Below are 55745 nucleotides of genomic sequence, written 5' to 3' on the forward strand. Positions count from 1 at the left end.
GAGCAACCGGGTCCTCGACCTCATGGACAAGGGCGTCAGCGGCGCCCGCAACGTCCGCACACTCCGTGAGTGCGAGAACCACGCGCTGACCGTCACCTGGAACTACCTGTACGGCTTCCCGGGCGAGACCGTCGAGGACTACGCCCCGGTCGTCGACCAGCTGCCTGCGCTCGTCCACCTGCAGCCCCCGGGCGGCGCCCACCGCATCCAACTGGAGCGGTTCAGCCCGAACTTCACGGACCCGGGGTTCGGCTTCGGCAAGCGGCGCCCAGCCGAGATGTACCACCATGTCTACGAGCTGCCCGAGTCCGAACTCACCGACCTCGTCTACCTGTTCGCGACGGACGACGCGGGCATCGGCGGAGAGACCGAGAGCCGGCTCAAGCGGGCCGTCGCGGCATGGCGCGACGGACATCACGGATCGAGCCTGGTGATGGAGGCAGCGGAGCCGGAGGACGGCGTGGACGTACTGCTCGTACACGACCGGCGCCACGGCTGGCCCCGCCGCACCCACCGGCTGACCGGCTGGCAGGCGCAAGCGCTGCGCCGCCTCGAGGACGGGCGGACGGAGCCCGCGCTGCACCGGCTGCTGACCGGCGACGGACACGACATCCCGGCCGAGGAGCTGTGCGGGTGGATCCAGCAGGCTCAGGCGACGGGGCTGGTGTTCCGCGACGGGCGGACGTACGTGTCCCTGCCCACGTGGGACGTACCGGACCGCATCGACCCCGACCCGGCTCCGCAATCCACGGACCGTCAGGAGGTGGCCGGATGACCGGGCTTCCCGCGACCGTCCCCCACCGCGTGACCGGCCGACAGGTCCACGTGGACGTGCCGCTGTGCCTGGGCGGGGCGGGGCGCGAGACGGCGGTGGCGGTCCAGTTCCTGCGCGAGTGCCAGAGCCAACGGTTCCGTACGCACTGGGAGATCGCCTACGAAGACCGGGCGCGAGGCGACGACCCGCTTGACACGCATGACGCCCCGTACGTACGGATGCTGCACCACCTCCCACCACCCGTCGAACGGGTCGACGAACCAGGTGAGTTGAGGGCCTGGCGCACCTCGTACGCCGCCTTCCCCGCCGGCATGCTCTACCACCGCCGCGGCCCGGACTTCATCACCGTCATGGACCGCAGAGAGCGGCCCGCCTCGGCGAGGTTCACCCTCGACCACCCGGATCTGCTCGCCACCTTCGCCACGGTCCAGGAGCCCACGGCGCTCGGTGAACTCGACGCCGTGCAGCGGGAGGCCGTCGACCTGCTCGCGGCCGAGCGGCTCGCTCTCGTCGCCGACGGTTGGGCGGTGGCCCTGCCGCCGCGGCTGCACCGCTGGCCCGTTCCCTGCACGGGGATCTGAGGGTTGGGCGCGTCACGGGTCGACGGGACGGTCCCCCTGCGTCGCCACCGTCCCTTCGTGCTGCTGTGCGGCGAGCAGGTCGCCAGCTCCGTCGGGCGGCAGATCACCGCTCTCGCACTGACCCTGCTGGCCGTGACCGACCTCGGCGCGGGGCCGTTCGGGGCGGCCGCGCTGCTGGCGCTGACCTATCTGCCCGGCGTCGTGCTGAGCCCGCTGGCCGGAGCGATCGTCGACCGGATCAGGCTGCGCCGCCTCCTCGTGTGGGTGACCACCCTGCAGACCCTGGTCGTCGGCTCGATCCCGTTGGCCGGCGCGGTGGGGCATGTCACCCTGGCGCACCTGTACGTGGTCGCAGGCGTCTCGGGCACCCTGACCTTCACGCTCTCCGTCGCGCTCCAGGCAGCGCTGCCGCGCGTCGTCGGACCGGAGCGGCTCCTCGCCGCCAACTCGGCCCTGACCGCGGCCCGTACGAGCGGACAGGTCGGCGGGCCCGCGCTCGGCGGTGTCATGGTCGGGCTCCTCGGAGCCGACGCGGCGCTCCTCGCGGGCAGCGCGGCCTACGCGATCGAGGCGCTCTTTCTGTTCGCGCTGCCCGCCGCGCTGAACGCGCTGACAGGCTCGCGGGAGCCCGCCCGCGCGAAGTCCCTGGCCGGCTCGCTGCGTACGGGACTCGCGGTGGTGCGCGCCGAGCGCCGGCTGCGCCGCATGGTCCTGGCGGGCGCTGGACTCAACCTCGGCAGCGGTGCGGCGGCCGCCCTCTACGTCTTCTACGCGACCCGCAATCTTGCCCTGCCGGCCTGGCAGTTGGGCACGACGTACGCGGCCTACAGCGCGGCCACCCTGGCGGGCGCCCTGCTCGCCGGACGCTTCGCCAGGACCTCGGGGCTGTGGCGGGCCACGCAGATCTTCGGACTCGCGGCAGGCGCTGCCGTGTTCCTGATCCCGGCCGCGTCGCTGGGCCTCGCCTTCCCCGTGCTGTTCGCGTACCAGGTCTGCTACGGCCTCTCCGGCACCGTGTGGATGATCTCCATGACGACCACGCAGCAACTGGTCACCCCTGACGGCATGCAGGGCCGCGTCGCGGGACTCGTGCAGGCGGTGCTGCTCACGACGGTGCCGGTCGGAGCCCTTGCGGGGGGCGCGCTGGCCGCCTGGCTCGGCAACGTACCCATGCTCATGGGCGCGGCGGCCGTGACCCTGCTCTCCGCGGCGACCCTTTGGGCACCCACGGGGGCGGGCGTCACGGTGCCGGAGCGGGCCCTGGACGCGGAGGCGGAGAGCCGCCGCTAGTCACTCACGACGGCCTCCCGCCTAACTGCCAGTTGTGGACCTCGATATGGGCATACACGTCCGAGATGAGGACGCCGCGAGCCGTCTCCGGGTCCGGCGCCCGGAGCAGGGCCGCCGTCCCGAGCCAGGTGCCGCCGTCGTCGGACAACAGCGGCCCGAACGCGATCAGTTCGTCCCGGTCGCGCGGCACGCCCAGGTCGGCGCCCGGCCCCGTACCGAGGCCCATCACCAGGTACTGGTTGCCACCCTGCCGGCCGCCGGGAAACTCCCACATAGTGCGCCCCAGCATGTTGCGCCATCGGCGTAGCATCACGTCCCGGTACACGCCGGCCTGGTACCCGGGCTCGTCGAAGGCGAACGCGCGGGCGGCGGCGAGATCCGGCAAGTCGACGATGTGCACGCTGCCGGTGGGTGTCTCACGGTCATCGGTGAGTGTGGGGCCGCGAGCGATCATCTCCTTCTGGAACGTGTCCATGTAGGACCAGTGCGCTTCACAGCTCGTCGCGCAACGCCAAGGAGCCGGTCCGGTCACGGTGGTAGCAGAGGAATTCCATCCCTGATCTTCGCGGGGAATCCCAGCCTTCAGGCCGGGCGGGAATGCGATCCCTGGCCCGGAGGCGTGGAGCGCCGGAGTTCTCTGCGTTGTCAGTGGCGCCAGCTATGTTGACCGGACTGACCCAAAAGGGGGGGTGGGCTGGATGATTCGTGCGTACAAGTTCCTGATGCGGCCCACCACGGGCCAGCAGATCGTGCTTGGCGAGATGCTGCGGGATCACTGCTCGCTCTACAACGGGGCGTTACAGGAGCGACGGGATGCCTACCGGCATGTATCGAGGACCACCGTCCGGTACGGGATGCAGTCCGGGCAGTTGAAGGACATTAGGGCGTTCGATCCTGAGCGTCAGGGGCGCTGGTCGTTCTCCTCGCAGCAGGCGACGCTGCGCCGGCTGGACAAAGCGTTCGCCGCGTTCTTCCGCCGGATCAAGTCCGGTCAGACGCCCGGCTATCCGCGCTTTCGTTCGGTGAGCTGGTTCGGCACGGTGGAGTTCCCGAAGGACGGGGACGGCTGCCGGTGGGACTCCACCCCGCACGACCCTGTCACCCGCGTGCGGCTGCAAGGGGTCGGGCATGTCAGGGTTAACCAGCACCGTGCGGTGGTCGGCAGGGTCAAGACCGTCTCGGTCAAGCGTGAGGGCCGCAAGTGGTTCGTCGTGCTGACCGCCGAACAGGAGCAGGCCGAACCGCTCCCGACGACCGGCAGCGTGGTCGGTATCGACCTGGGCATAGCCAACTTCCTTGCCGACTCGGGCGGCGAGTTCGTCTCCAACCCGCGCCACGGCCACCGCGCTGCTGCGAAACTCGAAGCCGCACAGCAGGCCCTGTCCAGGTTCCCGCGCCGCAAGGCCAAGGACCGCACCAGGAACCACCAGCGCGCAGTGGACCAGGTCGCCCGGTGGCACGGCAAGGTCCGTCGCCAGCGGCTCGACCACGCGCACAAGACCGCGCTCGACCTGGTCCGGGCGCACGATGTCATCGCGCACGAAGACCTCGAGATCCGCAACATGAGCAGGGCCCCCGCACCGAAGCCCGACCCCGAGCAGGCGGGCGCATTCCTGCCCAATGGGGCAGCGGCGAAGGCTGGACTCAACCGCAGCATTGCCGACGCCGGATGGGGGGTGTTCCTGACGATCCTGTACGCCAAGGCTGAAAGCGCCGGACGGGAAGTGATCGCCGTGGACCCCCGCAACACCTCCCGGACCTGCCCCGAATGCGGGCACGTCTCCAAGGAGAACCGGCCCACACAGGAGACCTTCCTCTGCCAGTCGTGCGGACACACGGCGCACGCCGACACAGTGGGAGCACTCAATGTTCTACGGGCCGGGCTGGTCCGTCGCAACGCCCACACGGCATAGCGAGAAGCACCGTCCCTTCAGGGCGGGGAGGAGTCACGGCCACACTCTGTCCTACCGGGCGCCGGACCGGTTCGAATTTTTCGATCACCCTGTAGGCGAAGTCCTCGCCGCGAACGGACACGGAGCGGGCCGGCGCGTTCTTGTACGACGACGTCGAAGCGGATGGGGAATTCCGCGGTGTGTTCATGTCCAGGTCCTTCTATGGCGGGTTTCAGGGCACTTCTCGTTGCCGCCGGCGGTGTCGATCCAGCGCTCGTGGAGGACCTTGATGGCCCGGCAGGACTGTTCCCTCACGCCATCTTGACGACGACCTTGCCGGCCTTCGCACGCCCTGCTTCGACGTACTCCAGCGCTTCTCGGGCCGACTCGAACGGGAACACGGTGTCGACGACGGGTCGGATCTTGCCGGCCTCGATGAGGGGGGTGAGCTCGCGCAGCTGGTCCCCGCTGGCCTTCATGAACAGGAACGAGTACGTCACGTTGCGGCGCCGGGCGCCTCGTCGGATCCGGAAACTCAGCGCGGACATCACCAGCCGGATGATCGGATTCGCCCCCAGCTCCCTGGCGACAGCGGCGTCGGGAGGGCCCGCGACACTGATGACCTTCCCGCCGGGCTTGAGCACGTCCAGGGACTTCTTGAGCGTCTCGCCGCCGAGCGAGTCCAGGACGACGTCGTAGTCGTGCAGCACCGTCTCGAACGCCTGCTTCTTGTAGTCGACGACGACGTCCGCGCCCAGACGCTTCACCAGGTCGACGTTGGCCGTGCTCGTGGTGGTCGCCACGTACGCACCCAGCTGCTTCGCCAGCTGGATGGCGATGGTGCCCAGGCCGCCGGAACCCGCGTGGATGAGGACCTTCTGACCCGGCTGGATGTGCGCCCGCTCGACCAGCACCTGCCACGAGGTCAGGGCGACCAGGGGAAGGGACGCTGCCTCCTCCATGGTCAGCGTGGCCGGCTTGATCGCCACGTCGTCCTGGTGCACCGCGATGAGTTCGGCGAACGTGCCGATCCGGTCCTTGTCGGGCCGCGCGAAGACCTCGTCGCCCACCGCGAACCGCGTAACGGCCGCACCCACTTCGACCACCACTCCGGCCAGGTCGTTGCCCAGGACGAATGGGACCCGGTACGGCAGGATCGCCTTCATCTTCCCGTTCCGGATCATCCCGTCGAGCGGGTTGATGCCCGCGGCCTGGATCCGGACCAGCACGTCGTCCGCGCCCACCTCCGGGTCCGGCACGTCGCCGACACGCACGCCGGCCTTGTCGCCGTAGCGCTCTACCGTGAAGGCTCTCATCGTCGGCTCCATATCTCGTCCGCAGCGGACGGGGGTGCTGTTCATCCCGGGCTTCCCCGGGGAGTGGTCAGTGTTTCGTGACGGTATGCGGGTTTTTGTGTAATGGGTTTTATGGGGGGCGGGGCTCTTGGCCCTGGCTGTCGGCGGAGGAGTGAGTGCCCTCGGTGGTGAGCGCGTGTGAGGCGTGCCGGGTGTAGTGCCCCGACGTTTACCTCGGTCGGTAGAACCTTCCGGGGTTGCCCTGTCTCGTGTCGTGGATGCCGACCTCGCCCGCCTGGCGGGCGAGGTCCAAGGCTCATTGAATTACGGGCGTAATTCTAAGTGGTAGGTCGACGGATCGCAAGTAGGGCCCGGTCCTCTCGGGGGCGCTGTACCCGTGGCGGGCGCGGGACTGGTCAGCGAGGCCCAGTCGTCGGCCGAGCTGCCACCCTCGAAGCCTCGCGCATTCTGCTTCTGCGGCGAGGAGTTGACGCGGTGTGGGGCCAAGTGGTGTGCCGCCCAGGTGTAAGCGGGCGGCCCGTGGTGCGGACAAGTGTGTTCTGCGGGTACGTCACTTCGAGGTCCTGGCGTGCTCATGCTCGACGCCCAGTAGTGCGAGGGCGTTGCGGATGCCCTGCTCGAGGAGTTCATCGGCGAGTTGCCCGTCGGCGAGGGCTCGGGAGAGCTGCAGCGTCCCGGCCATCATGGCGTAGGCGCTGAGCGTCTTGGTGCGGACCGAGAGCGGATCGTCGGGTGCCAGACGGGCGGCGATGCCGTCGATGACAACCAGCACGCCGTCGGTGTACGCCTGCTTGGTCGGGTCTGCGCAGCGCCCGATTTCGTCGAGCAGGGCGGCAGAGGGGCAGCCGTCGTCGGAGCTGTTGCGGTGCTGGGCGGACAGGTACCACCGCACGATCTGCTCAAGCCCGGCACGGCCGGGTGCCGCCTGCGCGACGATGTTCGCGTTCTGTGCGTGCAGTTGGTCGGCGACTGCGGAGGCCACGAGGTCGTCCTTTGATGTGAAGTGGGCGTAGAAGGCGCCGTGGGTCAGCCCCGCGTCCTTCATGAGTGTCGAGATGCCCGAGCTGTCGATGCCGTCCCGCTTGAACCGGCGCCCGGCCGCCTCGATGATCCGCTGCCTGGTCGCCTGCTTGTGCTCTTTCCCGTATCGCACCGCACGCTCCTTCGTTCGCCGGAGGAGCCGCTGGTCCTCGACCGGCTCCCTTGTTGTATTGTATTGCGACCATAATTTAATGATTTCAGGGCGCCGGCGACCGCTCGGTCGACGGCGAGGTCCCGTGCCGGGCAGCCCCTCGTGGTGGGCCGTCTCGTTGCCGGCTTGGGCTCACTCCGTAGTGCGCCGCGGGCTGCCGCCGGCCGCAAGGGCCAACCACTTGCGCCCCGCCGTCTCCGTGCATAACATTACGAGCATAATTCAATTGCTCACGCCGGAAGGTGCGGCTCTCGCGCTGGCGAGGCGGATCCCGAGGTGATCGGAACGAGTCGGAAGACATGGCGTCGCCCGCTGTGGCGGCTGATCTTCATCGAGCTCGATGCAACCGGTGGCGCGCAGGTCGGCAACGTGGTCGAGCAGGTGATCGAGTAGCTCAGGTGCACGACCTGGCCGACACCGCCGGCTCAGCACATCGGGCGCCGGCGAAGAGAACTCCGTTCCGCAGTCCCAGCACGTCTTCGGTGTGCTGCGCGAGCAGACCCGTGAGATGTCACGCACACCCACCAACAAGAGAAGGACATCATGAGCACGTATCTGGCAGACAAGGCCGAGGGCCTCACCGTCGAAGGTCCCTCCGCGACGTTCACCTACCGGCGGATGGGTCCGCAGGGCGGCGTCCCGCTGGTCCTGCTGAACCGCTTCCGCGGGACCATCGACTGGTGGGACCCGGAGTTCCTGGACTACCTGGCCGCCGACCACGACGTGATCGTGTTCGACAACGTCGGCGTCGGCTACACCGACGGCGAGCCGCGCGACTCCCTCGAAGGATTCGCCGAGGGAGCCATCGAGTTCATCGATACACTCGGCCTCACGCAGGCCGACCTGCTCGGCTGGTCCCTGGGCGGCATCGTGGCCCAGCGTGTGGCCCTGCGACGCCCCGAGCTGGTGCGCAAGCTCATCGTGGCGGGCAGCGGCCCGGCCGGCTGGGTGCCCGGTGCTCCGGACTTCAGCGAGAAGGTCCTGGGCATCATGAACAAGCCCGATGCCGACCGGGATGACATCCTGTACCTGTTCTACCCCGAGACGGAGGCGGCCCGCGCCGCTGGGCTCGAGCACTTTGACCACATCTCGACCCGGCTCGCCGAGGGCGGCCCCGCGATCTCCGAGGTGGCGGCGCAGGGCATGCTCACCGCAGTGGGCGCTCTCCTGGCGGTCCCCTTCGACCAGGTGCGGGCGGAACTGGAGGCCATCAAAGCTCCCGTCCTCTACGCGAACGGCCTGAACGACGTGATGATCCCCGCCCACGCCTCCTACGTCGCGGTCCAGCACCTCGACAACGCCACCCTCGTGCTCTACACCGGCGCCGGCCACGCCTTCCTCTTCCAGTACGCCAAGGCCTTCACCAAGCAGGTGGCCGACTTCCTCGCTGCCTGACCACGCCGACCCCACCGCTGACCCCGAACGATGCAGGGGCGGCGGCCGCAGGCCCATCGTGCAGGCGCCGCCTCACAGCTGTGTGAGGCGGCGCCTGCACGATTGCCGAACGTCACCACCAAGACCCGGCTGGCAGTCGGTGCGTCCCGGGGATGTGACCTCGCGGAGATGGTCCATGCTCAACTGGCTGTTCTGCTGGGCCCGCGTACGCCATGAGCGCCGAGCCGTCGGCGCCGGCTCCCTGAACCGGCGGCCGGCCGCGTTGGTGATCCGCTGCATCGTCGTCGGCGGCATCGCACGGGGAGATCATCAAGGGTCCCGTCCCCATCGCCCATGGCGCGCACGACGGGTTGGCCCCGCCACGGCCTCATTCTTCGCCGTCCGGTACGTCGGAGTGCGGCCCCCCAGGCGGCTCACCCACGTACCCTTCGCCCGCGTCGACTCCCATGTCCGCGGGTCTCGCAGCGACCAAGTGCGCTTCAGCAAGTCCGGTGGGGGCCGCCGTAGTCCATCCCACGTCGGGCCGTTGCCTCATCGATGGCGGCCTTGCCTTGAACTCGTCTGCCGTGGCATGGGCACGCACCGGCATGTCCTGGTACTTCGCCGACCTCCACAACCGCTCGATCCGATTCGGCCCAGGGCCGTGGGCAGGCAGGAGCAGCTCCCCCCGAGTGTGGCCGGCCCCGAGGGTCGTTGAACGGGGGGTGACGTGCACTGAGGCGCTGTCCAGCACGATCATGCATGGCCGCACGCGCTGTCACTGGCGGTGGGCAAGCCGCGGTCGTGGCCCTGCTGGGCAAGCGGGCAAGGAGCGTGCATGAGCTCCAGCATTGTCCCCGCTCCGATGGTCCCCGGTCGTGATGTCCACACCGGTTCGGTCCGGATCCGTTCTGGCGCAGTGCGCCCAAGACGTTGATGCGCCGGCCTTCCCTGTTCTGATGGCGCGCTATGGGGCGCTCCCCGATTTGGACCCAGGTGTAGCCGGTGAGCAGGGTCGGGGCGATTCCGAACTCAGCACCGAGATCCAGGAGGAAGACAGGGCTACGCCCCCAGTGCGCTGGACGCCGTCGGCGATCGCCGACGGCGTCCAGGTCCGGCCCACCACCGCCGAGGCATGAACACCTGCTCTGCAACGTGAAGAGTCGAGACCGCCGGTAGGGCCGATTCGCGATTCCGACGATGACGTCATCTCGTTCGGCTCGCCGACTTGCGGGCACATAGAATTACGGACATACTTTAATCATTGATGCGATGCTGCGGGGCTCGACCGCTCAGGGTTCCGACGCCCACGGCCTTTGACCGTCGACTCCGCAGACTGCAGCCGCAGGTGACTGCTCTGCGCCGTCCCTTCCATGAAGGAGGGTCGGCGCGCGCTCGCAGAAACCCCACGCCGAAGGGCACGACCGTGAGTGACTCACAAGAAGTACGAGGCAACGTGGTGACGTCGTACAAGAACGCGCCGACCCGAACCATCACCGCCGGGGGAGTGGCCTTCGCCTATCGCGAGCTCGGGCCCCGGTCCGGCGTCCCGGTGGTCTTTCTCACCCACCTCGCCGCGGTCCTCGACAACTGGGACCCCTGGGTCGTCGACGGCATCGCCGCCAAGCGCCGGGTCATCACGTTCGACAACAGGGGTGTCGGCGCTTCCACCGGTTCGACGCCGCGCACCGTCCAGGCGATGGCGAAGGATGCCGTCACCTTCATCCGGGCGCTCGGGCTCGAGTACGTCGATCTCCATGGCTTCTCGATGGGCGGCATGGTCGCCCAGGTGATCGCGCAGACCGAACCGCAACTCGTCCGCAAGCTGATCCTCACGGGTACCGGTCCCGCGGGCGGCGAGGGCATCAAGAACGTGACTCGGCTGTCTCATCTCGACACCGTCCGAGGGCTGCTCACCCTTCAGGACCCGAAGCAGTTCCTCTTCTTCACCCGCACCGCCAACGGGCGTCGGGCCGGGAAGGAGTTCCTGGCCCGCCTGAAGGAGCGCACCCACGACCGGGACAATGCGATCTCCCTCACGTCGTACGGCGCCCAGCTCAAGGCCATTCGCCGCTGGGGGCTGGAGCAGCCCCAGGATCTCTCCGTCATACACCAGCCCGTGCTCGTTGCAAACGGCGAGAGCGACAGGATGGTGCCGTCGAGGAACTCGGCCGACCTGGCTCGGCGTCTGCCGAACGGCGAGTTGGTGATCTACCCTGACGCGGGCCACGGCGGCATCTTCCAGTTCCACCGGCAGTTCGTGGAGACGGCTCTCGAGTTCCTCGAACGGCAGTAGGCGCGGAGTGCGGTCGTCGCTTGAGTCGAGGACGCTGCCTCAGAGCCGTGACGCCCTTTGGGTGAGCGGCTCGAGCCACCTGTTCGGAGTTGCTGACCTGCTTGCTTGTTGGTCACCCGGCGATAGCGAGGAGGTCGTCGTGCAGGATGGCGATGCCGAGCTTGGTGTGGTGGACGCCCCGTCATTGAGGCGGCGGGAGCCTCGGAGGATCTTCCAGCCCGTCAGCCGGGCGAAGACGTGCTCGACGCGGGAGCGGGCCTTTGGGTGTGGGCGGTTGTGTTCCTCCCGCCAAGTCGGCAGGTCGGCCTGGCTGCGCTCGCGACGGTGCGCGATGGGCAGGCCGATGTCCGGGTAGCCGCCGTCCGCGACGATTGTGGTTCTGCTGGCGGCGTCCTTCGCATCGGACAACTCCCAGGCCTTGCGGTCGTTGCCCTCAGCCACACCTGCCTCCCGGTTGGTCGGCAAGAGGCGAGGGGGGAAGCCTCCCGGCGACTGCGTGGACGGCCGTGAGTCGTCCCGTTCGGGGCCCACGGGACCGTCGTCGCGTTCGGGCTCGACGTCCTCACGCATGGCGCGCCGGAGGCAGGCTGCGACCCTGCCGCGGATTTGACCGTCCCCCTCAGCGCATGAAGGTGAGGGCGTTCGCAATTCCCTGCTCGAGGATCTCGTCGGCGAACTTCCGGTCGGAGAGGGCGCGGGACAGTTGCAACGTCCCCACCATCATGGTGTAGAGCCCGATGGCCCTACCGCGAGCGGACTGCGGATCCTCGGGTGTCAGGCGGGCGGCGATCTCTTCCACGATCTCCCGCGCGCCGTCGGTGTAGGCCTGCTTGGTCCCGTCCCCGCAGCGGCCGATCTCGTCGAGCAGGGCGGCGGAGGGGCATCCGACGGCGGGGTGGTCCCGGTGCTCGGGCGACAGATAGTCGCGAACGAGGTCCTCGAGTCCCGGGCGGCCGGGCCGCAGAGTGCCGTACTGTGCGACCTGCGTGCGCAGTTCGTCGGCCACGACATGGGCGACGAGGTCGTCCTTGGACTCGAAGTGGGCATAGAAGGCTCCGTTGGTGAGCCCGGCATCCGACATCAGCGTGGAGATGCCCGAGCCGTCGATGCCGTCCTGCTTGAACCGGTGGCCGGCCTTCTCGATGATCCGTTGCCGCGTCACCTGCTTGTGCTCCTTGGCGTAGCGCGCCACGGGCTTCCTCCATTCGCTCCACGGGGCCATTGCCCCGCACCCCATCCTAATCTATGGTCTGACGCACGTAATATTATGAGTGACAGATAATTCGCAACTGATCTGCCACTGTCAGAGATGAGGCATGCCGTGAGTGACGTTCCCTTCCAGTCCGCCGTGGATCAGTCACGCGCGCTGGCCGCGGGTGAGATCTCGAGTCGGGAGCTCGTCGAGCTCTACCTCGAGCGAATCGCCACCCACAACCCCGTGCTGAACGCGGTGGTGACACTCGATCCCGAACGTGCCCGCCGCGAGGCCGCGGAAGCGGACGCCGCGCGGGCGGCGGGGCAGGACCTCGGTCCGCTGCACGGTGTGCCGATCACGGTCAAGGACAGCTTCGAGACAGCCGGGATGCGCACCGTCGGCGGGCGCGTGGACCTGAAGGACCACGTGCCTGACCAGGACGCCGAGGCGGTCAGGCGATTGCGTTCGGCCGGTGCCGTGATCATGGGGAAGAGCAACATGCCGCCGGGCAACCAGGACGTCCAGGCCGACAACGCGGTGTTCGGTCCCTCATCGAATCCCTGGGACACGACCCGCACCTCCGGCGGGTCCGCCGGAGGCGGCGCCGTCGCCACCGCCGCGGGCCTCGCGGCGTTCGACTTCGGCTCGGAGATCGGCGGGTCGACCAGGATCCCCGCCCACTTCAACGGCCTGTACGGGCACAAGTCGACCTGGCGGTCGATCCCCCTCAGCGGGCATGTCCCCTACGGCCCGGGTGTGGGCTGGTGGACGGACGCCGACATGGCCTGCGGCGGCGCGCAGGTCCGCGACGCACGCGACCTCGTTCCGATCCTCCGGGCAACGGCTGGGACGGCCGACCACGACGCCGGCTTCAGCTACACGCTCGCACCGCCGCGTTCGACCAAGCTATCGGACTTCCGGGTCGCCGTCTGGGGCGAGGATCCCTCGTGTCCGGTCGACAGCGACGTCGCCGCAGCCGTGGACGACGCGGTCACTGCGCTGCGGGCGGCCGGCGCGAAAGTCACGATCCGGCCCGCGAGCCTCCCCGTCGACATCGCGACGAATCACCGGAAGACCTTCCTGCCCCTGCTCTTCGGCGCGCTGTCCTACGACCGCTCGGGCCTCACCCCTGCCCCCAACGCCGCGCTGCTGGCTCGGCTCCTCCAGCACCCGCGCGGCGACGCCGGTCCCGCCCTGCTCGGAACATTCCAGTCCCACTACCACTGGCTGAAGGCCCACACGGTGCGCAACGAGATCCGGCAGCGATGGTTCGAGTTCTTCAAAGACTTCGACATCGTGCTCATGCCAGTCACCCCGACGGCCGCCCCCGCCCACCACAACAAACTGATCGACCGGTTCGGGCGGCCCTACGAAGTCGACGGTGTGCGACGTCCTTACTGGGACCAGATCAAGTGGAACGCCGTTGCCAACGTCTCCGGCGGTCCGGCGACGACCATCCCGGTGCGCAAGGGCAGGAGCGGACTGCCCATCGGGCTGCAGGCCATGGGCCCGAGCGGAGGTGATCTCACCACCATCGAGTTCGCCGCTCTGCTGGGTCGCGAAGTGGAGGGCTTCGTGCCGCCTCCGGCGTTCGCCTAGACCGGCCGCACACACCCCGAGAACCAGGAGAGCAATGATGCTCAGCCCGAGCCGCAACGTGTCACGACTGCTGACGGATTCCGCGTCCCGATACCCGGAGCGCACCGCGATCATCTTCGGTGACGACCGGATCAGGTACGACGCCCTCGACTCCGCTGCCAACCGTGTCGCGAACCTGCTCGTCTCGCGCGGGATCCAGCCGGGTGACAAGGTCGCCGTGTCCTGCCCCAACCTGCCCCACTTCTCCAGCATCTACTTCGGCATCCTCAAGGCGGGTGCCGCGGTCGTGCCGCTGAACGTGCTGTTGAAGGCCCGCGAGGTCGCCCACCACCTCACCGACTCCGATGCGAAGGCGTACTTCGCCTTCGAGGGCACGCCGGAGCTGCCGGTCGGGGAGGCCGCGTGGGAGGGGTTCCAGGCGAGCGCGGGCTGCACCGAGTTCTTCCTGATCGAGGGCGGCGCCCCATGGTCCGGGGGCGAGACGCCGGAGTCGTACGCCTCGGTCGTAGCCGAGCAGCCCGTGACGTTCCGGACGGTCGAACGCGACGACGACGACACCGCGGTGGTCCTCTACACGTCCGGCACGACCGGTCACCCCAAGGGCGCGGAGCTGCGGCACCGCAACGTGTACGAGAACGCGCTCATCGGCATCGATCTGTTCGCGGCCGATCCAGAGCGCCCCGACACCTACCTGTGTGTGCTGCCGCTGTTCCATGCCTTCGGCCAGACCGTCATCCAGAACGGCGCCTTCGCCTTCGGCGGCACGATCGTGATGCAGCCGAGGTTCGAGGCGCAGGCCGCCCTGCGTCTCATGCTCACCCACGACGTGACGTTCTTCGCCGGGGTCCCGACGATGTACTGGGGTCTTCTCGCGGCACTCGACGAGACGGTCGACGTCGCCCGCCTGGCAGCCAACCTTCGCGTGGCAGGGGCCGGTGGCTCAGCCCTGCCCGCCGAGATCCACAAGCAGTTCGAGGAACGCTTCGGAGTCACGATCCTCGACGGATACGGACTGTCCGAGACCTCCCCGATCGCGTCCTTCTCCCGGTTCGGCGAAAAACCCCGCGTCGGGTCGATCGGGGTGCCGATCCGGGGCGTGGAGATGAAGCTCATCCGCGACGACTGGTCCGAGGTCACGGGCGGCCCCGACGAGATCGGGGAGATCGCGATCAAGGGACACAACGTCATGAAGGGCTACTACAAAAGGCCCGAGGCGACGGCCGAGGCGATCAGGGAGGGCTGGTTCCGCTCCGGCGACCTCGCCCGCAAGGACGAGGACGGCTTCTACTACATCGTCGACCGGTCCAAGGACATGATCATCCGCGGCGGCTTCAACGTCTACCCGCGCGAGCTCGAGGAGGTGCTCATGGAGCACCCCGCCGTCTCGCTGGTCGCCGTCATCGGCGTACCGCACCAATCCCACGGCGAGGAGATCAAGGCCGTCGTGGTGAAGAAGGCCGGGAGCGGCACGACCGAGGACGAGCTCGCCGCCTGGGCGAAGGAGCGGCTCGCCGCGTACAAGTACCCGCGCATCGTCCAGTTCGTCGACGAACTGCCCTTGACCTCCACCGGCAAGATCCTCAAGCGCCAACTTGCCTGACCGGCCCCGCTGAACAGAGCCGGCGCTCATCGGCGGTCGGGCAACTCGGTCGAGGCCGCGGATCGAGCCGGCCGATGCCCGACCGCTCAAGGGCACCTGCACACCCCTGCCCACGCACTCCCCCCGACCGAAGGAGATCCGCACATGCCCACCCTGCACGACCCCCTGACCCTGCCCAACGGCCAGGTGCTGCCGAACCGGATCATGAAGTCCGTGTTGAGCGAGGCGCTCGCCGACAAGCGCAACGCCCCGGACCACCGCCTCGAACAGCTCTATCGGACCTGGAGCAGGGGCGGGTACGGACTGATCATCACCGGCAACGTCATGGTCGACCGCACCCAACTCGGCGAGCCGGGCAACGTCGTCATCGAGGACGACCGCGACCTTGCCGCGCTCACGCGATGGGCCGCGACGACCAAGGACGCCGGCATCCCGACCTGGGTGCAGCTCAACCATCCGGGCCGCCAGTCCAACGTGCTCGCACTCGGGCACACGCCGGTTGCGCCCAGCCCGATCCCGCTCAACCTGCCCGGCGCCGCCAAGCCCCGCGAGCTGACGTCCGCGCAGATCGAGGACATCATCGAGCGGTTCGCGACCGCGGCCGCGGTGTGCGAGACGGCCGGCTTCGCCGGGGTGCAGGTGCACGGAGCTCACGGATACCTGGTCAACCAGTTCCTCTCCCCGCTGTCGAACCGGCGCGACGACGAGTGGGGCGGCGACCCCGAGCGGCGGATGCGCTTCGTCCTCGAGGTCGTGCGCCGCATACGGTCACGGGTGTCACCGGGCTTTGCCGTCGCCGTCAAGCTCAACTCGGCCGACTTCCAGCGCGGTGGCTTCACCGAGGAGGAGTCCCGCTCAGTCGTCGCGGCCCTGGCGCGGGAAGGACTCGACATGATCGAGGTCAGCGGCGGCAACTACGAGTCGCCGGCGATGGCGGGTTCCGCAGCGGCGTCGACGCGCGCCCGTGAGGCCTATTTCCTGGAGTACGCCCGCACGGTGCGCGGCCTGGTGGGCGACATCCCGATCGCGGTCACGGGTGGCTTCCGCTCCCGCGACGGAATGGCGGAGGCTGTCGCCGCCGGAGAGTGCGACGTCGTCGGCATCGGGCGGCCCACCGCCACGACGCCCGATGCCGCGGATGTGATCCTCACGGGGCGCGCCGAGGCAGTCGTCGCACACCAGATGCGCTACGGGATGCGCCGCGTGCTCGGCAAGGTCGCCGACATCAAGGCACTCGACGGCGTGCTCGACCTCAGCTGGCATGCCGACCAGCTGCACCGACTGGGCGCCGGACTTGATCCCGACCTGCGCCGCGGGCGTCTGGCCACCACTGTCTCGATGGTGCGGCGCAACGGCAGGACGTCCTTCCGTCGCAAGCGCGGGGCCTGAGGCCCGCTCAGGCCCGCTGGTGCTGCCCGCGACGACCTTACGATCGCCGCGGGCAGCACCAGCTTGCTCTCCGATGCCTGATCAGGCCGACCGGTCAGTGGTGAGCCGTCGGGCCGCCTCGGCGAAGGCCGTGAAGAGGTGATTGACGGCCTCGGCGTCGCCGTCCACCGCAAGGCGGCCGGACTCGGTGGCGGCGGACGGCTTCTCATTCCCGAGCGACAGCGCGATGAACGTTCCTGCGTCGCAGGCCACAGTGGTGGGCGACGCTGCGGGTGACGGTGCGGACCGGACCTGGAGCGCACCGTCGCCGACGGTCATGGAGAACCGTTCGCCGGCATCGACGTCGCACTCAAGAGCAAGGCCGGCCAGCCGGCCGGGGGCGATCGCCACGGTCATGCACAGCGCCACCATGTCCGTCCGAGCAGTCGACGGATCGACACCGTTGCTCATCAGGCCCAGGCCCCACAGTCCGAGTCCGATGATCGGGGTTCTCAGCCCTTCGCCGAACTCGGTCAGGGTGTACTCCGGCGTCGGCTCGGCCTTGGAGACGACGCCGATCGCGTGCAGAGTGCGAAGCCGGTCGGTGAGGCGATTCGGTCCGATCGACGGCATGCGGCCGAGGATCTCGGTGAACCGTTTCGGGCCCAGCAACAGCTCGCGGAGTATGAGTACGGTCCAGCGCTCGCCCAGCACGTCCATCGCCGTGGCGAGTGGGCAGGCCTGCCCGTATCTGCGTACCGCTCCCATGTGTTCCACTCTACTGACACGTTCTGACGGGCCAACGCGAGGGCCAGGGCGTTCCATTCGGCCTGGCCCTCGTACGACCGCTGCTACCGGACTCAACGTCCTTCGAGCTTGCCGAGCAGCGCGCGTACTTTGAGATCACGTGCCAGACGCGCGTCGATTGCCGGGTTGATCACCCCTCGCAAGACGGACAGCGGTGTCCAGCGAGCCGGCCGGAACATGCGGGGTGAACGGTGCTCGATGGCATGCACGATGGCATGGGCAGCCTGGTCCGGTTCAAGGCGCTTGCGCAGCGGTCGCGGCGTTGTCCTGGACAGGAGGTTGCCGATCGTCGGGTCCTCGTCGACGCCGTTTCTGATCATGTCCGTCTGGATCAGCGAGAAGTAGGCGGTGGTGGCAGAAGCGCCGTGCTGGGCGAGTTCCACTCGGAGTCCGCGTCCGAGCTGCTCAACCGCGGCCTTGCTCGGGCGTAGGGAATCGCCCCCATGCCATTGAGGAAGGCGAATACCGAACTGATCAGTACGACCTGCCCCTGGTTGGCGACGATCTGCTTCATCGCCGCGTTCACGGTGTTGATAGCACCGTTGACGTTCACGGCCAGCACTTTGTCGATCGCGGGTGCGGGCATGGTGCGAAGTGTGGAGCCATGTCCCATGATGCCGGCGTTCGCGATCACGACGTCGATCCGCCCGAACCGCTCACATAGCTGGGCTACGGCATCGTTGAGCGTGTCGCGGTCACAGACGTCTGCAGTGAAGCCGACGACGCCGGACGGTGAGATGCGTGCTGCGATCTCCGGCGTGTTCGGATGCAGATCCACGATGCCGACCCGTGCGCCGCGGGCGAGGAGAGCCCGAGCCGTCGCGCTGCCGAGCCCGCCGGTGCCGCCGGTGATGAGTACGACCTTGTCGGCGAGTTCGTATTCAGTCATGCGGATGCCTCGTCTTCAGTCATGGGGTTTTTGTCCGCGTCCACGTTCAGTGCGGCGAGTCCGAATTCGGGTCCGAGGGGCGGGACTTCGCGATCATCGTCGGCGCGCCGCTCCCGTTGTGAGCACACGTTGACCGCCCAGCGACGCCTTCGTAATGAAGCGGACGCTAGCAAGGACTATATGAAATGTATAGTCATCGTGCGGGATCGGTTCATGTCCGAACCGGCCATCGGCACACGTGAGTTGCTGCGCCGTGAACTCCTGGCCGTGCGCGGGGCCCCACCGTGGAGTGCATTCGGTGCATTCATCGATGCGGTGGCGGAGGTGGACATCGGGCTTGAGCGGTTCATGCGGATCGACGATTGCGACACGTCATCGTCGGGGGCGAGCACCTGTCGTTCCTGGCGACCGAAGAGCTGATGTTCCACCGCCGTCTGGCCCGCGGCTACGAGGCCGATGGCTCACGACCGAAGACGAGCACCAGGTCCCAGCCGGGCGGTGACTTCCCCAGGGGTGAGGGCGGAGTGCTCCGCGGAGCACTCGACGACGACGCGGACCGGGGCGTCGCACTCGGTGTGGCGGACATCCAGCACGGGGCCCTCGGGGCCGAGGGTGTACGTCTCGCCCCACTGGCTCAGCGCCATGAGGACGGGCCATAGGTCCCAGCCCTTGCGGGTCAGGCGGTATTCGTTGCGGGAGCGGCTGCCGGGCTCCTGGTAGGGGACGGTCTTCAGGATGCCGGCCGAGGTCAGCTTGCGGAGGCGGTCGCTGAGGACGGTCTCCGACAGGCCGATGTGGCGGTGGAAGTCGTCGAAGCGGCGGACTCCGTTGACGGCGTCACGCAGGATCGGCAGCGTCCATTTGTTGCACCACGTCGAGCGTGCGCTGGACGGGGCAGTTCTCCGTGCTCGTCTCAAGCCACTCCATCCAGTCATCGTAAGGCCCTGACTTCGTTATTGAACAGCCAGGTGAGCCAGAAGCTAGCTTCACTCGTAAAAGTCAGATGGAGGCACCCGGTCGTGGGACGAACACGTACGTATCAATGGGAAGATCCCGCGATCCTGGCGGAAGCCGCCGGACGCATGGCCGGTATCGACTTCCTGCGCGAGGTGCAGGCGGGGCAACTGCCGGGGCCGCCCATCAACTACGCCATCGACTTCGCCGTGGACGAGGTGGAGCCCGGCAAGGCGGACTTCTCGCTGACGCCGGGTGAGGAGCACTACAACCCGATCGGCAGCGTGCACGGCGGCATCTTCGCCACCCTGCTCGACTCGGCGGCGGGCTGCGCCGTCCAGTCCACCCTCCCGCAAGGCATGGCGTACACCTCGCGCCTGCGTGCGGAGGTGCACGCAGCCGGGAACCTTTCACCGATCGCGCCGGCAGGCTGCTCGGTCGCGCCGCCAATCGTCTGCTCAGCCCGCTCCGGTGCGAACCGACACCCCGGCCGACGGCAGCGTGACTTCCAGGGGGTGGCCGCGTTCTCCGCGGTATGCGCCCGGGGGTGTCGCACTGAAGTTCATCGGTGGGGCCGCCCGCATGCGGTGGAGGTTTGCCCTATCCACCTGTTCAGTCAGCGGGGGTTCCAAGCGGGCGCGGTCGCCCCGTGGTCTCACCGGCGATCAGGCGGGCGCCGAAGCTGTCAGCGCCTCATCTGCGTGCAAGCGGCGCGTGACGGAAGCCTCATAACCCTCGCACCGGAGAACCCCATGGCAGCGGTCACGTTCCACAGGCCGTGCACCCGAGAGGACGGGGAACCTGTGCCGTCAGCGAGGCAGTACGACGCCGACCTGCCCCCGGATTTCCTGCAGGATCTCATCGACGCTCGAGGCGATGTTCACGCTCGCCGCCATGCTGAGGAACATGACGGCGGACACGATGTGCGCCAACGTCGCGGCAGCACCCTCCCCGACCCGCTCGTCTCGGCGCAGCACGGCAGCGATGGCCTCCTCGGTCTGCGCTGTGATGGTCAGAGCTTCGTGGTGGCGGGGCTCCTCGGGGTCTCCGAAGACCATCTCTCGCAGGTAGGTACGCCCGTTGTCGATCTGCGTGCGGTTGCATTCCACGATCGGCCGGACGATCGCCAGCACCGCATCCAGCACCTCGGGACTGCTCTCGGCATCCGCCCGGCCCCGCTCGAGCGCTTCGACATAGAGGGAGTTCTGTACGAGCAGAAGGAGCTCACCCTTGGTCTTGGCATAGAGGAACAACGTCCCGGTGCCGATGTCGGCCTTGTCGGCGATCTGCTGGGTCGTGACCTCGTCGACACCGCGTTCGGCGAACAGCTCTCGGGCGGCGGCGGTGATTCGGTCGAGCTTCTGCTGCTTGTTCCGCTCGCGCCGGCCGGCCGACTGGGAAGCGAGTGGCATGCGGATCGCCCTTCGGGAATGATTCCTGACTGCGCTCAGTTATGAGTGAAGTCGCTACTGATGTGGTTCAGATATGTACTCCCGTCATCTTCCCACGACGATGCCCGGCCATCCTGATCCGCACCAGCGACACCGAAAACCGATCGACACAACGACGCAAAGGACCACGCACCTCATGACCACGTCTTCTTCCCTCTGGCAGCCGTTCAAGCTCGGCCGCGTCGAGCTTCCGCACCGGCTGGCGCTGGCGCCGCTGACCCGCAGCCGGGCGAACGCGGACGGCACGCCGGGTCCGCTGGCGGCGACCTACTACGGTCAGCGCGCCTCCCTCGGGCTGCTTATCACCGAGGGCACGCAGCCCTCAGGCGATGGTCAGGGCTATCCGAACACGCCGGGCATCTACACCCCCGAGCAGATCGAGGGCTGGCGCAAGGTCGCCGACGCGGTGCACGCGGGCGGTGGGGCGCTGTACATCCAACTGATGCACGTCGGGCGCATATCCCACCCCGACAACACCCCGCATCACCGTCAGTCGGTCGCACCGTCGGCGATCTCCGCCGACGACGACATATTCACCGCGACAGGGCTGCAGGAGACGCCGGCGCCGCGCGAGATGACCGTCCACGACATCCAGGCCACGATTGCCGACTTCCGGCACGCCGCGGCCTCGGCGATCGCCGCCGGCGCGGACGGGGTGGAGATCCACGGCGCGAACGGCTACCTGCTGCACCAGTTCCTCTCCCCGAACGCGAACCACCGCACCGACGAGTACGGCGGCTCCTTGGAGAATCGGTCCCGGTTCGTTATCGAGGTCGCCCGGGCGGTGGCCGAGGAAATCGGAGCGGACCGGGTCGGAATCCGCCTGTCCCCCGCTGTGCCGCTGGGCGGGATCGACGAGGGCGACACCGACAGCGTCCGCGCCCAGTATCGGCACCTGGTCGGCGAGCTGGCGCCCCTGAACCTTGCCTACCTGCACGTCCACCATGTCGGCGACGACGAGCTGCTGCGCTCCTTCCGCGAGGTGTGGCCGACCGCCCTGGTGGTGGTGCGCTTGGGGCGCACCCGCGAGCAGATCGCCGACGACATCGACGCGGGCCTGGCCGACATCGCCCCGCTGGGCCGGTTCGCGCTGGCCAACCCCGACATCGTCGAGCGCCTGCGCACCGACGCACCGCTGAACGAGGTGGACCCGGCCACCCTGTACGGCGGCGGCGAGGCCGGATACACCGACTACCCGCCCCTGGCACACGCCTGATCGTGTGCCCGTGAGCCGCCCGACCCGATCTCGCCCCGCACGGGCGGGCGGCTCGCACCCCAACCAGACCCACTGCGCCGAATGGCGCCCAACACACAACAGGAAGAAGCAGGACATGCCCTCACTCAACGGAGCCGTCGTCCTCGTCACCGGAGCGAACGGTGGCATCGGCACCCACTTCGTCCACGCGGCTCTCGCCCGCGGAGCCGCGAAGGTCTACGCCACCGCCCGAAACCCCCTCGCCTGGGACGACGAGCGCATCGTGCCCCTCCCCCTGGATGTCACCGATCCCGCTTCCATCCAGGCCGCCGTCGAGGCCGCACCGGATGTGACCGTGCTGATCAACAACGCCGGCGCATCCGTCTCCAGCGCGGGCATCCTCACCCACACCGACGAGGAGATCCGCCGGAACGTCGAGACCAACTTCCTCGGCCCGCTCTTCCTCGCCCGCGCCTTCGCACCGATCCTGTCTGCCAAGGCCAAGTCGGTCATCATCGACATCCACTCCGCACTGAGCTGGTGGGCCGTCGCCGGCATCTACAGCGCCACCAAGGCAGCGCTCTGGTCGTCGACGAACTCGCTGCGCCTGGAACTCGCCCCTGAAGGCGTACACGTCGTCGGCGTGCACGTCGGCTACGTCGACACACCGATGGCCGCGCACGCCACCGACTCGAAGACCCAGCCGGCGGACCTTGTCCGCATCGTGTTCGAGGCCGTCGAGGCCGGCGAATACGAGGTCCTCGCCGATGAGACGTCCGTGCAGCTCAAGGCCGCACTCAGTGCTCCTCTCGACGCGGTCTACCCGCAGCTGAAGACTGCGCACGCCTGACCTGGCCACACGGCGGCGCGGACATGACCAACGGGCATGATCCCGGCACCGCCGGCCCGCACGGAGACCGCATCCGAGGATCTGCTGGATGGTGGGGTCGCCCGCAGCACGACACGCGCACCCGTGCGTCGCTCCCAAGGACGCCTGTGACGGCGGACTCCGTCGGCACGTGCTGCGGCAGCAAACTGCGTTGGAGGGTGAGTGCGGTGGAACGCTCCTGGGTATAGACGGGCGTTGTCGCTGTTCACCGCTGCTCTGGACGCGATCTCCTGGGCCAGAAGCAGTTCGTCGTCGAAGGGGTCTGCCGTTTGACGGCGGACGAACTGTGCAAGTCCCAGCGGGCTTCCGCGGGCCCACAGCGGGACCAGGAGCATGGAGCGGAGGCACAAGGCGCGCAGGGCGAGCTTGTGTTCCTCCGACATCGCCAGCCATGTGGGGACGTCGTCGGCGGTGATGCGGAGCCGGATGGGCTGTCCGGTGGCCAGTACGCGAGCCGGCTCGTCGAAACCGCCCTGCATCTCCTGGAACCCGCCACGTGGACGATGCGCACCTTGTCGAATTTCGGGATACGGACACGTCCTGCCTCAGGTCCTGAGATTCAGAGGCTCTACGAAGCGCGCGCAGCCAGGGACGAATACGAGCGCACCGCAGAAGAGGAAACGCGCTGGGCACGAGAGGAATGACGGGTGAATGCCGAACGTGACGGATCCTGCGCGGAGGCATGAGCTACTTCATGAGATCGCTCCGTTCGCCGCGGCCATCGAGAGCCGCGCGGTCCCGGACCGTCACCCACCAGGCTCCATTTGATGCCTTGCGCTCCTGACTGCGGGCAGCTTGCGCTGCGGTCTTGGCCAGGGCGATGAAGACCCCGTCCAACACCATGTCCTCGGGCTCGACGCCTGCGCGGACGGTGTGGTGCCGGGGACCAAGGCCGACCTCGTGCTGCAGCGTTTCGACCGGGACTACGCGTGCCTTGCGGTGCGCGACGGGCGCAGTGCCCGCCTTCCCCCGGAGTTCCTCGTGGATGTGCTGTCGCAGTAACAGAACTGGTTCCCGGACGAAACACGGTGCCGCCAGGATGACTTCATCGCGCATGGCCCCTATCGACGGGGCGTATGCCAGCCCACGGCGCCGGGCCCACGGACGGGTCTGAGGCCGACCGTGCCCGCGGATCTCTGTGTGTCCGCGGTGGGGGGGGGCAGGGGCGGTGACTGCACCCCGTAGGACTCGGAGAACACCACTCCGACGTACTCAGGAGTATTTGCCGCGATGGCTGACATCACGACGCGTGCCGTGCCGCACACGACGCCCCAATCGACGTACGGACTCGCCGAACTCGACAAGGAAACCCGCATGGGCGGGGCCGGAACCGAGACCACGGCGCGAGAGATCCGCCGCATCGACCTCTCCGACTTCGAGGCCCGCGAGGCCGAGATCACCGAGGAGCTGTGGGCGGCGGCCACCGACATCGGGTTTTTCCAGCTGGTCAACCACGGCATCGAACAGGCCCTGGTGGACGAGGCGTTCACGAACGCCAAGGAATTCTTCGCGCTGCCCGAGTAGCGTGTCGCCGCTTAGTTATGGTGCACCTGACTGGGAGGTTGGTGTCTGGCAGATTCCTTCCCCTTTGCCAGATAGGACTGTTGTTGTGGGTTCGCAGAAGAAGCGGCCGGTCAGGTTGACCGCGCAGGATCGTGAGGAGCTGGTCCGAGTGACCACGACGGGTGTTCGTGGGGCCTCGATGATCATGCGTGCGCGGGTGCTGCTTGCACTGGACAGCTCGGTGGGTGAGGTGGACACCAAGGAGGCGATCGCGGCCCGGCTCGGTGTCTCCGGTGAGACGTTGCGGCTGGTCGCCAAGCGTTTCGCCGAGACCGGTGGCGATGTTCACGCCACGATCGCGCGGAAGAAGCGCGACCTCCCGCCGGTGCCCTCGCCGGTGACCGGCGAGGTCGAAGCCCGGCTGATCGCGATGGCGTGCTCACAGCCACCCCAGGGCTATGCCCGGTGGTCGCTGCGGCTGTTGGAGAAGCACGTCGCGCTGGTCGAGGACATCCCCGATCTGGACCACTCCACCATCGGGCGGGTCTTAAAAAACGCAACTGCGTCCTCATCTGAGAAAGTGCTGGACCATCCCACCGCGAGCGAACGCGGAGTTCGCGGCCCGGATGGAAGACGTGCTGGCCATCTATGCCCGGCCCTACGATCCGGCACGTCCCGTGGTGTGCATGGACGAGAAGCCCTACCAGCTCCTCGACCATGTCCGCGACCCGCTCCCGGCCCGCCCTGGTCGCGATGCCTGCCAGGACAGCGAGTACATCCGCTGCGGCACGTGCTCGATCTTCGTGTGGGTCGAACCCCTTCGCGGGTGGCGTCGAGTCCAGGCGCTGTCCCAGCGGACCCGGATCGACTGGGCCGGCCAGGTCAAGCAGCTGCTGAGCGTGGATTACCCCGACGTCGAATCCGTGGTGCTGGTGATGGACAACCTCAACACCCACGGCATCGCCTCACTGTACGAGGCATTCGAACCAGAAGAAGCATTCGCCCTGGCCCAGCGCCTCGAGATCCATCACACGCCCAAACACGGGTCATGGCTCAACATCGCCGAGATCGAACTCTCCGCGCTGACCCGGCAATGCCTCGACCGCCGGATCGGTGACCTCGACAACCTCAACACCGAACTCTCGGCCTGGCAGAACGCCACCAACACCGACCAACGTCAGGTCGACTGGCAGTTCACCACCCACGACGCACGCATCAAACTGCGCCACCTCTATCCCAAAAATTAGCCGCGACGGTCTACGAGGCCCACAAGGCCCGGCACGGGCTGAAGAAGGGCCTCAACTCCGGGTGGGAGTCCATGACCCAGGTCAGGCCGTCCGTCGGGACACCGGACCAGAAGGAGTCGTAACAGGTCACCCGCCCTCACATGGAGGGGCTCTGGCCCGACGACGTCCTGCCCGAATTCGGGCTGCGCGCCCTCGACTTCGAGACGCGCTGCCGCGACGTGGCGATGCGGGTCCTGTCCTGCTTCGCCGACAAGCTGGGCTTCGACAGCGACTTCTTTACCCGCGCCCACGACCCTCAGAGCATGCACTACCAGTCCACCCTGCGGATGCTGCACTACTTCGCGCTCCCCGAGGACGCCGAGCCCGACCCGAACGTGTGGCGCGCCGGTGCGCACACCGACTTCGACTGCCTGACGCTGCTCTTCCAGCGGGACGGCCAGGGCGGGCTGCAGGTGTGCCCGGGAAAGGAGGCCGAGGCCCAGGAGTGGACTCCCGTGGTGCCCTCGGCCGACGCCATCACCTGCAACATGCTGATGCGGTGGAGCGACGACCGGCTTCCGTCCAACTTCCACCGGGTCAAGTCCCCGGGCCCCGGCGAGGACCGGGGCGCCCGCTACAGCATCGCCTTCTTCGCCCAGGCCGACCGTGACGTGGTGATCGAGGGGCCGGATGGCCGGTATCCGCCGCTCACGGCGGAGCAGTACATCCAGCAGCGCATCGCCGCCAACTTCGCAGGATAGAAGGGGACTGTTGTGATGATGTCCGTGAAGCGGCGGGCGCCGTTCGGGCGGCTCGCGGTGCTGGGTCTCCAGCATGTTCTGGTGATGTACACGGGCTGTGTCACGGTGCCGCTCGTCTTCGGTGCGGCCGCCGGGCTCGATGCCTCGACCATCGCTCTGCTCATCAATGCGGACCTGCTGGTCGCGGGCGTCGTGACGATGATCCAGGGCGCGGGCGTCGGGCGGGTGCTCGGCGTCCGCATGCCCGTGATGGCCGGCGCGGCCTTCACCGCCGTGACGCCGATGATCCTGATCGCCGGTGAGTACGGGCTCCAGGCCGTATACGGTTCGATGCTCGCCGCCGGGATCTTCGGCCTGCTCGTCGCCTGGCCGTTCGCCAAGGCAGCGCGCTTCTTCCCGCCGCTGGTGAGCGGTGTGGTGATCACCGTGGTCGGCCTGGCGCTGATCGGTGTCGGCGTCAACCTTGTCGTCGGCAGCGACCCCAAGGCGGCGGCCTACGCGGCGCCGTCCCGCCTCGCCCTCGCCGCCCTCGTCGTCATCGTGATCCTGCTGGTGGCGAGGTTCGGCCGGGGCTTTCTGGCCCAGACCGGTGTCCTGCTCGGGCTGCTGGCCGGTACCGCGGTCGCGGTACCGCTGGGTCTGGTGGACCTGTCCGCCGCCCGTGGCGCCGACTGGATCGGGGTGAGCGCTCCGTTCCACTTCGGGGCGCCCGAGTTCCCGCCCGTCGCGGTCATCTCCATGTGTGTCGTGATGCTGGTCCTGTTCGCCGAGTCGACCGCGGACCTGATCGCGGTCGCCGAACTCACCGGCAAGGAGCTGACGACCGCCGACATGGCGCGCGGGCTGGCCGCCGACGGCCTGTCCGGGGTGCTCGGCGGAGTGATGAACGCCTTCATCGACACCGTCTTCGCCCAGAACGTGGGCCTGGTGTCGATGACCCGGGTGCGCAGCCGCCATGTGGCCACCGTCGCGGGCGCCATCCTGGTTGTCCTGGGCCTGGTTCCCAAGCTAGGGGCGGTGGTGGCCGGGCTGCCCGGACCCGTCGTGGGCGCGGCGGGACTGGTCATGTTCGCCACGGTCGCTGCCGTCGGCATCAGCACACTGCGGAAGGTCGAGTTCGAGGGAACGCACAACCTGCTGATCGTCGCCGTGTCGATCGGCGTGGGCATGGCGCCCGACATGGCACCGGACCTCTACTCCCGTTTCCCCGACGGTGTGCGGATCGTGCTGGGCTCACCGGTGACGAGCGCGACCCTGATCGCGTTCGGGCTGAACCTGGCCTTCAACCGGACCCGCCCGGCACGCACGGCGGACGACGAGACAGAGGCAGAGAAGCAGACTCGGCCGACGTCCACCACCCCGGCGGAATACGTCCCATAGCGCGGGTCCCAGGGCGATCGCACACTTGATCAGCGCGGGCTTGGGTCGGCGGGGTGCTGGTCGTCGGTGCCGGGTGCGTTCTGGACCGCGAGGATACGGACGCGGTCGCGGTCGCCGAGGCCAAGCCAGCGGTGCGGGACGCCACCCGCGGGTAGATGAGACTGCCGCCCGGGCCCAGGTGTTCGAGACGCGGGCCGGACGGAGTCTGCAGTTCGACTTCCATCTTGCCGTCCACCACGTAGACGAACTCGTCACCGTGGTGCTCGAAACAGTCCCGGAAGTCAGCGTCGAATCCTCGGTATTCCACCGGGTGGAGGCGGAGGTGGAGGTGGAGGTGGAGCGGGGCGGTGCCCGGCATGCGGGCGATTCCTCCGTCGCTGGGGGCGCGGGGGTCGGCGTCCTGACCACCGAGGCCGACGAGGCGGGACCGGCCGGATGGCAAGCATGGCCCGAGCCCGCGCTCGGCGCACCGTGCCTGTGGGCGGCCTCCTTCGCCGCCAGCGTCCCGCAAGACCTCGTGGCCGCCTTCGCCGCCTCCCTCAGCTCGACAGCACCGGTCCTGCGCCGAGTGCTGCCCGAGGCCACCCAGGAGCGGCTCCTTCGCGCGCCGGTCATCTAGCGCCTTGCGGTCGCCCTCTTGCCCGACGCATACAGCCCGGCCGAGGGCCGGGCTTCTTGCCGCTCAGGCGTATTTCCCTTGCCGAACACCGACCCCCAGGCGGTGCTCGTGGCGCCGATGATGGCAGCGGGCTTCGGCACGTCCTTCGCCCTCACCGGATCAACCGCCACCGCGATGTCAGCCGCCCCCGACAAGTACTCCGGCACCGCCTCCGCCTTGTTCAACACCACCCGCCAGGTCGGCAGCCGCAGGCGTCGCGCTGGGAGGCTCGCTACTGGCCGGCGCAGGCGACTTCACCACCGGGCTGCGGACCAGCATGGCCATCGGCGCGGCCGCGTACCTGGTGGCCGCCGCCCTTGCGCTCTTCTGCATCCCACAGAAGGCACCCCGCCACGTCGCCGACTGAAGGCCTGCCAACCCGTCGCCGACGCTCCGGGAATCCACGGGAGCCGGAGCGACCTGTAGCTTGCCGTGAACGCCGAACAACAAAACCGCAGCCGTTAGGGCTGCGACAGCACCACGTCGAGTGCGGCCGCAAGACAACGGCTCGGAGAATGTCAGTCGGCGCTGGACGAGGAGCAGCTCACGGCCCTGGTGTCCCTGATCGCGTCATCAACGCCTTCAACCGACTGAATGTCATCACCTGACAACCCGGGGGCGACTACCAGCCCGGCCAATTCGGGTAAAGGGCGCAATCTCGATCCGGGTGGCGTCGGGCGAACCCCGCAAGGCTCGGGCTCGCCCGACCGCCGCCCACCGGCCCGGTCGCCAAGCCGCTGTGCCTGGGGCCATCCGCGGGCACTATGGCTACAGCGCGTCCACCGCACTCACCTTCCAGCCCGCGGACGTACGCGTCAGCGTCATTCGCACCCGGTTCAGGTCTACGCGCGGCCCCGTCACTTGCGTGCTCGTGGTTACCTGATTGACGAAGAGCAGGACGACGGCCTTGTCCGGCGAGGCCGACACCACGGAGGCGGCCGGTGCGCCGCCGCCCGGCGGCTTCACCACCGTCGCCTTGACCACCCCGTGGTACTTGGCGGCGGTCGGCGCCACCACCCTCGTGGTGGTCCTGCCGTATTCGTCACGGAACTTCCCGGTCAGGTGGCCGCGCGCCGCCGCGAAGTCCTTGTCGAGCCGCCGGTAGTCGTACGACAGCACCACGGGCGCCGCCTTCTGCGCCGCGGCGAGCGCCTCCAGCCGCGCCCCGTCCGCCTGTCGCCCCTCCTCGTACTCCCACCCCAGCACGGCGGCCGCGGCCGCCATCGCTGCCACCAGCACGGCCAGTACGGCCAGCACGGCGCGGAACCGGCCACGTCTCCGACTCTGCGCAGAGGCGACCACCGGATCGTCGGCATGCAGCACCGGCCCGGCCTGTTGATCTTCCGCCTTCCGGCCCTGGCTCGCGTCGTCGGGTGCTTCCAGAGGCGCCTCGTCCCGAGCCGGCGGATGCGTCCTGTCCACTGTCTTCGGACGCGTCTCGTCCGGGCTGCGGGTTGCGACCCGTTCCGTTCGCCGGGCTGCCGCTCGAGCGGCGGCGGCCATCGAGCGGCGGCCGGGGGTTGCGGCGCCGGGGCCTCGTCCAGTCGGGTTCGCCACGGTGTTGCTCCTCACTGCCTTGCTCCTCACTGCAGGTGATACGGGTGTGTCCTCGGGCACCCGGTCAGCCGACGAACTCGACATCGGACGTCAGCCAGCGGCCGTGCTCGAGTACGAGATCGAGCTGGAGCCGATAGGTGCGGCCCTGGCCCCCGGGGGCGGCGGAATTGGTCACCTTGCTGTCGGCGACGACCAGGACGCGTGCGGTGCGCTCGTCGGCACGGGCGATGCCCGCTTCGAGCACCTGCCCCTGCGACACCGACTTGTTGGCCGCGACCAGCTTCGTCAGCTCGGCGGTCTGCGCGGAGAACTGCTCCTTGAAGGCACCGGTGGCGCCCTTCAGCACGTTCTCGCTGTCCTGCTCGTAGTGCCGGTAGTCGAGCGAGGTGAAGTTGAGTGCGGACTGGCGGGCGGCGGCCAAAATGTCCTGGTGCCGCTGCTCCTCCGCGCGCTGCTCGTACACCTGGACGCAGAGCCAGCCGCTCAGCGCCGTGGTCACGACCGTCGCCACGGCGAGCGTCGCCGCCACGGCCCTGCCACGCCGGGCCGAGGCCGCTGTCGTGGTGCCGAGCAGGCGGAGCAAGCGGGTCAGGCGCGCGAGGATGCCCGCGTTCACGCCATAGGTCCGACGAGCAGCCATTGCCACGAGTCCTTTCCGAGCACACTCTGTTCGCCGCCCGTCGAGCCGATCTCGACGGGCGTTCCGTCCGGACCGGCGGCGATGCCGGTATCCGGGTCGTACGGGGTCACATACGCGGCCCGACCGGCCCCCGTCGAAGCCGAGGCACCGGGCACGTTCTGCGCGCCACGGACCGAGGTGGCGCTGCCGCGCGGGGCCGTGCAGTGCGCGCCGGTGTCGGCGGGGCGCTCGCTGGTGTCCGCGGGGTCGCGCCGCTGGGTGCCGTATCCCTGACGGCACGGCGCTGGATCGTCGGCCCCGGCGACCAGGCCGAAGTGGGTGGTGCCGTCGCCCGGGACGACCGTGGGACTGCCCGCGACGACGACCGGAAAGGTCACCAGGGCCTGTTCCACGCCGGGCAGCCGCGCCACGGTGATCTGGCCGCCGCTGATCAGATTTCCCAGCAGCACGGGCAGAGCGGTCTCGTTCGCCTTGAGCAGCGAGTTCAGCTCCTGCGCGGCCGGTGCGGTCGAGCCGATCAGCCTGCGCAGGTCCCCGTCACTGGACTTCAGCTCGGCGGTCAGGGCCGCCAGGTCGTGCGAGAACGACCTGATCGCCGACCCCTTGTCGACCTGTGTCTTGAGGACCGTGCGCGAGTCCTCGATCAGCGAGACGGTCTGCGGCAGTGACGCGGACGCCGACTCCACCAAGTTGTTGCCCGAGTCCACAAGACGGCTCAGATGCGGGCCGGTTCCGGCGAAGGCATTGCCGAGCTCGTCGACCGTGATCCGCAGATCTTTCTTGCCCACGGAGTTGACCAGCCGGTCCAGACTCAGCACGACATCCGTGGTGGGCAGCGGCACCCGGGTGTCACCGCGGGCGATCACGCTCCCGTCCCTCAGATACGGGCCGTCGCTGACCCGCGGCTGCAGATCGACGTACTGCTCGCCGACCGCCGAACGGTTCGCCACCACCGCCAGCGTGTTGGCCGGTATGCGCGCCCCGTCCTCGATCTCCAGCGCCACCGACACCCCACGGGAGCCGGACAGCCGCAGCTCACCGACGCGGCCCACTGGCACCCCGCGATAGGTGACCTCCGCGCCCCGGAAGACTCCTCCGGTCGCGGTGAACTCGGCGCGCACGGTGTAACCGCGGTCGAGGAGGGCATCCGCCAGGCCGGTGTACCTGGCGCCCACGTACGACACCCCGACGGCGGTGACCGTGGCGAAGGCGAGCAACTGGGCCTTGACCGTACGAGTGATCACAGTTGCATCCCCTTCAGCATGAGCTCGGCAAGGGCGAGCGATACCCCGGGCGGAAGGCGGTCCGCGTTCCTGCCTCCGTAGGTGGCGTAACTGCCGGTGCACACCGGCGGACACAGCGGATCGGAATCGACCGGCGGCCCGGACGGTGTGCCGGGCTTCTTGGGCACGCCCGGAGCCTTCGGCAGCGCGGTGGGCAGCGGTACGCCGGGTCCCCCCGGCAACTCCGGCAGCTCCGGCAGCTCCGGTAGTTCGGGCTTGTCCGGTGCGCCCGGTTTCTTGGGCTCTTCGGCGAGATTGCCGTAGACGCTCGCCAGATCCAGATCAGCAGTGATCTTGAGATTGACGTAGTCGCCCTTGATGGCGCCCGTCACGTTGCGCGGGAACGGATACGTCGTCAGAAGCTCCAGGGAGTTGGGCAGATCGCTGCCTGCCTTGTTCAACTGCTTCAGGATCGGCCGCAGACTGCGCAGATTGGCGGTCAGGTCGGCCCGTGAGGCATTGACCACCTTGGTGCCGGCCGTGCCGAGCTTCGACAGAGACGTGAGCATCGCGGTCAGCTTGCGGCGCTGGGCTGCCAGCACCTTCAGTGCGCCCGGCATGGTGTCGACCGCCGTGGCGATGGTCTTCTTCTCCCGCGCCAGCCGTGTGGCCAGCCGGTCGATTCCTTCGAGCGCGCGGACGATCTCCTTGCGCTGCCCGTCAAGACCGCCCAGGAAGGTGTCCAGCTCGGTCAGCAGGGACCTCACCCGGTTCTCCCGGCCCTCCAGGGCCTTGTTCAACTCCGTGGTGACCGTCTTCAGCTGAGCCACCCCGCCGCCATTGAGTAGCGCCGACAGCGCGGAGAGCACCTCCTCGATCTCCGGGTTTTGCCCGCTGCGGGACAGCGGGATCCGGTCACCGTCGCGGAGCCTGCCCACGGGTGCCCTCTCCGCCGGGGCGGACAGAGCCACGTACTTCTCGCCGAGCATGCTGGTCTGGCGCAGCTCGGCGATCGCGTTGCCCGGCAGCTTCACCGTGCCGTCGACCCGGAGCCGCACACGGGCATGCCAGTCGACCAGCTCCACCTTCTCGACCGAGCCCACCGTGACGTTGTTGACCTTCACGGCCGACTGCGGCACCAGGTCGAGGACGTCCCGGAACTCGACGGTGACCCGGTAGGCGTTGCCGTTGTCGGCCGCGCCGCCGGGCAGCCCCACGTCGTACAGGCCGTTGAACTCGCAGCCGGTGAGCACCACCGAGCCCACCGCCGTCCACAGGGCCGCCGCCCTGCCACCGCGCCGCACTCTGCTGATCGTCATGCCCTGGCCTCCAGGATTCCGCCAAGCGTCCGGTCGACCGGTCCGGTGCCCGACACCGGTGCGGCGCTGGCCAGTTGGGGCAGCGTGTCGAAGAGCTCCTGGAGCTCCTTGCAGTCCGGGTTCTTGCCGCCGGCGTCCCCCGTGGTCCTCAGCAGCGAGCAGAGCAGTGCGGCCGGATCCTGGGGCTGGTCCAGGTTGTTACGGGTGTCGAGGGTGCCGGACGAGGGGTTGTAGGCGTTCTGCAGGTTGGAGAGCCCGGCCGGCGCGACCTCCAGCAGCTCTGCCAGGGCGGCACGCTGGGTGACCAGCACCTTGGTGACCTTGCTGAGTCCCTTCACATCCGCCGTCAGTGCCTTCTTGTTGCTGCGTACGAACGCGGCCACATCGCCCAGCGCCACCCCCAGATGCCGCAGCGCCGCCGCCAGGTCCTTGCGTTCCCCGGCGAGCTGGTCGGCCACGTCGGAGAGGCTGTCGTTGAACGACCGCACGTTCTTGTCGTCGGCGGCCAGCGCCGCGGTGAACACCTGCAGATTCCGTACGGTGCCGAACAGGTCCTGTCGGCCGTCGGAGAGGGTGGTGACCGCCAGTGACAGGCCCTCGACCGTCTGGTTGAGCTGTGCGCCCTGGCCGTCGAGAGTGTCCGCGCTCACCCCGAGCAACCGGGACAGCGAACCGTCCGCGTTGGCGCCTTTCGGGCCGAACGCCGTGGCTGTCGTGTGCAGGCTGTCGAAGATTCGGTCCAGCTCGACCGGCACGGCCGTGCGACTCTCCGGAATGAACGCGCCGTCCTCCATCGCGGGACCGCCGCGGTAGACGGGCAGCAGCTGTACGTAACGGTCGCTGACGACCGAGGAGTTGATGATCGCGGCCTGCGCGTTCGCGGGGATCTTGCGCCCGGACTCGTACTCAAGCTCCACCCGCACGCGACCGCCTTCCGGCGTGATCTTCCCGACCTCACCGACGCGGACGCCGAGGACCCGTACGTCCGAGCCGGGGTGGATGCCGACGGTGCGCGGGAAGTACGCGGTGATATGGACAGGGGTTGAGCGCGGCCACAGGACGACTGCCGTCGTGCCCGCAACGAGCGCGAACGCGACGACCAGGGCCAGACGCCGAGCAAGACGTCCCCTCAGTGTGAGAGGCGGTATGAAACTGGACTTCATCGCGAGCCTCCCGTCCGCGGAACCGCCGGAGCGGCGACCACGTTCTGGATATAGCTGTCGAACCACCGCCCGTTGCCGAGGGTGTTGGTGAACACCCGCACGTAGGGCGCGAGCAACTTGATGCTTCGGTCGAGGCTCGCCTGGTTACGTTCGAGCATGCTGACCACCGAGTTGAGGCCTTTGAGCGCCGGGCCGATCTGCTTACGGTTGTCCTCGACCAGGCCGGAGAGCTGGATGCCGACCGCGGCCGAGCTCTTGAGCAGCGAGTGGATCGCCGCCCGCCGCCTGGCGATCTCCTTGAAGAGCTTGTCGCCGTCCCTGACCAGCACGACGAACTCCTCGGAGCGGTTCTTCAGCACACCGGTGACCCCATGGGCATGATCGAGGAGTTGCCGCAGCGACTGATCGCGGGAGGCGACCGTCCGGGAGATCTTCGACAGGCCCTTGATGGACGCCCGTACCTCGGTCGGCGAATCCTCGAAGGTGGCGGAGATGGTGTCGAGAGCCTTCGCCAGCCGGGCTGTGTCAACCTTCTCCGTGGTGGTCGTCAGATCACTGAACGCTGCCACGACGTCGTACGCGGGAACCGTCCGGTTCAGCGGAATCTCGCTGCCGGGCCGCAACTGCCCGGTGCCCTTCGGCTGCAGTGCGAGGTACTTCGCGCCCAGGATCGTCTTGACCCTGATGGCAGCCCCGGTCCGGGTGCCGAACTCGGGCTCTCCCTTGACCCGGAAGGTGACTTTGACATGGTCACCGTCCAGGTCGACCTCGTCGACCTTGCCCACCTTGACCCCGGCGATCCGCACCTCGTCGCCGGGCTTGAGGCCGCCCGCCTCGGAGAAGGCCGCGCTGTACGTCTCGCCGTCGCCGATCAACGGCAGGCTGTCGGCGTTGAACGCGGCCAAGGCCAGCAGCGCGAGCGTGGTGATGCCCACGGCTCCGATCACCACAGGATTTTTCTCGCGGAACGGAATCATGAGCACCTCGCCCGGGCGACATGGAGCTCGGGGGTGAGTTTCTCCCTGGTCTTCGGCAGCACGATCCGGCCGTCGAAGTCACAGAGGTAGAAGTTGAACCAGGAGCCGTACGAGGCGGTCCCTGTCAGCTTGTTCAGCTTGTTCGGCAGCCGCTTCAGCACGCCCTCCACGGTCTTCTCGTTCGCGTTCAGCGTTCCGGTGAGGTCTCGCAGCCCGGCGATGTCGTCGCGCAGCGGAGGCCGGGCGTCCTGGAGGAGGCCCGAGGTGGCTTCGGTCAGCCCGTCGATGCCCGCCAGTGACGCGCCGATCGGCTTACGGTCGGCGGAGAGGCCGGAGATCAGCCGTTGCAGCTGCTTGAGGAGGCCGGAGAAGCGGGCATCGCGCTTGTCCAGAGTCCCAAGCACCGTGTTGAGGTTGTCGATCACGGAGCCGATCAGCTCGTCGCGATCGGCGATCGTCGTGGTGAGCGACGCGGTGTGCGCGAGCAGGCTGTTGACGGTCCCTCCTTCGCCCTGCAGGGTCTTGATGATTTCGGTGGCGAGCTGGTTGACGTCTTCGGGGCTCAGCGCCGCGAACAACGGCTTGAACCCGCCGAGCAGGGCGTTGAGATCGAGCGCGGGCATCGTCCTGGCGAGCGGGATCACGCCGCCCGGCTCGAGACGCGTACCGTCGCCCGCGCCCTCGGTCAGGGCGACATAGCGCGACCCCACCAGACTCCGGTAGCGGATGACCGCGCCGGTGCTGCTCAGCAGCGGCCGGTCACGGGAGACGGTGAACGTCACCTCGGCCAGCGTGCGGTCCTTGATCGCGATGTCCTGGACCTCGCCGACGCGCACTCCGGCCACCCTGATGTCGTCGCCCTCCTCCAGGCTGGTGACATCGCTGAACACCGCCCGGTAGGTGTCCTCGGGAGTGAAGGAGATATTGACGATGGTCGCCGCGAGCAGCGCGGTCGCCAGCACCGTCACCACCGCGAACACACTGAATTTGACCAGCGGCGCCATGGCATCGGTGGCACGTGCTCTCCTCATGCGACGCTCACCGCCGTTCCGCGGGCCATCGGGCCGAACAGCAGCGTCGCGACCGCGGGCACCCGGTCGGCCGGCACCCCGAGGACGGGGGCCACGAGCGAGCCGACGGCCCCCTGCTCGGCCGCGGTGGCGGACACACCGGCTCCGCCGGGCAGTCCGCCCGCGCCTGTCCGCGACGTACCGTCGTCGAGATGGACATCGGGTGCGGGGACATGAGGGTTGGGCAGGCCCCTGCAGTCGGGGCCTGAGCGCTCTGCATAGCGCGGTTCCTCACCGGGTCGGTACGCGGGCCGCGGGTGGACGAATTCGAGCGTGATGTGCATCTCTCCGCCCCTGAACGCCTCTTCGGACGCCGCCTCCTGCTTCACCAGGCCGTCGAGGAGGCAGGGGTATTCGGGTGCGTAACGGGCGAACAGCGCCAGCGTGGGCCGGGAGACACGGCCGAGCGTGATGAGCCGGTCGCCGTTGCCGTCGAAGAACTTCTCCGCGGTGCCGGCGACCGTGGTGGTCGTCTTCAGAGCCTCGGCCAGCCGGTCCTGCTGCTCGACGACTGTGCGGCTGGTGGTGACGGAGTTGCGCAGGATCCGCATCAGATCGGGTGCGGCGTCGCCGTACACCTCCGCCACATCGGCGAAGCGTGCGATGTCCTCCTTGATGGACGGCATATGGGGGTTGAGGTCGTGCAAGTAGCCTTCGACGCGGGCCAGATTGGCGCCGATGCGGTCCCCGCGCCCTTCCAGAGCGGTGGCGAACGCGGACAGGGTGGCGTTGAGCTCCGCGGGCCGTACGGTGCGCAACAGCGGCAGCAGGTCGTTCATCAGCTGCTGCAGCTCGATGCCGACCGTCGTGCGGTCCTGGGTGATGACATCGCCGGCACGGATGTGCCGGGCGCCTGACCCGCGTGGCGGCACCAGATCGACGAACTTCTCGCCGAACAGCGTCTTGGGCAGCAGTCGGGCGTGCACGTCGGCCGGGATACGCGAGACATGCTCCGGCTCGAGCGCGATGTCGAGAGTCGCCTTCTCACCGTCGGCCCGCACCGCGCGCACCTCGCCGACCAGCAGCCCGCGCAGTTTGACGTCGGCCCGCGGGTCCAGCTGGTTGCCCAGCGTGTCGGCCTCCAGCGTGATGCATACGACCGAGGTGAACACCTGCTGGTAGACGGCCACGGACAGCGACAGCAACAGCCCCATCACCACGAGGAAGGCGACGCCGTACAGCCTCAGCCGGGTGCCTCGTGCCAGGGTCGGTCCTGGAATGCGCATCGCTCGTTACCCCGCAATCCGTACGGTCGTATTGGCGCCCCAGATCGCCAGACTGAGGAAGAAGTCGAGGACGTTGACGGCGACGATGGAGGTGCGCACCGCGCGGCCGACCGCGACGCCGACGCCGGCCGGGCCACCGCTCGCGTAGTAGCCGTAGTAGCAGTGCACAAGGATGATCACGACGGCGAATACGATCACCTTGCCGAAGGACCAGAACACGTCGACCGGCGGCAGATACTGCTGGAAGTAGTGGTCGTAGGTGCCGGTGGACTGTCCGTAGTAGCCGGTGGTGATGGTGCGTGCGGCGAAATACGAGGACAGCAGCCCGATCACATAGAGCGGGATCACGGCGACAAAGCCGGCGATCATCCGGGTGGTCACCAGGAACGGCAGCGAGGGAACACCCATCACCTCGAGCGCGTCCGTCTCCTCGCTGATCCGCATCGCGCCGAGTTGGGCGGTGAACCCGGCGCCGACCGTCGCAGACAGGGCGAGACCCGCCACCAGCGGTGCGATCTCACGGGTGTTGAAGTACGCCGAGAGGAACGCCACGAAGTTCGACGTGCCCAGCTGGTTCAGCGCCGCGTACCCCTGCAGGCCGACCTCGGTGCCGGTGAAGAAGGACAGGAAGGCGATGACACCGACGGTTCCGCCGACGACGGCCAGCGCGCCGCGACCGAAGCTCACCTCCGCGAGCAGCCGCAGGATCTCCTTCTTGTAGCGGCGCAGGGTCCGTCCGGTCCAGGTCAGTGAGCGCCCGTAGAAGGCCAGTTGGGTGCCCAGCTCCTCGAGCCATTGCGTGAGTCCCATACTCATCCCTTCTGCGGCACGATCTGGAAGTAGGCGGCGGTCATCACAAAGTTGGTGACGAACAGCAGCATGAAAGTGATCACCACGGACTGATTCACGGCGTCGCCCACGCCCTTCGGACCGCCCTTGGCGGTGAGTCCCTTGTACGAGGCGACGATCGCGGCGATGGCGCCGAAAACCAGGGCCTTGAGCTCGGCCGCCCACAGGTCCGACAGCTGGGCGAGGGTGGTGAACGACGCGAGATAGGCGCCGGGCGTGCCGTTCTGCAGGATCACGTTGAAGAAGTAGCCGCCGGCCACGCCGACGACCGAGACCAGGCCGTTGAGCAGGACCGCCACCACCATCGAGGCCAGTACGCGCGGTACGACCAGGCGGTGGACAGGGTCGATGCCCAGTACCTCCATGGCGTCGATCTCCTCGCGGATCTTCCGCGCCCCGAGGTCCGCGCAGATCGCGGTGCCTCCCGCCCCGGCGATCAGCAGCGCCGTCACGATCGGCGAGGCCTCGCGCAGCACCGCCAGGACGGACGCGGCTCCGGCGAAGGACTGCGCGCCCAGCTGCCGGGTCAGACTGCCGATCTGCAGGGCGATCACGGCGCCGAAGGGAATGGACACCAGCGCGGTCGGCAGGATCGTCACACTCGCGATGAACCACGCCTGCTGGATGAACTCCCTTGCCTGGAAGGGGCGTCTGGGCATAGTCCGCAGGACGTCGAGACCCAGCGCGAAGAGGTTGCCCGAGTGCCTCAGCGCTCCGGTGGGCGACAGGCTCATATGTCCGCCCCCCTTCCGCGCACTGCGGCCCTCACCTGTCGCAGCGCCTCCCGCTCGGCGATCGCCTCCCAGCGCGGCGGGCGGGTGATCCCCGCGGTGGGCAGAAGACGCGGAGTCAGCTCGGGCAGCCCCCGCGGCACGGGATCAGCGTCATCGCCGAGCTGTGCCAGCTCCTGTTCGACCTGGGCCGCGTCCTTCTCCTCGGCCATGCCGATCGGACCCTGCATCCGGCCGTTGAGGAACTGCCGTACCACCGGCTCCTCGCTGGTCAGCAGCTTTTCCCGGGGGCCGAACATCACCAGCTCGCGCCGGAACAGCAGCCCGATGTTGTCCGGGACCTGCCGCGCCGACGCGATGTCGTGGGTGACGATCAGAAAAGTCGCGTCGATCTGCGCGTTGAGGTCGACGATCAGCTGGTTGAGATAGGCCACCCGGACCGGGTCGAGCCCCGAGTCCGGCTCGTCGAAGAGGATGATCTCCGGATCGAGAACCAGGGCCCTGGCCAGTCCGGCCCGTTTGCGCATACCGCCGGATATCTCGCCGGGCAGCTTCTCCTCGGCACCGATCAGGCCGACCATGTCCATCTTCTCGAGCACGATCCCTCTGATCGCGCTCTCCGGCTTGCGGGTGTGCTCCCGCAGCGGGAAGGCGATGTTGTCGTAGAGGTTCATGGACCCGAACAGCGCGCCGTCCTGGAACAGCACGCCGAACAGCTTCCGCACCTCGTACAGGTCGTGTTCGCGCAGGGCGGTGATGTCCGTACCCGCGATCCGGATCGACCCGCGTTCGGGCTTGAGCAGCCCGACGAGCGTCTTGAGGAACACCGACTTGCCCGTGCCCGAAGGACCGAGCATCACCGAGACCTCGCCGGCGGGCAGCGTCAGCGAAACGTCCTGCCAGATGACCTGGTGACCGAAGGACTTGGTCAGCCCTTCCACGCAGATCTCGACACCCATCCGGTTCACCCTTCAGCCGTGGAGCAGCTCCGACATCTGCTCTACGGGGAAGGGCGGCCCGTCCGTCGCTGCGGACAGAAGATTTTTTCCGGACAGTTCCCGAAGGTTTTTACGGGTGGGGAATCGGCGACGCCGCGTCCGTCCCGTCGGCCGGTAGGGCCACCGTGGGCAGTGACGTCGACGGCAGCGATGCGGACGGCAACGGTGCCGACGGCAGGTCGGACAGACCGGGTGCGGGAACCTCCGGCACGGCCGGCATCTCCGGGACGGCCGGAGTGCTCAGCGGCAGTGGCGGCAGCGAAACCCGGGGCAGTGGCCTGAGCAAGGGACCGCCGGAACGCCGCCCGGCGTCCGTAGCGGCCCGCGCCGGCCCGGTAGGAGTGGATGCGGTCGGCGGCGCCGTACGGGCGAGGGCCGACTCCCGCGCATCCGCGGCCTGTGAGACCCCGGGGGACGCGGGACGCGACGAACCGGGCCCGTCCCTGTCATGGACGTACGGCAGGAGGATCAGGCCCGCGAACGCCAGCGTCGCCGCTGTTGAGGCCACCGCCACTGCGTGGGCGTTCCCGCCCCGTGGGCGGCCGTGCCCGACCAGCCACAGGGCGAGGCCCAGCGTGGCGGCCAGCGAATGGCGCAGCGTCCGGCGGGCCCGAGCCAGCAGGGACTCGACGGTGCGGTAACTCAGCCCCATCTTCACGGCGACCTGGCCGACGTCCAGATCCTCGGACTTCAGCCACAGGGCCTCGGCCTGGCGGGCGGGCAGTTCATCGCTGCGGCGGGCGAGCCACCTCGCCTCGGCGCGGTCGCAGACAGCCTCCTCGACCGGCACCGGGGCCGGCGAGAGAAGCCTCGGGCTGCTGCGCACCTCGCTCTCCCGGTTGACCTGCCGGTAGCGGTCCACGCACAGCCGCATCGTCACCGTCGTCAGCCATGCGCCCAGCCGCTCGTCGTCCAGTTCCGGGTGCTCAACTGCGCGCAGCATCGCCTCGTGTACGGCGTCCTCGGCGTCCTCCGGACTCATGGATCTGCGCCGGGCCACCTTGAGCAGCTGCTCGCGGTGGCTCCACGCGCGCTGCCACCGGTCGTCGGCCGCGTTTGTGTCCGTCGCCATGAGGGCCCCTTCGCGCTCACCCGGCCGGGCATGGTTCGGCCCGACGCTGGGGAGATTACCGCCCGGTATCCGGGCTTGTGGAGGGGGAGGCTTGCATCGTTCTGGTTCCGTTGCTGGTCAGCCCACCGACCCCCGGCAGCTCGGCGATGGGGCTCGGGAGCGCGGGCAGCGGCACTGCGGGCTCCGCGCCGCCGCCAACGCTCTTCGAAGGCGAGGGTGAAGAGGAAGGCGGGGGCGAGGAGTTGGGCGCTACGGACGCACCCGCCGGGTGGCCGGGAGCCACGGAGGACGCAGTCGGCCGCGGTTTCTTCGTCGCCTTCGGCTTGGGACGGACGGCCGGTCCAGAACCCTGGTCCGGGACGACCCGGTGGCCGTCGAGGTAGTACGCGAACCATGCCTTGACCGTGCGCAGATACGCACCGGAGCGGTTGTAGCCGAGGATCGCGCGGTCCAGGTCCGCCGCCCGGGAGAGATCGCGCCCGCCCGTGCACAGATAGCGCCCCGCCGCGAGCGCCGCGTCGTAGATGTTGCCCGGATCGCTGCGCCCGTCGCCGTTGCCGTCAGCGCCCCAGATGTCCCAGGTCGACGGAATGAACTGCATCGGGCCCACGGCACGGTCGTACGCGAAGTCCCCGTCGTACGCCCCGCCGTCGCTGTCCCTGATGACCGCGAACCCATTGCCGTCAAGGCGCGGGCCGAGGATCGGTGCGAGTGTCGTGCCGTCCGCTCGCACCCGGCCGCCGCGTGCCTGCCCGGACTCGACCTGCCCGATCGCGGCGAGCAGTTGCCAGCGCAGCCGGCAGCCCGGTCTGCTGTCCGCGAGCTCGTCCTCGGCCTGCCGGTAGGCGGCCAGGAGGGTGGCCGGCAGCGCACCTCCGACTTGCAGGCCTGAGCCGCCCTTGCCCCCGGTGGCGCCCGCTGCTCCGCGCGACCGCAGGGGCGGGAGCTCGGTGCGGTACGGGGTGTCGCCTGAGACACTCGGCCTCGGCGGGGTCGAGTGCACCGTTACCGGGGCAAGGGCGTGAGCCGCCGTCCCCGGCGCCTGCGAGGCGGTCAGTGCTGCCATGGCCGCCGTGACGACCGCTGTCGCCCGGACACGTCTGCGCTTGCGCCCTGTCATGATGCAGCCCCCTCCCGGGGCCGCTGTTGTGCAGCCCGTTCACCTGGTCTACGCGGTAGCGGCGTGGGTCCGTCGGTGGGTGTCGTGCCTTTTCCGGAGCCTCTCCAGGCCGAGAGGGCCGACGACGGCGCCGGAGGGCGCGGCTCCGTAGCGGCATGGTGCGACTGGGAGTGGGTCACGACCTAGCCGTGCGGGACTGGTGTGGCCAGGGAACGCGCGGGCGTCAACCCTGACCATCGTCCAAGTTCGGCCTTGCCATTCGGCTCAGTCTTCCGACTGCTGCCGCTCCTACGTTCGTGGCCCAAGAACCACACGGACTGTACGCCTCTCCCTGGTGGGTGGCCAGACATTCATATGACGCCCGCTCAGGGGGTCCAGGCGCACCTTGACCTGCAAGGGGGCAAGCCGCATGGCGTCATGATGCCCATCCACTGGGGCACGGGGACTGCGCGGACGCCAGCGAGCTGCGCCGGGTCTACCGGGCGGCGAAGCGGCGCGCGGGGGAGGCCCGATGATCTGCGACCACTGCGACCGCCCGATGACTCCGGCCGAGACGGAGACCCGCGACATGCCTGGCGAGTCCGGCGCAGGCTGCACGCTCTACCTCCACAAGGGCCGCTGCCCCGCGCCGCCCCCGCCGCGCCCGCGGACGTACTCGCCCCGCAACCGCTGAACTCCCGCCCGTACCCGGGGCCGGCGCTGGCCGGGGTGCGGGCGGGGTTCAGTGTCGGGGCCGCCCGTCCGCGATTTGATCAGAGGGGCGGGGCCGTCGCGCTATGGCTATAGCGGCATGGTTGGCGCGGGGAGGGCGAGGATGCGCGCGAGGGCGCCGGAGTTCTGCCGGTCTGGAGCCTGGTCCTCGTGACCGGCGGTGACCTCGCGGAAGGCCGGCTTCAACTCCATGACGTGCTGCCGGTAGAAGAGATCAAGGGGGTTGTCCCGCTTGCGTGCCGGAATGCTCACAGCCTCGACCTGAACCCCAGCGCGCCCTGCAGCGCTTGGGCGGCCATCTGCACGGTGGCGGCGACCTGCGTGTCGATAGGACCGAGTCCGGAGTCGACCAGCGAGCCGACGGGGACGGGCCGTTTCGGCGGCGCACCCAGGCAATCTCGGTCTGGCTTGCCTCGGGTGTCGACCCCGCGGAGTGTGCGCGGCGGGCCGGACAGAGCATCCAGGTTCTCTTCCGCTACTACGCCAAGTTCCTTGCCGAGGCACGGAAGCATGCCAACAACTTGATTGAGGAGTCGATGCGGCGATGGGTGGCGGGGCCGGAGGATGGCGTGTTGGACACATGAGGACCTTGGCCCGAAATGCCTCGGAACAACTGGTCAGAGGTGGGATAGCGGTGGGATGTATCGGCAGTAGCCTCGCATTTCATTCCACGACGTAGATGCGCGCCACGAAGGGTGCCTGGCAGGTAAAAAAACCTGGTCAGGCACCCTTCTTTGGTGTCTAGAAGAAGCCGAGCTTCTTCGCGGAGTACGACACCAGAAGGTTCTTCGTCTGCTGGTGGTACACGATCCGCACCGCAGTTGACCAGCGAAAACGGCTTCCTTGGTGGTCATAGGGCGAGACTTGGCCCGGGAATGGCCCGGATCTTGGGGCGACTGAGGGTTCGGGGTCGGATGCAACCCAGCCCGGTTAGGGACCGCCCGCCTGCTCGCCGAAGCCGTAGTCATGATCCGCCCGCTCGCCGCCAGGGCGTTCGGCGACGAGTGCGGAGTGCCATAAGCGCACAACGAAGCGTGCTCCTCGCCGGGGCAAATAGTTCAGCTGTAGATCGCGATCTTGCTGGTGGAGATGACTGAACGCTGAGTCGCCGGCTTGCGACCACGGGCGGTCTCGCCTCGTCAGATGATCCTTCGGATGATCGTGACGTCGATGACGCGAGCGTCGGCGCCTGGGGGAGTTCACTGCGACATGCACCTTGAACTCGCCACGGTCGCCCACCCGGTATACGGGTCAGTTGCTCAACGTCGCCGACGGCGATGCGGCCGTCCGGCAGTCGTAACGAGCCGTCGAAGACCGTGGTAAATGCGGGGTCGGCTCCTTCGGGATCCTCAGACTGCGGCTGCACGAAAAAACGTACCTTGACGAGTCCGTCTGAGGCCGGACTCGAACCGCCACGTGGGTATCGCAGCCGGCTGCGGGTGCCTCCGCCAGGGCGAGGGAGAGGGGAAGCCAATCGGTCGCCCCGAGGTGCAGCACAGAATGGTTCCTTGATCAGGAGTTACACCGGAGCGATTTACAGTCCCGATGGGAGGGCCTGTTCGGCCCAGATGGTCTTGCCTCGGGCGGTGTAGCGGGTGCCCCAGCGGCGGGTGAGTTGGGCGATGAGGAAGAGGCCGCGGCCGCCCTCGTCGGTTTCGTACGCGTGGCGCAGGTGCGGGGCGGTGCTGCTGTCGTCGGTGACTTCGCAGAGGAGGGTGAGGTCGTGGATCAGGCGTAGCTGGATGGGGCCGGTGGCGTAGCGGATGGCATTGGTGACCAGTTCACTGACGATCAGTTCGGTGGTGAACTCGAGTTCCTGGAGGTCCCAGTGGGCCAGCTGGCGTACGGCCAGGGTGCGGGCGGTGGTGACGAGTGCGGGGTCGTTGGGCAGAGTCCAGGTCGAGACCTGGTCGGCGCGCAGGCTCTGGGTGCGTGCCAGTAGCAGCACTATGCTCTCCTCGCCGCGGTCTTGGTGTTCTTGGACTATGGCGTCGCAGGTGTCCTTGAGAGACCGGTGGGGGTTGCCGAGGATCCGCCACAGACGGGCCGCCCCCTCGGGTGGGTGGTCGGATGGGGCGAGGCTGCTGGTGGACAGGGCGATAGTGCTGCCCACCGGTAGTTCCACCTCGGTGGTCTCGTACGGCGGATGGTCGCTTCCCAGGGGTGGACCGACAGGGACGTCGGGGACCTCGACAGAGCCGTTGGGGTGAACGATCACAGGTGCGGGGTGGCCGGCCCGGGCGAAGGTGCAGCGGCGGGAGATGGGGTCGTAGACCGCATACACGCAGGTGACTCCGGCCAGGTGTGCGTCGGCACGGTCGTCATCAGCCAGGTGGGCGTGTTCGCCGGTGGGGCCGGACGCCAGGTCGTGGAGTTGGGCGAGCAGTTCGTCGGGGGTCGGGTCCTGCGCGGCCAGGGTATTGATGGCGGTGCGCAGCCGGCCCATGTCTGCTGCTGTTTGCATGCCGTGCCCGACCAGGTGTCCCACTACCAGGGCCACCCGTGCCCCGGACAGCGGGATGACGTCGAACCAGTCCCCGCTGCCGCGGGTGGACTCGTGGCGCCAGGCCACCTCGACGGCGTTCTGTACGGGGACGGTCTGTGGGAGCAGGCTGCGTTGCAGGGTGAGGGCGGCGTTACGCTCGCGGGTGTACTGGCGGGCGTTGTCCAGGCACACGGCCGCCCGGGCACCGATTTCGACGGCGAGGGCGAGGTCGTCCTCTTCGAACGGGTCAGGTGTCTGCGTTCGGTAGAAGCTGGCCAGGCCGAGTACCACCCCGCGGGCGGTGAGCGGTACCACCATCGTCGAGTGCGCGCCGGCCCGGCGCAGCAGCTCTGCGCGGCGGGGGTCGTGGACGATCCACTCGTGGTCGACCTGTAGTTCCCGAATCAGACGGGGTTGCAGGTCGGCCAGGCACGCGGTGAAGGACGGCGGGTAGCCGGGGATCACCTCGCCGGGACTGTAGGCGGGCGTCGCGTCAAGCCCTGCGGCGGCACGGAAGCCGGCCCGCCGCAGCAGCGCCTCGGAGCTCACAGGGCCGGGCGGCGGTGCCTCGCCCTCGAGTACGTCGTCGAGGACCTCCACCGCCGCGATGTCGGCAAGGGCCGGTGCCGCGACCTCGGCCAGTTCCTCGGCCGTTGTCATCACGTCCAGCGTCGTGCCTATCCGTGTGCCCGCCTCCACCAGCAGATTCAAACGGGCCTGTGCCTGTTGCCGCTCGGTCACGTCCTGTGAGGCGACGACCACCCCGTGGATGGTGCCGGTCGGGTCCTTCAGGGGCAGGAAGCTCACGTCGTAGGCGTGATCGTGGTCGGGGTCGGCCGGAGGGCGGCCGACGTGGCCGAAGGTCATCGGCCGGCCCGTTTCCACCACCGACCGGAGTCTGCGCTCCGTTTCGTCGTCGACCATGCCCGGAGCCACTTCGCGAGCGCGGCGCCCGATGGCCTCGTGGCTCACCGCCCCCCGCAGTCCCGGCCCGGCAAGGTTCAGCCGGACGAACCGCAGTTCGGGGTCCAGGACCTGCACCCCGAGGGGGGACTCGGTCAGCAGCGCTGTGAGCAGCGCCGCGTCGACCATCTCGGCATCGGTTCCCTCTGCTGGGTCGAGCAGTACGCACCAGCGCACGGCCGCGCCCGGCAGGGCGGACACACTGGCGCGGATATCGAGCCGGTGTCCGTCCCGGTGCCGTGCGGTCACAGTCGCTCTCGCTGTTGCGGCTGGGGAGGCCGGCTGCTCTCGGGCCAGCAGCCTCGCCACCGGGCGGCCCAGAACCTCCTCCGCCGGATACCCGAGCAGCTCCCGTGCCGCCTGATTCCACTCAGCGATCAGGCCCTGCTCATCCAGCACCAACCGAGCGCCGCGGTCAGCGTCCGGCACACCTCGGCGCGCTGTGGTGTCCTTCCGTGCGTTCATGGTCGACTCCATCCAGGCGTGTCCCGCTCGCTGCCTTGGAGTGATCGGGCCCCACAGAACCAGTGTCACGGCAGACGGGCCCGTTTGGGCCGGCACCTCCCCAGCAGCAGATCGAACGGGCCGGCGGGTGTGGTGGGGATGGCGAGCACCTGCAGCTGCTCTGCCAGTTTCCGGAGCTGCTGCTGGTCCATACATGTCGAGCCTGCCCGTGGGACCACCGCCCGACGGCGGTCGACGCTGGGGGAAATACTGTTCTCTTCGCCCGAGCAGCAACAACGTGCTTCAGTCCAGGGTCGCTGCACACCGTCTGGTGCTGTGCCTGGACAGTGCGGCTGGTTTCAGTACCCGCGGGTTCATGGGAACCGCCCTCAGCGCGGGTGCAATCAGGTCTGTACGTAGTTGTTGGTGCCGTCGTGCCCGTCCGCGCCTTCCTCGTCGAACCAGTAGTCGCCGTGTCCGAGGTAGCGGAAGCCGAAGCGTGTGGCCCTGGGTAGTGAGACAGTCACGGCCCGAGTGCCGTCGGGTCGGTGAGTCAAGGGGTGAGCCCCCGGGCGCCAATCGTTGAAGTCGCCGACCACACTCACTTCCTGGGACGGGTGGTCAGGCGAAAGGACAAAGGTGATCTCGGTCCGGTTCTTGTGTCGGGTGCGCTCCAGCATGATCATCCTCGTCTCTAGTCCGAATGTTGTACCGATCCTGGCGCGTTAGGCGGCCACGTGCCCGGTCAGCTGAGCCGTTCAGGCATGCGTCGGAGCTGGCTTGCCGGCTTGCGGCTGAGTCGCCGTAGACCTAGCGAGCCCTGCGACAGCGCCCCGTCCTCGCCCTGCTCGCGCCAGGCCAGGCGCCACCGCTCCACCGACCGCTCGCTCACCCGCAGCGCGGCAGCGATCTGCCCGTTCTTCTGCCCGCCCTCGAAGCGCTCCACGGCCTGCATCCGTAACCGCTCCCGCGTGCCCCTCTCGACGTGAGTCAGCTTCGGAGCTACCGGCACCAGCCTGCAGCTGCCAGGCGAACGGCTCCGACATCACCCGATCGAGTTCGGTAGCGCTCCCTTTACGACCTGGGGAGCGATTGACATTGGGACATGCTGGTCTGGCGGCTCGGCTGATGGGTATCAGCTGGTGGTTCGGGCCAGCAGCCGATAGCCCGCGGTTGGCTCACTCCGGGCAGCCGGACTACTCGGATGAGCCTGGTGGTGCCGCCCAGGTGGATCAGCGGGCCTGCGGGTCCGAGTTGTTTGGTGGCGGTGATCGTGGCGAGGCTGCCGTGGGAGTCGCCCATGTCCACAGCGATACCGGTGGTGCCTTGTCCGGCCAGATGGGCGGCGAGGCAGGCGGTGCTGTTGGCGTTGGCGATGTCCTCGGCGACACCGATCGACGGGGGCAGCGGCGCGGCCCGTGGGCTCCGGCACGGAGTAGACGTGCAGCCGAGGAAACCGAGCCGGTCACAGACGGCGCGGAGGCCGTCGAAGTCCGGGGGTGAGCGCGGCAAGCGCGAACCGGGTGGTGAGGGGTACCAGCAAGCGCGGGGGGAAGGGAAGTTTCGGTCGGTGACTTACCAAGGGCCGCACGGGTTGGGCAAGTTGTGAGTCAAGCCTAGGCCCAATACCGGGACTCTGTTGGCGATCTTGTGTGGGGTGCTGACAGGTCGTCCGTTCGGCGGTTCGCTGGAGTGGAGTGGAGCGGGGTGGTTTCGGGGAGAGGGGCGGAGATGTCCTTGCGGGCCAGGAGTTTCCAGCGCATACCGACGCGGACAATGGTGACGGCGTGGGCGGCGTGTCCGAAGGGCACGCCGGCGATGCTGATACGGGACCGGCTGGATGTGGTGTTCGAGGACGGCGAGTTCGCTGACCTGTATCCGAAGGACGGTCGTCCGGGACTGTCACCTGGGCAGTTGGCGCTGGTGTCGGTGCTGCAGTTCGCGGAGAACCTCTCGGACCGCGCGGCCGCGAACGCGGTCCGCACCAGGATCGACTGGAAGTACGCCCTGGGCCTGGAGTTGAACGATCCCGGCTTCGACCACTCGGTGCTGTGCGAGTTCCGGGCCAGGCTGGCCCAGGACGACGCGGCCGACCGGCTGCTGCGAGTGATGCTGCATCGGCTGACCGAGGCCGGGCTGCTTAAATCCGGCGGTCGGCAACGCACGGATGCGACCCATGTGCTTGCGGCGGTGCGCACGCTCAGCCGGCTGGAGCTGGTCGGCGAGAGCCTGCGGGCCGCCCTCGAGCAGCTCGCCCAGGCGGACCCGGACTGGCTGCTGCCGCTGGTCGAGCCGGAGTGGGACAAGCGCTACGGGCGCAAGATCGAGATCGGCAAGGTGCCCGGCGGGAAGGCCGGGGTCACCGCGCTGGCCGAGACCTTCGGCCGGGACGGACACAAGGTCCTGGCCGCCGCGTGGGCGGCCGACGCCCCTCCCCAGCTCCGGGCGTTGGCGCAGGTGGAAATCCTGCGCCAGGTCTGGGTGCACCACTACGTCTGGGATACCCGCGGGCGGCTGCGCTGGCGCGACGGACACGCGCTGCCTCCGGCATCGCTGCGGTTCGACTCCCCGTACGACACCGACGCGCACTACTGCGTCAAACGTGACACCGCCTGGTCCGGCTACCGCACTCACTTCACCGAGACGTGCACGTCAGACCTGCCGGAGGTGGTCGTGCATGTGGCCACCACGATCGCCCCGGTCCAGGACGGCGAACTCACCGCCCAGATCCACGACGATCTGGCCCAGGTCGGCCTCATCCCGGCCGAGCACGCCGTCGACGCCGCCTACATCAGCCCCGCGCAGATTGAACGCGCTCACCGGGTACACAGCATCACCCTGCTCGGCCCGGTCGTGCCCGACCACAGCCACCAGGCCAAAAGCGGGGCCGGCTTCGACAAGGCCGCCTTCGCCATCGACTGGGACCGCTGCCAGGCCACCTGCCCCCAGGGCACCGTCAGCCGCGAGTGGCGTCCCCTGCACATCAGCGGCCACAACTACATCCAGGTCAAGTTCGACAAGGCCACCTGCCTGGCCTGCCCCGTCCGACCCCAGTGCACCAAGGCGGTCAGTGGTCCGCGCTCGCTCGCACTGCTGCCCACCCGCGAACTGCACGAGATCCAGCAGCGCAACCGCCTCGACCAGCGCACCGAAGACTGGCAGCGCCGCTACGCGATCCGCGCCGGCATCGAAGCCACCCTCTCCCAGAACGTCCGCACCTGCGGCCTGCGCCGGACACGCTACCGAGGCCTGCCCAAGACGCACGTCCAGCACGTACTGACCGGCCTGGCCTGCAACGTCACCCGCATCACCGACTGGATCGCCGACCCTACGCGCCCCCGGCGAGCACCCAGCCACTTCCACGCCCTCTGCACCGCCGTCACCTGACCCCCACAAGATCACCAACAGAGTCCCGGTATTGAGGCTAGTAGCGTGTCGCCGCTTAGTTATGGTGCACCTGACTGGGAGGTTGGTGTCTGGCAGATTCCTTCCCCTTTGCCAGATAGGACTGTTGTTGTGGGTTCGCAGAAGAAGCGGCCGGTCAGGTTGACCGCGCAGGATCGTGAGGAGCTGGTCCGAGTGACCACGACGGGTGTTCGTGGGGCCTCGATGATCATGCGTGCGCGGGTGCTGCTTGCACTGGACAGCTCGGTGGGTGAGGTGGACACCAAGGAGGCGATCGCGGCCCGGCTCGGTGTCTCCGGTGAGACGTTGCGGCTGGTCGCCAAGCGTTTCGCCGAGACCGGTGGCGATGTTCACGCCACGATCGCGCGGAAGAAGCGCGACCTCCCGCCGGTGCCCTCGCCGGTGACCGGCGAGGTCGAAGCCCGGCTGATCGCGATGGCGTGCTCACAGCCACCCCAGGGCTATGCCCGGTGGTCGCTGCGGCTGTTGGAGAAGCACGTCGCGCTGGTCGAGGACATCCCCGATCTGGACCACTCCACCATCGGGCGGGTCTTAAAAAACGCAACTGCGTCCTCATCTGAGAAAGTGCTGGACCATCCCACCGCGAGCGAACGCGGAGTTCGCGGCCCGGATGGAAGACGTGCTGGCCATCTATGCCCGGCCCTACGATCCGGCACGTCCCGTGGTGTGCATGGACGAGAAGCCCTACCAGCTCCTCGACCATGTCCGCGACCCGCTCCCGGCCCGCCCTGGTCGCGATGCCTGCCAGGACAGCGAGTACATCCGCTGCGGCACGTGCTCGATCTTCGTGTGGGTCGAACCCCTTCGCGGGTGGCGTCGAGTCCAGGCGCTGTCCCAGCGGACCCGGATCGACTGGGCCGGCCAGGTCAAGCAGCTGCTGAGCGTGGATTACCCCGACGTCGAATCCGTGGTGCTGGTGATGGACAACCTCAACACCCACGGCATCGCCTCACTGTACGAGGCATTCGAACCAGAAGAAGCATTCGCCCTGGCCCAGCGCCTCGAGATCCATCACACGCCCAAACACGGGTCATGGCTCAACATCGCCGAGATCGAACTCTCCGCGCTGACCCGGCAATGCCTCGACCGCCGGATCGGTGACCTCGACAACCTCAACACCGAACTCTCGGCCTGGCAGAACGCCACCAACACCGACCAACGTCAGGTCGACTGGCAGTTCACCACCCACGACGCACGCATCAAACTGCGCCACCTCTATCCCAAAAATTAGCCGCGACGGTCTACTAGGCGCGTGCCGCCTCTTCCCATGCCGCCCTGTCCGGTGTCTCCCGTGCACGTCTTGGCGAGCTGATCGAAGAGGTCACCCCGAAGTGGCAGGCCGCGCACGAGTCGGCGCTGGAGGAACGGCGCGGCGGTGAGCGTCGGCGTGCCGCCGGAGCCCGGCCCGACCACCGATTCGTCTTCGTCGACCAGGTATTGGTCACTCTGGTCGTGATGCGGCTGGCGCTTCCCCACGGAGCGCCGGCGCAGATGTAGGGCGTGGACCGCTCCACCATCTCCGGCGCGGTCCGCGAGATCCGTCCGCTCCTGGCAGCGCGCGGGTTCGCCGTCCCCGACCGTATGCGCACCCTGGATGACCTCGCCTACGCCGACGCCGAGGGCGTGGACCTGCGGATCGGTGGCACCGAGGTTCAGGTTCACCGCCCTCGGGCGTGACACCCTGGCCGCAAGGCGTTCGTGTCTGGCAAACGCAAGCAGAACACGATCAAGACCACGACCTTCTGCGACGCCCAGGGCCGCACTCTGTTCTCTGGAGTGGCCCGACCCGGGCGCATGCACGACCTGACCGCCGTACGCAGTGAGGGCATCGCCGAACAGTTCCGCCTGCGCCCCATGGTGAGGGCCGAGGTTGACGAGGGGTACCGAGGCTTGGCCAACGAGTGCCCCAACCGGGTCAGTGCCCCACCGAAGAAGGTGTGGCCGGACGTCCCGCTCGGTGATCAGTACGCCTGGCGCCACTTCCGCCCGAAGGGGGAGCGGCGGAACGGCGCTCCCTGCTCACCTACGACGAGCAACTTTGCTCCTCGTCAGCAGAGAGCTACTTCGTGGCCCGTCCCTGGGGTGCCGGTTGTGGGCGTCAGTAGCCGGTGCCGCGCTTGACCTGCGCACGCTCGGCGTCGGTGGTCGCACCCTTGCGATCCAAGGTGCCACACGCGTCCGCGATGTCCTGGGTCAGGCGATCGACCTGGTCACGGCTCAGGGTCTCCTTGACCAGGGCACGCAGGATCTTCACCCGCTCCGCGTTGGGCGGGAGCGTGTACGCCGGCACCATCCAGCCGCGCTCGGCCGAGAGCTGCCAGGCGACGTCGGACTCGTCGTAGGCGTGCTTGCCGGCGAGGCGGAAAGCGACCAGCGGCAGCTGCTCGAGGTCGCTGCCGATCACTTCGAAGCGGCCGCTGCTATGCAGGTTGTCTGCCAACGCGCGGGCGTTCTCCTGCATCATCTTCATGACGTAGGTGTAGCCCGGGCGACCCAGCCTCACGAAGTTGTAGTACTGCGCGAGGACCATCGACGCGCCGGTCGAGAAGTTCAGCGTGAACGTTGGGTCGGTCTTGCCCATGTAGTTCTCGTAGAACACGAGGTCCTTGGCCAGGTCGGACTCCTCGCGGAAGACCAGCCAGCCGATGCCGGGGTAGACCAGGCCGTACTTGTGTCCCGAGACATTGATCGAGCGGACCTGCTCGAGTCGGAAGTCCCATTTCGAATCCGGGTAGAGGAAGGGCCACACGAAGCCGCCGCTGGCGCCGTCAACGTGGATCGGGATGTCGAGGTCCCGCTCCTTGCGGACCTCCCGCAAGAGCTTGTCGATCCCGACGACGTCGTCCTTGTGACCGGTGAACGTGGTGCCGACGACAGCAACGACGCCGATCGTGTTCTCGTCGAGGTGGGGTTCCACGTCCTCCGGGCCGATCGTGTACTTGTCCTCGGCAAGCGGCACGATCCGCGGCTCAACGTCGAAGTAGCGGCAGAACTTCTCCCACACGACGTGGACATCGCCGCCGAAGACCAGGTTCGGCCGGTCGACCGACAAGTTGGCCGCCTGGCGGCGCTCCCGCCACTTCCACTTCAGCGACAGCGCTCCGAGCATGACCGCCTCGGACGAGCCCTGGGTCCGACATCCGGTGGTATCGCCCGGTGCGTGGAAGAGGTCAGCAAGCATGCGCACGCAGCGCTGCTCGATCTCGGCGGAGATGGGGTACTCCGCGTGGTCGATGAAGTTGCGGTGGAGGTTCTCGGCGATGATCCGTTGCGCCTCCGGCTCCATCCAGGTGGTGACGAATGTGGCGAGGTTGCGCTGTGGGTCGCCCTCCATGGCAAGGTCGGCATCCAGCAGCCTCATCGCGTCCGTCGCGGTCATGCCCTCCTCGGGGAAAGTCCTCGAGGGAGCGGGCGCGGTCAGAAATCGGTTGCCGAACAGGGCCGCGACGTCTCTCTTGGTCATGCCGACGATTCAAACAGTTCCGGAGCCTTCCTCGCCGCAGAACACGCCGAGGAAGAACAGTGAGCCGTGGTCTTCGTCGTTTCCATCGTTATTGTCGCAGCGGTCGTCTACGCAGTTGCCTTTATGCTGGGTCGCTCGCGGCCCAAACCGCTGCGAGCTGAACATGGCATTTGTGGGGAGACCGAGGCTTGGTACAAGGCTACGTCCGAGATGAAGGCCGGGCGAAGCTTCCGATATCCGGCGTTATGTGCGACCAAAGAAGAATATCGGTTTGGGGTCGACGGCTATTCGGTCACCCACTGGATGAGGTGCCGCTCTCGAGGATGCTGACAATGGAATAGAGTGAGAAGCAGATCGCTCCCAACCCAACGAGCACTCGTGCGGCTACCACCGCTACTTGGAACACGAACGCCGCCAGGAAGAGACAGGCGAGTGCCGTGAGAATCGGGATCAAAGGCACCCGACTGGCAAGGCTGAACGTGCGGCGCCACACGAGGGCGAGCAAACCCACCTTGCTGAGAATGCTGAAGCAGACAAGTCCCAACCCGATCATTACGAAGCCAGGCGTCAAGCAGGACCTGTTGTCGAAGACGAGGACGACGATCCCCCAGATCAGGCTGAACGATCCCATGGCGATCACGAGCCAGGGCCACATGATCCGATCCCGTTGGCCGTATGTGTTTTGCACCTGGCGGAGGATGGTCAGGACCAAAGCGATCAGGCTCGTGCAGATTGCGGCCAGACCGGCGGTGATATGGCCTACCGTGAACCGTCCTGGCGTGGTCGACATGGCCAAGTTTTCGATCGAGTAGCACCAAGCGATGATCGCCAGCACGACGGGTATGGCGCTCAGCACCGGCACGGCAGCCTGAGGGAAGGCTGCAGGGGGAACCTGGTGTTGTCCTGCGGCTGACTGCGAGTTCTCCGGAATGAGCGAGAACTTGGTGGAGACCATCGCGACCGTCGCCACGCAACCGCTGATTGATCAATCCCAGTCCGAAGACAACTTGACCGGCCACGTATCGCTCGCTCAGGCCGGTGCTCGGAGCTCCGACGAAAAGGTACGCGCCGTATGCGGCCGTCCCCGCCGCCGCCACGTAGCCAATCGTCGGATAGACGACCCTATCAAGAGTGTTGTAGCGGCCAATCAATTGTCGAATGATGGTCGCGGCGGTGCAGAAGAGGCACAGGCAGATCACGCCGAGAAACGTAACCACCCGGCCGGAGACAAAGTTCCCAGACGCCCCTGCTGCAGTCCAAACGTACAGACCAAACCCGACGCAGACGGCCGTCATGGCAAGGGGGATCGCCCGGAATGTGACGCTCACTACATAGTTCACAGCTCGGCACCCTTCAGCGATTCCATGAATTCACGGTCACGACCATGGGTAAATTTCAGCACATCGCCGAGTGTCGATTTCCGGCTCAACTGTGAAGGCAGCGAAGCGCCGACCCTTTAATTGCTCGTGCCAGTAGATCCATGCCGCGTTCCACTCACGGAGAGGCCGAATAGCATGAGCTTGGTCAGCCAGAAGGTCGTCTGAAGTCCAGTCCACTCACCCACCATTATCCCGCGGCGGTCAGGTTTCGCACTCCGGACGTCGATTCTCTGACGGGTGGTCAGCCACGCCGCGCGCTGTCTGCTGGCCGACTGCGGAGCATCCGGTCTCACGAGGGTGCGTCGGTGGATGTGTCGAGCCGCCTCTCGCCGGTCCGGACTGCTCCGAAGAAGAGTCGAAAGCCGAGACCTAGTAGTGCTTGGTCAGGTCGATATAGCGGTGGGTATGTCGCGGTGGCAGGTGGGGCAGGCGCCGGTCCAGACTGCGAGCAGGGTCTGGAGTTCGCGGACGACTTGGTAGAGGCTCAGGCCGGCGCCGCGTCTTTTGGGGCTTGGGCCAGTCGTTGCAGGGTGCAGAAGGCGTGCGCGACAGAGACAAGGGTGACGTGGTGGTGCCAGCCGCCCCAGGTTCGGCCCTCGAAATGGGCCAGGCCCAGGGCCTGTTTCATCTCCCGGTAGTCGTGCTCGATGCGCCAGCGGAGCTTGGCGAGCCGGACCAGCGTGGTCACAGGCATGCCGGAGGGCAGGTCGGACAGCCAGAACTGCACCGGCTCGGGCT

52 protein-coding genes and 9 pseudogenes (2 of these 61 cut by a window edge) are annotated in these 55745 nt (G+C 68.2%); 25 read left to right on the top strand and 36 right to left on the bottom strand.

The features are described 5' to 3' along the window. The 3 genes in view from OHA03_RS40625 to OHA03_RS40635 are tightly spaced (at most 3 nt apart) and all read left to right on the top strand, a layout consistent with a single transcriptional unit that may run on beyond the window. Positions 1–775, top strand: partial view of a RiPP maturation radical SAM C-methyltransferase gene (locus OHA03_RS40625; protein WP_267008985.1) — the 3' end only. 1133 nt of this gene lie to the left of the window's left edge; only the last 775 of its 1908 coding nucleotides appear in the window; its start codon lies beyond the left edge, outside the window; the stop codon is at positions 773–775. Continuing rightward, a complete protein-coding gene (locus OHA03_RS40630; RefSeq protein ID WP_267008986.1) occupies positions 772–1356 on the top strand; it encodes a DUF5825 family protein in 585 nt (194 codons plus the stop codon). Before OHA03_RS40625 ends, OHA03_RS40630 begins: the two co-directional genes overlap by 4 nt. 3 nt (positions 1357–1359) lie before the next feature. Then, a complete protein-coding gene (locus tag OHA03_RS40635) occupies positions 1360–2646 on the top strand; it encodes an MFS transporter (RefSeq protein WP_267008987.1) in 1287 nt (428 codons plus the stop codon). A gap of 4 nt (positions 2647–2650) precedes the next feature. Here the strand turns inward: OHA03_RS40635 and OHA03_RS40640 are convergent. Next, positions 2651–3200 (bottom strand): annotated as a pseudogene (locus OHA03_RS40640) (YciI family protein). A 144-nt stretch (positions 3201–3344) separates the two neighbouring features. Between OHA03_RS40640 and OHA03_RS40645 the strand changes: the two are divergent. Next, positions 3345–4559 (top strand): transposase, encoded by a 1215-nt coding sequence (locus OHA03_RS40645; protein ID WP_267008988.1) that lies wholly within the window; start codon positions 3345–3347, stop codon positions 4557–4559. A 290-nt stretch (positions 4560–4849) separates the two neighbouring features. Here the strand turns inward: OHA03_RS40645 and OHA03_RS40650 are convergent, their stop codons facing one another. Then, positions 4850–5854 carry an NADP-dependent oxidoreductase gene (locus OHA03_RS40650; RefSeq protein ID WP_267008989.1) on the bottom strand — a complete coding sequence of 335 codons (1005 nt, stop codon included), beginning with the start codon at positions 5852–5854 and terminating at the stop codon, positions 4850–4852. Between the two features lie 550 nt (positions 5855–6404). Beyond that, on the bottom strand, positions 6405–7007 hold the full coding sequence (locus OHA03_RS40655; RefSeq protein ID WP_267008990.1) for a TetR/AcrR family transcriptional regulator: 603 nt from the start codon (positions 7005–7007) through the stop codon (positions 6405–6407). A 582-nt stretch (positions 7008–7589) separates the two neighbouring features. Between OHA03_RS40655 and OHA03_RS40660 the strand changes: the two genes are divergently transcribed. Together OHA03_RS40660 and OHA03_RS40665 are read left to right on the top strand one after the other, a co-directional pair. After that, positions 7590–8441 (top strand): alpha/beta fold hydrolase, encoded by an 852-nt coding sequence (locus OHA03_RS40660; RefSeq protein WP_267008991.1) that lies wholly within the window; start codon positions 7590–7592, stop codon positions 8439–8441. A gap of 1405 nt (positions 8442–9846) precedes the next feature. Beyond that, the gene (locus OHA03_RS40665; RefSeq protein ID WP_267008992.1) at positions 9847–10716 is read left to right on the top strand and encodes an alpha/beta fold hydrolase; all 870 of its coding nucleotides are present in this window, start codon (positions 9847–9849) and stop codon (positions 10714–10716) included. A gap of 112 nt (positions 10717–10828) precedes the next feature. On the opposite strand, the pseudogene OHA03_RS40670 reads toward OHA03_RS40665, so the two are convergent. Together OHA03_RS40670 and OHA03_RS40675 are read right to left on the bottom strand one after the other, a co-directional pair. Beyond that, positions 10829–11145 (bottom strand): annotated as a pseudogene (locus OHA03_RS40670) (transposase family protein); the annotation flags it as partial. 190 nt (positions 11146–11335) lie between these two features. Further along, entirely contained in the window at positions 11336–11908 is a 573-nt protein-coding gene (locus OHA03_RS40675) for a TetR/AcrR family transcriptional regulator (RefSeq protein WP_267008993.1), read from the bottom strand. A 129-nt stretch (positions 11909–12037) separates the two neighbouring features. Between OHA03_RS40675 and OHA03_RS40680 the strand changes: the two genes are divergently transcribed. The 3 genes from OHA03_RS40680 to OHA03_RS40690 all read left to right on the top strand — a co-directional run bounded on the left by OHA03_RS40680 (position 12038) and on the right by OHA03_RS40690 (position 16499). Next, positions 12038–13510, top strand: a complete 1473-nt coding sequence (locus OHA03_RS40680) for an amidase (protein WP_267008994.1) — start codon at positions 12038–12040, stop codon at positions 13508–13510. Between the two features lie 34 nt (positions 13511–13544). Beyond that, on the top strand, positions 13545–15110 hold the full coding sequence (locus tag OHA03_RS40685; RefSeq protein ID WP_267008995.1) for a long-chain fatty acid--CoA ligase: 1566 nt from the start codon (positions 13545–13547) through the stop codon (positions 15108–15110). A gap of 144 nt (positions 15111–15254) precedes the next feature. Next, on the top strand, positions 15255–16499 hold the full coding sequence (locus tag OHA03_RS40690) for an NADH:flavin oxidoreductase/NADH oxidase family protein (RefSeq protein ID WP_267008996.1): 1245 nt from the start codon (positions 15255–15257) through the stop codon (positions 16497–16499). A gap of 81 nt (positions 16500–16580) precedes the next feature. Here OHA03_RS40690 and OHA03_RS40695 read toward each other — a convergent pair whose 3' ends face one another. The 3 genes from OHA03_RS40695 to OHA03_RS40705 form a co-directional block, all read right to left on the bottom strand. Then, on the bottom strand, positions 16581–17246 hold the full coding sequence (locus OHA03_RS40695) for a winged helix-turn-helix transcriptional regulator (protein WP_267008997.1): 666 nt from the start codon (positions 17244–17246) through the stop codon (positions 16581–16583). A gap of 92 nt (positions 17247–17338) precedes the next feature. Then, positions 17339–17668 (bottom strand): hypothetical protein, encoded by a 330-nt coding sequence (locus OHA03_RS40700; protein WP_267008998.1) that lies wholly within the window; start codon positions 17666–17668, stop codon positions 17339–17341. Next, positions 17617–18174 carry an SDR family NAD(P)-dependent oxidoreductase gene (locus OHA03_RS40705; RefSeq protein ID WP_267008999.1) on the bottom strand — a complete coding sequence of 186 codons (558 nt, stop codon included), beginning with the start codon at positions 18172–18174 and terminating at the stop codon, positions 17617–17619. Before OHA03_RS40705 ends, OHA03_RS40700 begins: the two co-directional genes overlap by 52 nt. A gap of 213 nt (positions 18175–18387) precedes the next feature. On the opposite strand from OHA03_RS40705, the gene OHA03_RS40710 reads away from it, so the two are divergent. Continuing rightward, entirely contained in the window at positions 18388–18594 is a 207-nt protein-coding gene (locus tag OHA03_RS40710) for a hypothetical protein (RefSeq protein ID WP_267009000.1), read from the top strand. Between the two features lie 41 nt (positions 18595–18635). Here OHA03_RS40710 and OHA03_RS40715 read toward each other — a convergent pair. After that, a pseudogene (locus OHA03_RS40715) lies at positions 18636–19101 on the bottom strand (winged helix-turn-helix transcriptional regulator). Positions 19102–19193: 92 nt separating this feature from the next. On the opposite strand from OHA03_RS40715, the pseudogene OHA03_RS40720 reads away from it, so the two are divergent. Continuing rightward, positions 19194–19502: pseudogene (locus tag OHA03_RS40720) on the top strand (PaaI family thioesterase); the annotation flags it as partial. Positions 19503–19937: 435 nt separating this feature from the next. On the opposite strand, the gene OHA03_RS40725 reads toward OHA03_RS40720, so the two are convergent. After that, complete coding sequence (locus OHA03_RS40725; RefSeq protein ID WP_267009001.1) at positions 19938–20540, bottom strand: TetR/AcrR family transcriptional regulator; 603 nt, start codon at positions 20538–20540, stop codon at positions 19938–19940. A gap of 175 nt (positions 20541–20715) precedes the next feature. Here OHA03_RS40725 and OHA03_RS40730 point away from each other — a divergent pair, with 175 nt between their 5' ends. Together OHA03_RS40730 and OHA03_RS40735 are read left to right on the top strand one after the other, a co-directional pair. Beyond that, positions 20716–21795, top strand: coding sequence for an alkene reductase (locus OHA03_RS40730; RefSeq protein ID WP_267009002.1), 1080 nt, complete (start codon positions 20716–20718; stop codon positions 21793–21795). Between the two features lie 115 nt (positions 21796–21910). Continuing rightward, positions 21911–22624: an SDR family oxidoreductase gene (locus OHA03_RS40735; RefSeq protein ID WP_267009003.1), complete on the top strand. Its 714-nt coding sequence runs from the start codon at positions 21911–21913 to the stop codon at positions 22622–22624. A gap of 148 nt (positions 22625–22772) precedes the next feature. On the opposite strand, the pseudogene OHA03_RS40740 reads toward OHA03_RS40735, so the two are convergent. After that, positions 22773–23121: pseudogene (locus OHA03_RS40740) on the bottom strand (GAF domain-containing protein); the annotation flags it as partial. A gap of 229 nt (positions 23122–23350) precedes the next feature. Then, positions 23351–23719 carry a hypothetical protein gene (locus OHA03_RS40745; protein ID WP_267009004.1) on the bottom strand — a complete coding sequence of 123 codons (369 nt, stop codon included), beginning with the start codon at positions 23717–23719 and terminating at the stop codon, positions 23351–23353. A gap of 174 nt (positions 23720–23893) precedes the next feature. On the opposite strand from OHA03_RS40745, the gene OHA03_RS40750 reads away from it, so the two are divergent. The 6 genes and pseudogenes from OHA03_RS40750 to OHA03_RS40770 form a co-directional block, all read left to right on the top strand. Beyond that, complete coding sequence (locus OHA03_RS40750; RefSeq protein ID WP_267009005.1) at positions 23894–24187, top strand: 2-oxoglutarate and iron-dependent oxygenase domain-containing protein; 294 nt, start codon at positions 23894–23896, stop codon at positions 24185–24187. Positions 24188–24371: 184 nt separating this feature from the next. Continuing rightward, positions 24372–24656, top strand: a pseudogene (locus OHA03_RS48155) (helix-turn-helix domain-containing protein); the annotation flags it as partial. 100 nt (positions 24657–24756) lie between these two features. Next, positions 24757–25413 carry an IS630 family transposase gene (locus tag OHA03_RS40755; RefSeq protein WP_267009646.1) on the top strand — a complete coding sequence of 219 codons (657 nt, stop codon included), beginning with the start codon at positions 24757–24759 and terminating at the stop codon, positions 25411–25413. A gap of 140 nt (positions 25414–25553) precedes the next feature. Next, positions 25554–26153 (top strand): 2OG-Fe(II) oxygenase family protein, encoded by a 600-nt coding sequence (locus tag OHA03_RS40760; RefSeq protein WP_267009006.1) that lies wholly within the window; start codon positions 25554–25556, stop codon positions 26151–26153. 15 nt (positions 26154–26168) lie between these two features. After that, a complete protein-coding gene (locus OHA03_RS40765; protein ID WP_267009007.1) occupies positions 26169–27533 on the top strand; it encodes a nucleobase:cation symporter-2 family protein in 1365 nt (454 codons plus the stop codon). Between the two features lie 397 nt (positions 27534–27930). After that, a pseudogene (locus tag OHA03_RS40770) lies at positions 27931–28152 on the top strand (DUF317 domain-containing protein); the annotation flags it as partial. Between the two features lie 807 nt (positions 28153–28959). Here OHA03_RS40770 and OHA03_RS40775 read toward each other — a convergent pair. The 13 genes from OHA03_RS40775 to OHA03_RS40835 form a co-directional block, all read right to left on the bottom strand. Continuing rightward, positions 28960–29748 (bottom strand): hypothetical protein, encoded by a 789-nt coding sequence (locus OHA03_RS40775; RefSeq protein WP_267009008.1) that lies wholly within the window; start codon positions 29746–29748, stop codon positions 28960–28962. Between the two features lie 64 nt (positions 29749–29812). Further along, positions 29813–30388, bottom strand: coding sequence for a hypothetical protein (locus tag OHA03_RS40780; protein WP_267009009.1), 576 nt, complete (start codon positions 30386–30388; stop codon positions 29813–29815). Then, positions 30361–31632: an MCE family protein gene (locus tag OHA03_RS40785; RefSeq protein ID WP_267009010.1), complete on the bottom strand. Its 1272-nt coding sequence runs from the start codon at positions 31630–31632 to the stop codon at positions 30361–30363. Before OHA03_RS40785 ends, OHA03_RS40780 begins: the two co-directional genes overlap by 28 nt. Then, a complete protein-coding gene (locus tag OHA03_RS40790; protein ID WP_267009011.1) occupies positions 31629–32930 on the bottom strand; it encodes an MCE family protein in 1302 nt (433 codons plus the stop codon). Before OHA03_RS40790 ends, OHA03_RS40785 begins: the two co-directional genes overlap by 4 nt. After that, positions 32927–34093, bottom strand: a complete 1167-nt coding sequence (locus OHA03_RS40795) for an MCE family protein (RefSeq protein WP_267009012.1) — start codon at positions 34091–34093, stop codon at positions 32927–32929. Before OHA03_RS40795 ends, OHA03_RS40790 begins: the two co-directional genes overlap by 4 nt. Then, entirely contained in the window at positions 34090–35070 is a 981-nt protein-coding gene (locus OHA03_RS40800) for an MCE family protein (RefSeq protein ID WP_267009013.1), read from the bottom strand. The genes OHA03_RS40795 and OHA03_RS40800 overlap by 4 nt, the downstream gene beginning before the upstream one ends. After that, entirely contained in the window at positions 35067–36101 is a 1035-nt protein-coding gene (locus tag OHA03_RS40805; protein WP_267009014.1) for an MCE family protein, read from the bottom strand. Before OHA03_RS40805 ends, OHA03_RS40800 begins: the two co-directional genes overlap by 4 nt. Further along, entirely contained in the window at positions 36098–37366 is a 1269-nt protein-coding gene (locus tag OHA03_RS40810; protein WP_267009015.1) for an MCE family protein, read from the bottom strand. Before OHA03_RS40810 ends, OHA03_RS40805 begins: the two co-directional genes overlap by 4 nt. Before the next feature lie 6 nt (positions 37367–37372). After that, complete coding sequence (locus OHA03_RS40815; protein WP_267009016.1) at positions 37373–38176, bottom strand: ABC transporter permease; 804 nt, start codon at positions 38174–38176, stop codon at positions 37373–37375. Positions 38177–38178: 2 nt separating this feature from the next. Beyond that, complete coding sequence (locus OHA03_RS40820) at positions 38179–38949, bottom strand: ABC transporter permease (protein ID WP_267009017.1); 771 nt, start codon at positions 38947–38949, stop codon at positions 38179–38181. After that, on the bottom strand, positions 38946–39905 hold the full coding sequence (locus OHA03_RS40825) for an ABC transporter ATP-binding protein (protein ID WP_267009018.1): 960 nt from the start codon (positions 39903–39905) through the stop codon (positions 38946–38948). The genes OHA03_RS40820 and OHA03_RS40825 overlap by 4 nt, the downstream gene beginning before the upstream one ends. Before the next feature lie 109 nt (positions 39906–40014). After that, positions 40015–41016 carry an RNA polymerase sigma factor gene (locus OHA03_RS40830; protein WP_267009019.1) on the bottom strand — a complete coding sequence of 334 codons (1002 nt, stop codon included), beginning with the start codon at positions 41014–41016 and terminating at the stop codon, positions 40015–40017. Positions 41017–41071: 55 nt separating this feature from the next. Further along, positions 41072–42136 carry a lytic transglycosylase domain-containing protein gene (locus tag OHA03_RS40835; RefSeq protein ID WP_267009020.1) on the bottom strand — a complete coding sequence of 355 codons (1065 nt, stop codon included), beginning with the start codon at positions 42134–42136 and terminating at the stop codon, positions 41072–41074. Positions 42137–42647: 511 nt separating this feature from the next. Between OHA03_RS40835 and OHA03_RS40840 the strand changes: the two genes are divergently transcribed. Continuing rightward, entirely contained in the window at positions 42648–42809 is a 162-nt protein-coding gene (locus tag OHA03_RS40840; protein ID WP_267009699.1) for a hypothetical protein, read from the top strand. A 107-nt stretch (positions 42810–42916) separates the two neighbouring features. Here OHA03_RS40840 and OHA03_RS40845 read toward each other — a convergent pair whose 3' ends face one another. Then, positions 42917–43099 (bottom strand): hypothetical protein, encoded by a 183-nt coding sequence (locus OHA03_RS40845; RefSeq protein ID WP_267008960.1) that lies wholly within the window; start codon positions 43097–43099, stop codon positions 42917–42919. Between the two features lie 35 nt (positions 43100–43134). Between OHA03_RS40845 and OHA03_RS40850 the strand changes: the two genes are divergently transcribed. Beyond that, complete coding sequence (locus OHA03_RS40850; protein ID WP_267009021.1) at positions 43135–43431, top strand: hypothetical protein; 297 nt, start codon at positions 43135–43137, stop codon at positions 43429–43431. 950 nt (positions 43432–44381) lie between these two features. Here OHA03_RS40850 and OHA03_RS40855 read toward each other — a convergent pair. The 5 genes from OHA03_RS40855 to OHA03_RS40875 all read right to left on the bottom strand — a co-directional run bounded on the left by OHA03_RS40855 (position 44382) and on the right by OHA03_RS40875 (position 48251). Then, positions 44382–46760: a SpoIIE family protein phosphatase gene (locus tag OHA03_RS40855; RefSeq protein ID WP_267009022.1), complete on the bottom strand. Its 2379-nt coding sequence runs from the start codon at positions 46758–46760 to the stop codon at positions 44382–44384. A gap of 65 nt (positions 46761–46825) precedes the next feature. Further along, positions 46826–46951 (bottom strand): hypothetical protein, encoded by a 126-nt coding sequence (locus OHA03_RS40860; RefSeq protein ID WP_267009023.1) that lies wholly within the window; start codon positions 46949–46951, stop codon positions 46826–46828. 192 nt (positions 46952–47143) lie between these two features. Beyond that, entirely contained in the window at positions 47144–47266 is a 123-nt protein-coding gene (locus OHA03_RS47915) for a hypothetical protein (protein WP_323181375.1), read from the bottom strand. A 218-nt stretch (positions 47267–47484) separates the two neighbouring features. After that, the gene (locus OHA03_RS40870) at positions 47485–47751 is read right to left on the bottom strand and encodes a helix-turn-helix domain-containing protein (protein WP_267009025.1); all 267 of its coding nucleotides are present in this window, start codon (positions 47749–47751) and stop codon (positions 47485–47487) included. A 62-nt stretch (positions 47752–47813) separates the two neighbouring features. Further along, positions 47814–48251 (bottom strand): hypothetical protein, encoded by a 438-nt coding sequence (locus tag OHA03_RS40875; RefSeq protein WP_267009026.1) that lies wholly within the window; start codon positions 48249–48251, stop codon positions 47814–47816. A 264-nt stretch (positions 48252–48515) separates the two neighbouring features. Here OHA03_RS40875 and OHA03_RS40880 point away from each other — a divergent pair, with 264 nt between their 5' ends. The 3 genes and pseudogenes from OHA03_RS40880 to OHA03_RS40885 all read left to right on the top strand — a co-directional run bounded on the left by OHA03_RS40880 (position 48516) and on the right by OHA03_RS40885 (position 51396). Then, on the top strand, positions 48516–50126 hold the full coding sequence (locus OHA03_RS40880) for an IS1182 family transposase (protein ID WP_267009632.1): 1611 nt from the start codon (positions 48516–48518) through the stop codon (positions 50124–50126). A 228-nt stretch (positions 50127–50354) separates the two neighbouring features. After that, positions 50355–50639, top strand: a pseudogene (locus tag OHA03_RS48160) (helix-turn-helix domain-containing protein); the annotation flags it as partial. Positions 50640–50739: 100 nt separating this feature from the next. Beyond that, positions 50740–51396, top strand: a complete 657-nt coding sequence (locus OHA03_RS40885) for an IS630 family transposase (protein ID WP_267009646.1) — start codon at positions 50740–50742, stop codon at positions 51394–51396. Here OHA03_RS40885 and OHA03_RS40890 read toward each other — a convergent pair. Continuing rightward, a complete protein-coding gene (locus OHA03_RS40890) occupies positions 51393–51827 on the bottom strand; it encodes a hypothetical protein (protein WP_267009027.1) in 435 nt (144 codons plus the stop codon). The two genes, OHA03_RS40885 and OHA03_RS40890, sit on opposite strands and share 4 nt — an antisense overlap. Before the next feature lie 36 nt (positions 51828–51863). On the opposite strand from OHA03_RS40890, the gene OHA03_RS48165 reads away from it, so the two are divergent. Further along, the gene (locus tag OHA03_RS48165; protein WP_354006173.1) at positions 51864–52286 is read left to right on the top strand and encodes a transposase family protein; all 423 of its coding nucleotides are present in this window, start codon (positions 51864–51866) and stop codon (positions 52284–52286) included. Here OHA03_RS48165 and OHA03_RS40895 read toward each other — a convergent pair. The 4 genes and pseudogenes from OHA03_RS40895 to OHA03_RS40905 all read right to left on the bottom strand — a co-directional run. After that, positions 52264–53628, bottom strand: coding sequence for a glutamate decarboxylase (locus OHA03_RS40895; RefSeq protein ID WP_267009028.1), 1365 nt, complete (start codon positions 53626–53628; stop codon positions 52264–52266). The genes OHA03_RS48165 and OHA03_RS40895 overlap by 23 nt on opposite strands. A gap of 292 nt (positions 53629–53920) precedes the next feature. After that, on the bottom strand, positions 53921–54598 hold the full coding sequence (locus OHA03_RS40900) for a DUF2776 family protein (protein WP_267009029.1): 678 nt from the start codon (positions 54596–54598) through the stop codon (positions 53921–53923). 22 nt (positions 54599–54620) lie between these two features. Next, a pseudogene (locus OHA03_RS48170) lies at positions 54621–54968 on the bottom strand (DUF2776 family protein); the annotation flags it as partial. A 523-nt stretch (positions 54969–55491) separates the two neighbouring features. Further along, on the bottom strand, positions 55492–55745 hold the 3' portion of the coding sequence (locus OHA03_RS40905) for an IS701 family transposase (RefSeq protein WP_267008511.1). It continues 1012 nt past the right edge of the window; only the last 254 of its 1266 coding nucleotides appear in the window; its start codon lies off the right edge, out of view; the stop codon is at positions 55492–55494.

It is taken from the genome of Streptomyces sp. NBC_00154 (assembly GCF_026342835.1).
Lineage (GTDB): Bacteria > Actinomycetota > Actinomycetes > Streptomycetales > Streptomycetaceae > Streptomyces.

Excerpts from the sequence above, each read along its gene's own strand:
- OHA03_RS40630 (WP_267008986.1), top strand. The coding sequence starts at position 772 with ATGACCGGGCTTCCCGCGACCGTCCCCCACCGCGTGACCGGCCGACAG.
- OHA03_RS40645 (WP_267008988.1), top strand. The coding sequence starts at position 3,345 with ATGATTCGTGCGTACAAGTTCCTGATGCGGCCCACCACGGGCCAGCAG.
- OHA03_RS40650 (WP_267008989.1), bottom strand. The coding sequence starts at position 5,854 with ATGAGAGCCTTCACGGTAGAGCGCTACGGCGACAAGGCCGGCGTGCGT.
- OHA03_RS40660 (WP_267008991.1), top strand. The coding sequence starts at position 7,590 with ATGAGCACGTATCTGGCAGACAAGGCCGAGGGCCTCACCGTCGAAGGT.
- OHA03_RS40685 (WP_267008995.1), top strand. The coding sequence starts at position 13,545 with ATGATGCTCAGCCCGAGCCGCAACGTGTCACGACTGCTGACGGATTCC.
- OHA03_RS40690 (WP_267008996.1), top strand. The coding sequence starts at position 15,255 with ATGCCCACCCTGCACGACCCCCTGACCCTGCCCAACGGCCAGGTGCTG.
- OHA03_RS40695 (WP_267008997.1), bottom strand. The coding sequence starts at position 17,246 with ATGGGAGCGGTACGCAGATACGGGCAGGCCTGCCCACTCGCCACGGCG.
- OHA03_RS40705 (WP_267008999.1), bottom strand. The coding sequence starts at position 18,174 with ATGACTGAATACGAACTCGCCGACAAGGTCGTACTCATCACCGGCGGC.
- OHA03_RS40710 (WP_267009000.1), top strand. The coding sequence starts at position 18,388 with ATGTCCGAACCGGCCATCGGCACACGTGAGTTGCTGCGCCGTGAACTC.
- OHA03_RS40725 (WP_267009001.1), bottom strand. The coding sequence starts at position 20,540 with ATGCCACTCGCTTCCCAGTCGGCCGGCCGGCGCGAGCGGAACAAGCAG.
- OHA03_RS40730 (WP_267009002.1), top strand. The coding sequence starts at position 20,716 with ATGACCACGTCTTCTTCCCTCTGGCAGCCGTTCAAGCTCGGCCGCGTC.
- OHA03_RS40735 (WP_267009003.1), top strand. The coding sequence starts at position 21,911 with ATGCCCTCACTCAACGGAGCCGTCGTCCTCGTCACCGGAGCGAACGGT.
- OHA03_RS40745 (WP_267009004.1), bottom strand. The coding sequence starts at position 23,719 with ATGCGCGATGAAGTCATCCTGGCGGCACCGTGTTTCGTCCGGGAACCA.
- OHA03_RS40750 (WP_267009005.1), top strand. The coding sequence starts at position 23,894 with ATGGCTGACATCACGACGCGTGCCGTGCCGCACACGACGCCCCAATCG.
- OHA03_RS40760 (WP_267009006.1), top strand. The coding sequence starts at position 25,554 with ATGGAGGGGCTCTGGCCCGACGACGTCCTGCCCGAATTCGGGCTGCGC.
- OHA03_RS40765 (WP_267009007.1), top strand. The coding sequence starts at position 26,169 with ATGATGTCCGTGAAGCGGCGGGCGCCGTTCGGGCGGCTCGCGGTGCTG.
- OHA03_RS40780 (WP_267009009.1), bottom strand. The coding sequence starts at position 30,388 with ATGGCTGCTCGTCGGACCTATGGCGTGAACGCGGGCATCCTCGCGCGC.
- OHA03_RS40790 (WP_267009011.1), bottom strand. The coding sequence starts at position 32,930 with ATGACGATCAGCAGAGTGCGGCGCGGTGGCAGGGCGGCGGCCCTGTGG.
- OHA03_RS40795 (WP_267009012.1), bottom strand. The coding sequence starts at position 34,093 with ATGAAGTCCAGTTTCATACCGCCTCTCACACTGAGGGGACGTCTTGCT.
- OHA03_RS40800 (WP_267009013.1), bottom strand. The coding sequence starts at position 35,070 with ATGATTCCGTTCCGCGAGAAAAATCCTGTGGTGATCGGAGCCGTGGGC.
- OHA03_RS40805 (WP_267009014.1), bottom strand. The coding sequence starts at position 36,101 with ATGAGGAGAGCACGTGCCACCGATGCCATGGCGCCGCTGGTCAAATTC.
- OHA03_RS40810 (WP_267009015.1), bottom strand. The coding sequence starts at position 37,366 with ATGCGCATTCCAGGACCGACCCTGGCACGAGGCACCCGGCTGAGGCTG.
- OHA03_RS40815 (WP_267009016.1), bottom strand. The coding sequence starts at position 38,176 with ATGGGACTCACGCAATGGCTCGAGGAGCTGGGCACCCAACTGGCCTTC.
- OHA03_RS40820 (WP_267009017.1), bottom strand. The coding sequence starts at position 38,949 with ATGAGCCTGTCGCCCACCGGAGCGCTGAGGCACTCGGGCAACCTCTTC.
- OHA03_RS40825 (WP_267009018.1), bottom strand. The coding sequence starts at position 39,905 with ATGGGTGTCGAGATCTGCGTGGAAGGGCTGACCAAGTCCTTCGGTCAC.
- OHA03_RS40830 (WP_267009019.1), bottom strand. The coding sequence starts at position 41,016 with ATGGCGACGGACACAAACGCGGCCGACGACCGGTGGCAGCGCGCGTGG.
- OHA03_RS40835 (WP_267009020.1), bottom strand. The coding sequence starts at position 42,136 with ATGACAGGGCGCAAGCGCAGACGTGTCCGGGCGACAGCGGTCGTCACG.
- OHA03_RS40840 (WP_267009699.1), top strand. The coding sequence starts at position 42,648 with ATGATCTGCGACCACTGCGACCGCCCGATGACTCCGGCCGAGACGGAG.
- OHA03_RS40855 (WP_267009022.1), bottom strand. The coding sequence starts at position 46,760 with ATGAACGCACGGAAGGACACCACAGCGCGCCGAGGTGTGCCGGACGCT.
- OHA03_RS40860 (WP_267009023.1), bottom strand. The coding sequence starts at position 46,951 with ATGGACCAGCAGCAGCTCCGGAAACTGGCAGAGCAGCTGCAGGTGCTC.
- OHA03_RS40880 (WP_267009632.1), top strand. The coding sequence starts at position 48,516 with ATGGTGACGGCGTGGGCGGCGTGTCCGAAGGGCACGCCGGCGATGCTG.
- OHA03_RS40895 (WP_267009028.1), bottom strand. The coding sequence starts at position 53,628 with ATGACCAAGAGAGACGTCGCGGCCCTGTTCGGCAACCGATTTCTGACC.